This is a genomic window from Vibrio sp. 1978 (assembly GCF_033344345.1).
This window is the reverse complement of record NZ_JAWPOP010000013.1, coordinates 61,607-119,277: the sequence shown is the minus strand read 5'-3', so window position 1 is coordinate 119,277 and position 57,671 is coordinate 61,607. Positions and strand designations below refer to the sequence as shown.

52 protein-coding genes (2 of these 52 running past the window's edge) are annotated in these 57,671 nt (G+C 44.5%); 18 read left to right on the top strand and 34 right to left on the bottom strand.

The window, feature by feature from the left end; all coding sequences use genetic code 11:
• Together R8N49_RS14355 and R8N49_RS14350 are read left to right on the top strand one after the other, a co-directional pair.
• Positions 1–100, top strand: the final stretch of a protein-coding gene (locus R8N49_RS14355) for an EAL domain-containing protein (RefSeq protein WP_138940463.1). The gene continues 1,616 nt to the left of window position 1, outside the view; 100 of the gene's 1,716 nt are visible here — the last part of the coding sequence; the start codon falls outside the window, past its left edge; the stop codon is at positions 98–100.
• A gap of 94 nt (positions 101–194) precedes the next feature.
• The gene (locus tag R8N49_RS14350) at positions 195–662 is read left to right on the top strand and encodes a GNAT family N-acetyltransferase (RefSeq protein WP_318190009.1); all 468 of its coding nucleotides are present in this window, start codon (positions 195–197) and stop codon (positions 660–662) included.
• Positions 663–751: 89 nt separating this feature from the next.
• Here the strand turns inward: R8N49_RS14350 and queD are convergent, their stop codons facing one another.
• Positions 752–1,114, bottom strand: a complete 363-nt coding sequence (gene queD / locus R8N49_RS14345; RefSeq protein ID WP_005376896.1) for a 6-carboxytetrahydropterin synthase QueD — start codon at positions 1,112–1,114, stop codon at positions 752–754.
• A gap of 293 nt (positions 1,115–1,407) precedes the next feature.
• Between queD and R8N49_RS14340 the strand changes: the two genes are divergently transcribed.
• Together R8N49_RS14340 and asnS are read left to right on the top strand one after the other, a co-directional pair.
• Positions 1,408–3,033: a methyl-accepting chemotaxis protein gene (locus R8N49_RS14340; protein ID WP_025767294.1), complete on the top strand. Its 1,626-nt coding sequence runs from the start codon at positions 1,408–1,410 to the stop codon at positions 3,031–3,033.
• Positions 3,034–3,222: 189 nt separating this feature from the next.
• Positions 3,223–4,623, top strand: a complete 1,401-nt coding sequence (gene asnS / locus R8N49_RS14335; protein WP_017636101.1) for an asparagine--tRNA ligase — start codon at positions 3,223–3,225, stop codon at positions 4,621–4,623.
• Positions 4,624–4,714: 91 nt separating this feature from the next.
• Here asnS and R8N49_RS14330 read toward each other — a convergent pair whose 3' ends face one another.
• Positions 4,715–4,939, bottom strand: a complete 225-nt coding sequence (locus R8N49_RS14330) for a hypothetical protein (protein ID WP_017636102.1) — start codon at positions 4,937–4,939, stop codon at positions 4,715–4,717.
• A 98-nt stretch (positions 4,940–5,037) separates the two neighbouring features.
• Positions 5,038–6,429 carry a PLP-dependent aminotransferase family protein gene (locus R8N49_RS14325; protein ID WP_054574732.1) on the bottom strand — a complete coding sequence of 464 codons (1,392 nt, stop codon included), beginning with the start codon at positions 6,427–6,429 and terminating at the stop codon, positions 5,038–5,040.
• A gap of 258 nt (positions 6,430–6,687) precedes the next feature.
• Between R8N49_RS14325 and R8N49_RS14320 the strand changes: the two genes are divergently transcribed.
• The 3 genes from R8N49_RS14320 to R8N49_RS14310 all read left to right on the top strand — a co-directional run bounded on the left by R8N49_RS14320 (position 6,688) and on the right by R8N49_RS14310 (position 8,985).
• Positions 6,688–6,918, top strand: a complete 231-nt coding sequence (locus R8N49_RS14320; RefSeq protein ID WP_186584870.1) for a hypothetical protein — start codon at positions 6,688–6,690, stop codon at positions 6,916–6,918.
• A 245-nt stretch (positions 6,919–7,163) separates the two neighbouring features.
• Positions 7,164–7,463 carry a hypothetical protein gene (locus R8N49_RS14315; RefSeq protein ID WP_005376885.1) on the top strand — a complete coding sequence of 100 codons (300 nt, stop codon included), beginning with the start codon at positions 7,164–7,166 and terminating at the stop codon, positions 7,461–7,463.
• A 331-nt stretch (positions 7,464–7,794) separates the two neighbouring features.
• Positions 7,795–8,985, top strand: coding sequence for an amino acid aminotransferase (locus R8N49_RS14310; protein WP_017636105.1), 1,191 nt, complete (start codon positions 7,795–7,797; stop codon positions 8,983–8,985).
• Positions 8,986–9,074: 89 nt separating this feature from the next.
• On the opposite strand, the gene R8N49_RS14305 is transcribed toward R8N49_RS14310, so the two are convergent.
• On the bottom strand, positions 9,075–9,716 hold the full coding sequence (locus tag R8N49_RS14305; protein WP_025767291.1) for an outer membrane beta-barrel protein: 642 nt from the start codon (positions 9,714–9,716) through the stop codon (positions 9,075–9,077).
• Positions 9,717–10,030: 314 nt separating this feature from the next.
• On the opposite strand from R8N49_RS14305, the gene R8N49_RS14300 reads away from it, so the two are divergent.
• Together R8N49_RS14300 and R8N49_RS14295 are read left to right on the top strand one after the other, a co-directional pair.
• On the top strand, positions 10,031–11,920 hold the full coding sequence (locus tag R8N49_RS14300) for a DUF294 nucleotidyltransferase-like domain-containing protein (RefSeq protein WP_104979487.1): 1,890 nt from the start codon (positions 10,031–10,033) through the stop codon (positions 11,918–11,920).
• Positions 11,921–11,928: 8 nt separating this feature from the next.
• Positions 11,929–12,648 carry a 3'-5' exonuclease gene (locus R8N49_RS14295; protein WP_005376881.1) on the top strand — a complete coding sequence of 240 codons (720 nt, stop codon included), beginning with the start codon at positions 11,929–11,931 and terminating at the stop codon, positions 12,646–12,648.
• A 70-nt stretch (positions 12,649–12,718) separates the two neighbouring features.
• On the opposite strand, the gene R8N49_RS14290 is transcribed toward R8N49_RS14295, so the two are convergent.
• Positions 12,719–14,602, bottom strand: coding sequence for a methyl-accepting chemotaxis protein (locus R8N49_RS14290; protein ID WP_138940459.1), 1,884 nt, complete (start codon positions 14,600–14,602; stop codon positions 12,719–12,721).
• Between the two features lie 230 nt (positions 14,603–14,832).
• A complete protein-coding gene (locus tag R8N49_RS14285) occupies positions 14,833–16,404 on the bottom strand; it encodes a BCCT family transporter (protein WP_047103228.1) in 1,572 nt (523 codons plus the stop codon).
• A gap of 387 nt (positions 16,405–16,791) precedes the next feature.
• Here R8N49_RS14285 and R8N49_RS14280 point away from each other — a divergent pair, with 387 nt between their 5' ends.
• A complete protein-coding gene (locus R8N49_RS14280) occupies positions 16,792–17,268 on the top strand; it encodes a MarR family winged helix-turn-helix transcriptional regulator (RefSeq protein ID WP_005376877.1) in 477 nt (158 codons plus the stop codon).
• 40 nt (positions 17,269–17,308) lie between these two features.
• Here the strand turns inward: R8N49_RS14280 and R8N49_RS14275 are convergent, their stop codons facing one another.
• The 6 genes from R8N49_RS14275 to R8N49_RS14250 all read right to left on the bottom strand — a co-directional run bounded on the left by R8N49_RS14275 (position 17,309) and on the right by R8N49_RS14250 (position 23,312).
• On the bottom strand, positions 17,309–17,947 hold the full coding sequence (locus tag R8N49_RS14275; RefSeq protein ID WP_005376875.1) for a response regulator: 639 nt from the start codon (positions 17,945–17,947) through the stop codon (positions 17,309–17,311).
• Positions 17,940–19,295, bottom strand: a complete 1,356-nt coding sequence (locus tag R8N49_RS14270) for a cache domain-containing protein (RefSeq protein ID WP_005386831.1) — start codon at positions 19,293–19,295, stop codon at positions 17,940–17,942. Before R8N49_RS14270 ends, R8N49_RS14275 begins: the two co-directional genes overlap by 8 nt.
• A gap of 151 nt (positions 19,296–19,446) precedes the next feature.
• Positions 19,447–20,733, bottom strand: a complete 1,287-nt coding sequence (locus R8N49_RS14265) for a TRAP transporter large permease (RefSeq protein ID WP_005376871.1) — start codon at positions 20,731–20,733, stop codon at positions 19,447–19,449.
• A 12-nt stretch (positions 20,734–20,745) separates the two neighbouring features.
• The gene (locus tag R8N49_RS14260; RefSeq protein WP_005376869.1) at positions 20,746–21,285 is read right to left on the bottom strand and encodes a TRAP transporter small permease subunit; all 540 of its coding nucleotides are present in this window, start codon (positions 21,283–21,285) and stop codon (positions 20,746–20,748) included.
• Between the two features lie 115 nt (positions 21,286–21,400).
• Positions 21,401–22,492, bottom strand: coding sequence for a TRAP transporter substrate-binding protein (locus R8N49_RS14255; RefSeq protein ID WP_017636112.1), 1,092 nt, complete (start codon positions 22,490–22,492; stop codon positions 21,401–21,403).
• Positions 22,493–22,907: 415 nt separating this feature from the next.
• Entirely contained in the window at positions 22,908–23,312 is a 405-nt protein-coding gene (locus R8N49_RS14250; RefSeq protein WP_047103233.1) for a hypothetical protein, read from the bottom strand.
• A gap of 273 nt (positions 23,313–23,585) precedes the next feature.
• Between R8N49_RS14250 and R8N49_RS14245 the strand changes: the two genes are divergently transcribed.
• The gene (locus R8N49_RS14245; protein ID WP_132936784.1) at positions 23,586–24,251 is read left to right on the top strand and encodes a DUF2982 domain-containing protein; all 666 of its coding nucleotides are present in this window, start codon (positions 23,586–23,588) and stop codon (positions 24,249–24,251) included.
• Positions 24,252–24,269: 18 nt separating this feature from the next.
• On the opposite strand, the gene R8N49_RS14240 is transcribed toward R8N49_RS14245, so the two are convergent.
• The 15 genes from R8N49_RS14240 to nrfB form a co-directional block, all read right to left on the bottom strand.
• Positions 24,270–24,926 carry an MBL fold metallo-hydrolase gene (locus tag R8N49_RS14240; RefSeq protein ID WP_005376855.1) on the bottom strand — a complete coding sequence of 219 codons (657 nt, stop codon included), beginning with the start codon at positions 24,924–24,926 and terminating at the stop codon, positions 24,270–24,272.
• Positions 24,927–25,055: 129 nt separating this feature from the next.
• Positions 25,056–25,604, bottom strand: a complete 549-nt coding sequence (locus R8N49_RS14235) for a DUF882 domain-containing protein (protein ID WP_225495379.1) — start codon at positions 25,602–25,604, stop codon at positions 25,056–25,058.
• A gap of 166 nt (positions 25,605–25,770) precedes the next feature.
• A complete protein-coding gene (locus R8N49_RS14230) occupies positions 25,771–27,312 on the bottom strand; it encodes a L,D-transpeptidase family protein (RefSeq protein ID WP_005376852.1) in 1,542 nt (513 codons plus the stop codon).
• 153 nt (positions 27,313–27,465) lie between these two features.
• Positions 27,466–28,548: a DUF1513 domain-containing protein gene (locus R8N49_RS14225; RefSeq protein WP_258489710.1), complete on the bottom strand. Its 1,083-nt coding sequence runs from the start codon at positions 28,546–28,548 to the stop codon at positions 27,466–27,468.
• Complete coding sequence (locus tag R8N49_RS14220; protein WP_258489712.1) at positions 28,529–29,566, bottom strand: imelysin family protein; 1,038 nt, start codon at positions 29,564–29,566, stop codon at positions 28,529–28,531. Before R8N49_RS14220 ends, R8N49_RS14225 begins: the two co-directional genes overlap by 20 nt.
• 10 nt (positions 29,567–29,576) lie before the next feature.
• Positions 29,577–30,959: a di-heme oxidoredictase family protein gene (locus tag R8N49_RS14215; protein WP_258489714.1), complete on the bottom strand. Its 1,383-nt coding sequence runs from the start codon at positions 30,957–30,959 to the stop codon at positions 29,577–29,579.
• Positions 30,960–31,051: 92 nt separating this feature from the next.
• Positions 31,052–32,314 carry an imelysin family protein gene (locus R8N49_RS14210; protein ID WP_258489715.1) on the bottom strand — a complete coding sequence of 421 codons (1,263 nt, stop codon included), beginning with the start codon at positions 32,312–32,314 and terminating at the stop codon, positions 31,052–31,054.
• 174 nt (positions 32,315–32,488) lie between these two features.
• Positions 32,489–33,085: a GTP cyclohydrolase II gene (locus tag R8N49_RS14205; RefSeq protein WP_025767283.1), complete on the bottom strand. Its 597-nt coding sequence runs from the start codon at positions 33,083–33,085 to the stop codon at positions 32,489–32,491.
• Positions 33,086–33,355: 270 nt separating this feature from the next.
• The gene (locus R8N49_RS14200) at positions 33,356–33,532 is read right to left on the bottom strand and encodes a hypothetical protein (RefSeq protein ID WP_020480909.1); all 177 of its coding nucleotides are present in this window, start codon (positions 33,530–33,532) and stop codon (positions 33,356–33,358) included.
• Positions 33,533–33,678: 146 nt separating this feature from the next.
• The gene (gene nrfF / locus R8N49_RS14195) at positions 33,679–34,089 is read right to left on the bottom strand and encodes a heme lyase NrfEFG subunit NrfF (RefSeq protein WP_239932158.1); all 411 of its coding nucleotides are present in this window, start codon (positions 34,087–34,089) and stop codon (positions 33,679–33,681) included.
• Positions 34,076–34,609, bottom strand: coding sequence for a DsbE family thiol:disulfide interchange protein (locus tag R8N49_RS14190; RefSeq protein WP_239932159.1), 534 nt, complete (start codon positions 34,607–34,609; stop codon positions 34,076–34,078). Before R8N49_RS14190 ends, nrfF begins: the two co-directional genes overlap by 14 nt.
• Positions 34,587–36,494 carry a heme lyase CcmF/NrfE family subunit gene (locus R8N49_RS14185; RefSeq protein ID WP_258489716.1) on the bottom strand — a complete coding sequence of 636 codons (1,908 nt, stop codon included), beginning with the start codon at positions 36,492–36,494 and terminating at the stop codon, positions 34,587–34,589. Before R8N49_RS14185 ends, R8N49_RS14190 begins: the two co-directional genes overlap by 23 nt.
• Positions 36,495–36,503: 9 nt before the next feature.
• The gene (gene nrfD, locus R8N49_RS14180; RefSeq protein WP_258489718.1) at positions 36,504–37,475 is read right to left on the bottom strand and encodes a cytochrome c nitrite reductase subunit NrfD; all 972 of its coding nucleotides are present in this window, start codon (positions 37,473–37,475) and stop codon (positions 36,504–36,506) included.
• Positions 37,472–38,158, bottom strand: a complete 687-nt coding sequence (gene nrfC / locus R8N49_RS14175; protein ID WP_086046905.1) for a cytochrome c nitrite reductase Fe-S protein — start codon at positions 38,156–38,158, stop codon at positions 37,472–37,474. Before nrfC ends, nrfD begins: the two co-directional genes overlap by 4 nt.
• Before the next feature lies 1 nt (position 38,159).
• Positions 38,160–38,762, bottom strand: coding sequence for a cytochrome c nitrite reductase pentaheme subunit (gene nrfB, locus R8N49_RS14170; protein WP_025767278.1), 603 nt, complete (start codon positions 38,760–38,762; stop codon positions 38,160–38,162).
• A gap of 450 nt (positions 38,763–39,212) precedes the next feature.
• Between nrfB and nrfA the strand changes: the two genes are divergently transcribed.
• Complete coding sequence (gene nrfA / locus R8N49_RS14165; RefSeq protein WP_258489720.1) at positions 39,213–40,640, top strand: ammonia-forming nitrite reductase cytochrome c552 subunit; 1,428 nt, start codon at positions 39,213–39,215, stop codon at positions 40,638–40,640.
• Positions 40,641–40,770: 130 nt separating this feature from the next.
• Here the strand turns inward: nrfA and R8N49_RS14160 are convergent, their stop codons facing one another.
• The 3 genes from R8N49_RS14160 to gyrA form a co-directional block, all read right to left on the bottom strand.
• On the bottom strand, positions 40,771–41,325 hold the full coding sequence (locus tag R8N49_RS14160; RefSeq protein WP_132936793.1) for a hypothetical protein: 555 nt from the start codon (positions 41,323–41,325) through the stop codon (positions 40,771–40,773).
• 42 nt (positions 41,326–41,367) lie between these two features.
• Positions 41,368–41,991, bottom strand: coding sequence for a tetratricopeptide repeat protein (locus R8N49_RS14155; RefSeq protein WP_165935359.1), 624 nt, complete (start codon positions 41,989–41,991; stop codon positions 41,368–41,370).
• 123 nt (positions 41,992–42,114) lie between these two features.
• Complete coding sequence (gene gyrA, locus R8N49_RS14150; protein WP_017636128.1) at positions 42,115–44,826, bottom strand: DNA topoisomerase (ATP-hydrolyzing) subunit A; 2,712 nt, start codon at positions 44,824–44,826, stop codon at positions 42,115–42,117.
• 475 nt (positions 44,827–45,301) lie between these two features.
• Here gyrA and ubiG point away from each other — a divergent pair, with 475 nt between their 5' ends.
• The 4 genes from ubiG (at position 45,302) to yfaE (ending at position 50,291) form a co-directional block, all read left to right on the top strand.
• Positions 45,302–46,009, top strand: coding sequence for a bifunctional 2-polyprenyl-6-hydroxyphenol methylase/3-demethylubiquinol 3-O-methyltransferase UbiG (gene ubiG, locus R8N49_RS14145; protein ID WP_132936795.1), 708 nt, complete (start codon positions 45,302–45,304; stop codon positions 46,007–46,009).
• Positions 46,010–46,510: 501 nt separating this feature from the next.
• Positions 46,511–48,793 (top strand): class 1a ribonucleoside-diphosphate reductase subunit alpha, encoded by a 2,283-nt coding sequence (gene nrdA, locus R8N49_RS14140; protein ID WP_132936796.1) that lies wholly within the window; start codon positions 46,511–46,513, stop codon positions 48,791–48,793.
• Between the two features lie 83 nt (positions 48,794–48,876).
• On the top strand, positions 48,877–50,010 hold the full coding sequence (nrdB, locus tag R8N49_RS14135) for a class Ia ribonucleoside-diphosphate reductase subunit beta (protein ID WP_005376818.1): 1,134 nt from the start codon (positions 48,877–48,879) through the stop codon (positions 50,008–50,010).
• The gene (gene yfaE / locus R8N49_RS14130; protein WP_005376817.1) at positions 50,010–50,291 is read left to right on the top strand and encodes a class I ribonucleotide reductase maintenance protein YfaE; all 282 of its coding nucleotides are present in this window, start codon (positions 50,010–50,012) and stop codon (positions 50,289–50,291) included. The genes nrdB and yfaE overlap by 1 nt, the downstream gene beginning before the upstream one ends.
• A gap of 83 nt (positions 50,292–50,374) precedes the next feature.
• Here yfaE and R8N49_RS14125 read toward each other — a convergent pair whose 3' ends face one another.
• Positions 50,375–51,607 carry a CinA family nicotinamide mononucleotide deamidase-related protein gene (locus R8N49_RS14125; RefSeq protein WP_186584861.1) on the bottom strand — a complete coding sequence of 411 codons (1,233 nt, stop codon included), beginning with the start codon at positions 51,605–51,607 and terminating at the stop codon, positions 50,375–50,377.
• 191 nt (positions 51,608–51,798) lie between these two features.
• On the opposite strand from R8N49_RS14125, the gene R8N49_RS14120 reads away from it, so the two are divergent.
• The gene (locus R8N49_RS14120) at positions 51,799–52,701 is read left to right on the top strand and encodes a DUF3943 domain-containing protein (RefSeq protein WP_186585025.1); all 903 of its coding nucleotides are present in this window, start codon (positions 51,799–51,801) and stop codon (positions 52,699–52,701) included.
• 221 nt (positions 52,702–52,922) lie between these two features.
• Positions 52,923–53,435, top strand: coding sequence for a glycine cleavage system protein R (locus R8N49_RS14115; RefSeq protein ID WP_005376814.1), 513 nt, complete (start codon positions 52,923–52,925; stop codon positions 53,433–53,435).
• Positions 53,436–53,512: 77 nt separating this feature from the next.
• On the opposite strand, the gene nspC is transcribed toward R8N49_RS14115, so the two are convergent.
• The 3 genes from nspC to R8N49_RS14100 all read right to left on the bottom strand — a co-directional run.
• The gene (nspC, locus tag R8N49_RS14110; RefSeq protein WP_005386789.1) at positions 53,513–54,646 is read right to left on the bottom strand and encodes a carboxynorspermidine decarboxylase; all 1,134 of its coding nucleotides are present in this window, start codon (positions 54,644–54,646) and stop codon (positions 53,513–53,515) included.
• A gap of 103 nt (positions 54,647–54,749) precedes the next feature.
• On the bottom strand, positions 54,750–55,994 hold the full coding sequence (locus tag R8N49_RS14105) for a carboxynorspermidine synthase (protein ID WP_012841628.1): 1,245 nt from the start codon (positions 55,992–55,994) through the stop codon (positions 54,750–54,752).
• 18 nt (positions 55,995–56,012) lie between these two features.
• Positions 56,013–57,671, bottom strand: the 3' portion of a protein-coding gene (locus R8N49_RS14100; RefSeq protein WP_186584860.1) for a pyridoxal phosphate-dependent class III aminotransferase. Its footprint extends 1,218 nt past the window's final position; the window shows 1,659 of its 2,877 coding nt (coding positions 1,219–2,877); its start codon lies beyond the right edge, outside the window; the stop codon is at positions 56,013–56,015.

Here is a 57,671-nt window from a genome sequence, read left to right as displayed (position 1 = left end):
GGTCATTGTTGAAGGCGTAGAAACGGCAGACAGTGCTCACTTACTCACAACATTGGGCGCCTATATTCACCAAGGTTATTATTACCCTCTTCATTGCTAGCTTTTCTTCACTCGGTTAGTTACTTAAAATAGATCTAATACTCTATAAAAACTCGTGGTGGCATAACGGTATGCCGCCAATTTGTGATTGAGCGATGATTGCGATTAAACCCACCAAACTGAAAGATTTTTCAAGTTTGATGCAATTGGATGTGCAAGAAGAGCAAAAAGGATTTTTTACACCGTTTGAAATGGCTTATCAAAAACGTAGTAAGTCAGAGGCGTTCTTTACGATTTATTCTGATGATCTATTAGTAGGCTACCTTGTTATCGATAAAGGTTTCTCCCAACATGCGCCGTTTGCTAAACGATACGAACTGGAGCTTAAGTACTTGATGATTGATCAACGTTTCCAATGTCAAGGGGTTGGGAGTGAGGCATTGCATAAACTGTTCCTTTATGCGTATACCATTAACCCTAAAAGCACCTCTCTTTGCGCCACTGTCCCACAAAGTCAGCAATACGCTATCAGTTTTCTTGATGCGTGCGGATTCATTAATACAGAGGAAACAACATTGGGTGATAATGAAAAAGAATGGATTCTACGACACCCATTAAGCTAGCTGGTGAAGCATAATCAAAATTGGGCCATTCAGATACAACAAAGGCAAGCTTCTCGCTTGCCTTTGTTTAATGCTCAACAGAAAGTGACTTATTCGCCTTTGTAAATACAACCCGCTGTGCACGTTTCTTTGATTTCTACTTTACTTAGCAGTGGTAAGCTTGGCTTGAGCTGCTGCCAAATCCATTTTGCTAACACTTCGCTAGTCGGGTTCTCTAACCCTTCAATGTCGTTTAGGTAGTAATGGTCTAAGCGATTGTAAATTGGTTTAAATGCAGCTTTGATCTCTGCAAAATCCACTACCCAACCTGTATGTGGATCAACTTCACCTTCTACATAAAGACGAACAAGGAAAGAGTGTCCGTGCAAACGACCACACTTGTGACCTTCTGGTACGTGTGGCAAATGGTGTGCTGCTTCGAACATAAACTCTTTGTATAATTCTGTTTTCATCTTGATTCTCAGGCTTTAAAAAGACAGGCAATACTAAGGAATTCGCTGCCAAGAGACAAGCGTTACCCCATACAAGCGTAGCAAAAACTTCCGCTGGTTCCCGGCCTCTTTGCTATCACTCACACCAAAGCGCCGTATTTCTGTCACGCGCCAAACATTTGATTACACAGCACTCACATCACAATTACATATCCCCAACATGTGTGGGGTCACAATCATTCATTTCGTTGTTCGCAGTGCGCATTTGTGCACATTAATATTGTGCAGTTTGTTCCAATTACACTTATAAATTTATGCGCTCAACTATCACTTTTAAGCTCTTACTGGCGTTAATTGCTGTCTTCAGCTGCGTTCTAGCTGCCTCTACGGCTTACCAATACCATCAACAAAAAACCTTAATCAATGATGTTCTTAGTGAACAACTCCATGATAAGGCTAGTAATTATTTCGATAGCCTAAATATGATGATGCTTACGGGCACCATGTCGCAAAAAGAAACCTTACGTCAAAAGGCCCTGGCCCAAGAAGGCATTGAAGCAGTTCGCGTGTTGCGAGCTGATACTGTGACCAAACTTTACGGACCTGGGCAACAAAACCAACAGCCTGTCGATGATATTGATCAACGAGCGTTGAATGGTGAACTGGTGATTGAACCAATCTCAGCCGATTGGGGCAAAGGGTTAGTAGTCGCGCTACCAATGAAATCGAGCGAAAATTACCGTGGCACCAACTGCGTTTCTTGCCACGTTGCACCAGCAGGAGAAGTGTTGGGCGCGATTCGCTTGGAATACAACATGAATCATGTCAATTCAATGATCAGTAAACAGGCAATGTTTGCGATGGGAATAATGGCCGTAATCGCATTTGTGGGCTTCATCATAACGATGAGTTTGATTCAAAAAATCATTGTACGACCAATTCAAAGAACGTCGAAATTCATGTCGAATGTGAGCCATAGCAAAGATCTATCTCAACGACTTATGCATCACCAACAGGATGAAGTGGGCCAACTTTCTACTGCAATCAATTCATTCATGGATACGGTCTCCGAAAGCTTAGAACGTGTGCAAGACACCTCTCACTCACTTGCCGACTCCGCGAGTAAACTAACTGCTGTCGCGCAGTCCACAGATAAAGCGGCCAATAACCAACAGCTAGAGACCAACGAAGTACAAAGTAATATCACCGATATGTTGCAGCAACAAACTGCGGTTGAGGACTCGACTAACAACGCTACTGTTTTGGTCAATCACACCGTTGATGTCGCCACTCATAGTGCAAGTCAAGCACACAACGTCAGTGAAGACATCAAACAACTAGTAAGTAACATTGATACCGTACGGGAAAAAATCAGCTCTCTAAACCAAAGAACCGAAGAAGTGTCGTCCATTCTTGTGGTTATTAAGGGTATTGCAGAACAAACCAACCTGCTCGCGTTGAATGCTGCTATTGAAGCCGCCCGTGCCGGAGAGCAAGGACGCGGTTTTGCGGTCGTCGCGGAAGAAGTGCGTAACCTGGCTTCTAGGACGGCTGAAGCCACTGGTAATATTGAACATATCATTTCTCAATTCCAGCAAGGAAGTGAAGAGTCATTAACTTCTGTTGATACCGTCTGCCAGTTTGCTCATCAACGCTCTGTCGATGTCGAGGCACTATCAGCCACAATGCATAACGTTGTTGACGAAATGCGCCAAGTGCTCAGACATGCAGAAGATATCCAAAACCAGACGCAAACCACATCTGATGTAAGTCAGCATATTCAATCTAAAATAGATGTGATCACACTGCATGCTAACGACACATCGCAATCAGCATCGCACACGCGTGATATTAGTGTTGATTTAGAGCATCTATCCGAACGTTTAGAGCAATTACTAAACCAATTCACACTTTCAGAGCACAAAAGAGTGAATAAATAGAGAGATTCTCCCCATCAAAACGAATATAAAGGTTGATGCGAGCGAATTGACAGGTAATATGTCTCGTTGAATCTGTAAAATGCTACCCAACTCAGCGCTTAGCTTGTTTTTTGAACAAAAATGTTATTAGACAAGTACTTTAAGTAAGCGTTGAGTTGAATTTTTACCTCAATGGAGAATATTGAAAACATGACTTACGCGCCTGTATCAGACGTATTGAAAGGTCAGCTAGCAGTAGACAGCGAAGTGACTGTTCGTGGCTGGATCCGTTCACGTCGTGATTCCAAAGCTGGAATCTCTTTCCTTGCCATATATGACGGCTCTTGTTTCGACCCGATTCAGGCCGTGGTCCCAAATAATCTTAATAATTACGAAGACGAAGTATTAAAGCTAACGACTGGCTGCTCTGTTGAAGTAACTGGTAAGATTGTTGAATCTCCTGCAAAGGGTCAAGACTTCGAACTTGCTGCCACTGACGTTAAAGTGGTTGGTTGGGTTGAAGATGCTGAAACTTACCCAATGGCAAAAACTCGTCACTCAATCGAGTACCTACGTGAAGTTGCGCACCTACGTCCGCGCACAAACGTAATCGGTGCAGTAGCACGTGTACGTAACTGCCTATCTCAAGCAATCCACCGCTTCTACCACGAGCAAGGTTACTTCTGGGTATCTGCGCCGTTGATCACGGCTTCAGATGCTGAAGGCGCTGGTGAAATGTTCCGCGTATCTACGCTAGACATGGAAAACCTTCCTCGCACTGACGCTGGTAAAGTGGACTACAACGAAGACTTCTTCGGTAAAGAGACGTTCCTAACCGTATCTGGTCAGCTAAACGCAGAAGCTTACGCTTGTGCGCTAAGCAAAGTTTACACTTTCGGCCCTACTTTCCGAGCTGAAAACTCAAACACAAGCCGCCACCTAGCAGAATTCTGGATGGTTGAGCCTGAAGTTGCGTTCGCAGAACTGGATGATGTAGCGAAACTGGCTGAAGACATGCTCAAGTACGTGTTTAAAGCAGTGCTTGCAGAGTGTCGCGATGACCTTGAGTTCTTCGCTCAACGCATCGACAAAGAAGCAATCACTCGTCTAGAGCAGTTCGTTTCTTCTGACTTCGCGCAGGTTGACTACACTGACGCAATCCAGATTCTTCTTGATTCAGGCCGTGAGTTCGAATTCCCAGTTGAATGGGGTATCGATATGTCTTCTGAGCACGAGCGTTTCCTTGCTGAAGAACACTTCAAAGCACCTGTAATCGTTAAGAACTACCCGAAAGACATCAAAGCATTCTACATGCGTGCTAACGATGACGGTAAAACAGTTGCAGCAATGGACGTTCTAGCACCGGGCATCGGCGAAATCATCGGTGGTTCTCAGCGTGAAGAGCGCCTAGACATTCTAGATGCACGTATGCGTGAAGTGGGTATCGATCCTGAACATATGAGCTGGTATCGCGACCTACGTAAATACGGTACAGTGCCACACGCAGGCTTCGGTCTAGGCTTCGAGCGCCTAGTATCTTACGTAACTGGTATGGGCAACGTTCGTGACGTGATCCCATTCCCACGTACTCCTCGCTCTGCGAACTTCTAATCACTTTTTAGTGATATCGAATTAAAAAGACCTCCCATGTGGAGGTCTTTTATTTTGTACGAATGATTTTCTAGCAACCGATGTATGCACTCTAGTTGTTATTTTCGTCGTCATCCTCATCTGCTCGCGCTGCGTATTTTACTCCAACCACACACAAGCCAAACATCACAAATGGGATAACGGCAGCAGTGTATTCCGTCCAAACCATATGAGAAAAAGATTTCGCCAATATCAAGTGTGCAAACACCAACAAAAATGCGCTAAAAATAGCAACACCCATCAACCTAAGTTCATGCTTTACCAACTGCTTTTTCATTCCGGCTCCTAACCTAAATGGTTGTCTGCCCATGATTGAAACACAGCTTCGGTATCGTCCACTGATACAGTTTGAGCAAAAAACAGGTAAACAGTTGGCTAATGAAGTAATTCTCCGACCGTCTTCACGGCTTGTTCTAATTCATCATTTACAGGTAACGATGTATTAAGCCTCAGGTAGTTCTCATAATTTGGAGCGACAGAAAACAACTGACCAAATGCTACAGTGATGTTCGCTTCCAATAACTTTTGATAAATCGCTTTTCCGCACTTTGTTTTCGGCAGTTCTATCCAAAGAAAATAGCCGCCTTCCGGTTGCGTGTAACGAATCGATTGGGGAAAGTACTTATCAACCAGTTCAATAAACGCCAATTGCCGCTGCTCAAGATTCTTTCGCAGTTTTCTAAGATGGCTATCATAACTATCGTTTTGCAAGTAATGCGCGATACCCTGCTGGATTGGTGCACTGCCTGACAACGTCGAGATAAGTTGCAGCTTTTGAAGTTGCGCATTGAAGCGTTTGTTTACCACCCAGCCCAGCCTATAGCCAGGGCAAAGGCTTTTTGAAAATGATCCACAATGCAATACGCGCTCTTGTGTATCAAAAGCTTTAAGTGAGCTTGGCTTTTTTTCAGAAAAATAAAGCTCTGAATACACATCATCTTCGATCAAGTACACATCGTATTTGTCAGCCAGTTCGACGATACGCTGCTTCTGCCCGTCACTTAATAAGGTTCCTGTTGGATTGTGAAAGTTAGTCATTAACCAACATGCGCGAACATCATTGTCGGTAAAAGTCGCTTCAATTTGATCCACTGAATGTCCAGTTAACGGATCCACCGTTATTTCTATCGCCTTTAGACCTAAACGTTCAATCGCTTGAAGTGCGCCATAAAACGTCGGTGATTCAACTACAACAGTATCTCCAGGCTGGGTCACGGCCTGAAGGCTCAAATTCAACGCTTCTAATGCGCCAGAAGTAACGACAATATCATCATGGGTAAACACCATACCTTGTTGGATGTACCGTTGAGCAATCAAACGGCGTAGAGACTCACAGCCCGGCGGCAAGTTATCCAATAACGTCTCTGCCCCCATCTTCCTGCCTGAGCTGGCTAGGTTGCGGTTTAGCGCTTCTAATGGGAACAATGCTGGGTCTGGAAACGCGGAGCCAAACTTCACCGCATTCGATGAGGCCTGATTTTTGAGGTAGTCGTAAAGTTCATCGTTGATGCTAGAGCGATAAACGGAAGTGGCTGGAGAACTCGGTTCGAAGCGGTCCAACTCCGCAGTAACAAAGTATCCAGACTGAGGTTTCGCTGCGACCCAACCTTGTGCTTCGAGCAGCTGATAAGCTTGTAATACCGTACCTGCGCTGACAGAATGGTTTCGGCTTGTTACACGCACTGATGGCAGCTTTTCCCCTGCTCTCCAAGTATTTTGCTGAATCTGCGTTTTGAACAGCTCAGCCAGTTGACGGTATCGGTTCATGTTTCCCTCATTTCACTTACAGCCGCACCATAGCATACTTCGCGCCAGCATTCTGATATGGGAGTATTCAATTTAGCAACGTAATTTATCAATCTTATAATAGATATTTCAGCCACGAAGTGAGCGTTTATATCCCATACTTTGACCGTTACACACATATTGCCTCACATCTTTGCAATACCTAAAAACCAAGGTTTTACGTTGGACTGAGTGCGTTAAACTCACTTCGAACTACTGTCTTTAAATCAGGAGGAAGCGATGAAAGTTTTTACAATGGACGATCTCTCGTATCGCGGAAAACATAAAGGTGTACATAGTTGGGACCATCCTGGCAGTACCACCCCTTATTATTGGCATCCTGATTGGCTGCATATCGCTGAAGATACTTTGGGTGAACACAAAAAGGCTGACCTTGAAGTCCCTGATGGAGAAACAGCGACAGAAGAGCATGCAAAAGCGGCGATTCTCAAACACTTGAATGACGAGTAGTTTAGGCTCTATCACCGTTCAAGAATAGCATTAGGTAGGCGAATCCATCGTTGTATGCTTTAAACACAAATAAAGCTAAAACCTGCCAAATAGTAAATTCTTCTGAATGAGAAGTACGCATCTTCTATAGCGTTCAAAGGGCAAAATAAGTCGATTGTTATCACATTAATTTTCATTACATCTGTTACATTTAAATAGTAATGGTGATGCACACCTCAACTCATGGATTATGAGAGAAAACAATAATGGCGAAATACAACGAAGAAGATATTAAATACAAAGGTGAATCCAACGGCGTACATTCTTGGAGCTCTCCTTCCGGCCAACCTTATTACTGGCACCCAGATTGGCTACACGTTGCGGAAGATGCGACGGGTACGCATCCGAAGCAAAAACTTGAAGTTGAAAAGACAGAAGTACCAACCGAAAAGCACGCATTAAAAGCGATCTTAAAGCATATGAACGACTGGGCGACTGAAAAACTTTCTTCTAACCCTGACATCGAAACCAATGCGGTTGAGTCGGAAATCAATCTGAAGAAATAACCCCAACCGATATCCATACTCTAACAGTAAACGCTCCACCTTTGGTGGGGCGTTTTTGTCTCAACAAATCCTCACTAGACAATTATAAACGTGTTAACGCAAAGCACTGAATTGAAACGATTGGGATGTGTGCAAAACTTCTCCAACCATGGCATAAATGCCCTTCAAACTCTGTGCCTACCAAACGTTTTCATGGCAAAAACTTTAGTTATGTTAGAATTCTGTTTCAAATCGCAACTTTTTTAGGTTTTCTTTTCAGTAACGGTTGTAACCAATATTGCTGAAAGGTATAAATGTTAGCACACCCCTTCGATTAACATGGATGAAGATTATGTTTGAAAAAGTAGTTGCCGCTCCGGCTGACCCTATTCTTGGCCTTACTGAAGAGTTTAAAAAAGATGCTCGCGCAGACAAAATTAACCTTGGCGTAGGTATTTACAAAAACGAGCAAGGCGAAACTCCCGTTCTTGCGACAGTAAAGAAAGCTGAAGCAGCACTTGTTGAAACTGAAAAAACCAAATCTTACCTAACCATCGAAGGCACAGCAGAGTACGGCATTGCAGTGCAAAAACTGCTTTTCGGCTCTGATGCAGAAATTGTAAACGAAAAACGCGCTAAAACAGCTCAAGCTCCGGGTGGTACTGGTGCACTACGTGTTGCCGGCGAGTTTATTAAACGTCAACTAGGCGATGTAAAGATCTGGATCAGCAACCCAACATGGGCGAACCACAACGGCGTATTTACTGCTGCTGGTATCGAAACGGCACAATACAGCTACTACAATGCTGAAACAAAAGACAAAGACTTCGATGCGATGCTAAATGATCTGCAATCTGCATCTGAAGGCGACATCGTGCTTCTACACGGCTGCTGTCACAACCCTACAGGGATCGATCCTACGGCTGAAGAATGGGAAACATTGGCGAAACTTGTCGCAGAGAAGAAATTGCTTCCTCTGTTCGACTTCGCCTACCAAGGCTTTGCTAAAGGTGTGGAAGAAGATGCTGCAGGTCTTCGTACTTTTGCTAAATACAACAAAGAAATCCTAGTCGCGAGCTCTTTCTCGAAAAACTTTGGCCTATACAATGAACGCGTAGGTGCCTTCACGTTAGTAGCTGAGTCAGAAGAAGTCGCAACAACCGCTTTTTCTCAAGTTAAAGCCATTATTCGCTCTATCTACTCTAACCCACCTGCACACGGCAGCGCTGTCGTGACTCACATTCTTGGCAACGCCGAAATGCGTGCGGAATGGGAAGCTGAAGTAGCAGAAATGCGTGACCGCATTCAAGAAATGCGTGAACTATTTGTAGCGACACTAAAAGCAGAGGGTGTGGACGCAGACTTTAGTTTCATCGAACGTCAAAATGGTATGTTCTCTTTCTCTGGTCTTTCTAAAGAGCAAGTTAACCGCCTCAAAGAAGAGTTCGGTATTTACATTGTCGGTTCTGGCCGAATCAGTGTTGCTGGTATGACGAAGTCAAATATGGGCCCTCTGTGTAAAGGCATTGCAGCGGTTTTATAATCGACTGTCGCATACTTTATTAAAAGGAAAGGTCAGCATAAGCTGACCTTTTTTGTTTTAACTTAACGCCAAAAGCGAACCCGTCCGATCTAGTAGACAAACTTCAAACTCAGCCCTACTTCATTGACGTAATCTGAGCTTTCACCGCTGTAATCAGTATCTCTAAACTGATAAAAAAGACCAGTGCCGATGACTTTATGCCATTGGTAGTTAAAACCGATCTTAAAATTGTTCTCATCAACGATATCACTACGGTTCAACTCCACTTCAGCTGTCGCAATAAGCTTTTCACTGAGCAAGTAATTCACCCCAACAGTTACAGCTTGAATCAATTCGCTATCGGAAGACAACGTATTATCCGTTTTGTCGTCCGTCGCTTTCGCTTTGATTGCGCCTATTCCATATATCCCGTAGATATCGAATTGCTCTGTAACTCCATAACGGTAACCACCACCAAACAAAAGGCGGTCAATGCGAAGAGTAAAATCATCCGGATGGAAAAACTGCGCTGAGTAATCAACATTAAACAACCAGTTCTCAGTAAACAAATAGTTACCACCGAGTCCAACTGTGGTCGCATTAGAGTTATCTAACCATTCTTCGTTTGTCGTTCCGGCACCAACATCCAAATGAATGTGTTCGTACCCAAATTTTTCTGCTTGGTCCATGACCGCTGCGCTTGATATCGCCGGCAAAGCAGCTAAAGAAACAAGCAATAAATTTCTCACCATTCGACTTCCTTTCATGAGAATTATCTAAACACTGTATTCCATCGCCTGAGCTACTTGGCTCAAGAAGAATAGCTTAATCTAAAGACGTGATAACGATCTGAAACAGCCAAAGATCTAATCAGTCATCACGAAGAAAACATATCGACGACGTCTTTTTCAATTGAGGTGACCATATAGTAGTAAAAATGAAGCTCCCTTATCGTGCGATATGTCAGAATCTTATGACTGAGCACGAAAATCGCGGTTCAGATAAGACTCTGTTTTAAAACTAAGTTAAGATTACTTTATTATTTGCGAACTAAAAGGCGCCTTCGATGGATGCAGAACTTCTCGAGATTTACAACTTTCTCGCCAAGTATCCCCCGTTCAATGAACTCCCTGAAGAAACACTAAACAAGGTGACAGAGAGTGTCGAAATCTCGTACTACCGAGAAGATACCCCCATCATCCATTTTGGAGACTATATCCAAGATTTATACGTGGTGCGAAGCGGTGTTGTTGAAGTTTATCGACGCAAAGGTGAGCTGTATAACCGCCTTGACGAGGGTGACCTATTTGGCCAGATGGGCATGCTCACCAATAACAAAGTCCGCTTTCCGGTAAAAGCCATTGAGGATACCCTGCTCTACTGTATTCCTGGTGACATTTTCCAAGAAATTTACGATAACTTTGATTCCTTTGCGGATTTTGTTGAAGTTGAAAATAGCGCTCGTTTACGCCAAGCCATTTCAGAAAACAAAGACGCCAATGACCTGACGACGTCGAAAGTGAAAACCTTGCTAACTGGCGATGCTCATACGATTGATCGTGGTCAGACAATCCAGCAAGCCGCGCAGCAAATGGCGAATGACAACGTATCGGCTTTACTTATCGTCGACCCAGATTTCGTTCGTGACGAAGACGATCCACAGTCCCCAGTACTTGGTATCATTACTGACCGCGACTTGTGTACCCGTGTGTTAGCTGAAGGTTTGTCCCCACAGGACGATGTGTCCAGTGTGATGACCACGGAGGTCATGTCACTTGACCACAACGCTTACATCTATGAAGCAATGTTAACGATGCTGCGTTACAACGTACATCACCTACCAGTGGTAAAAAACCAATTACCAATCGGTATTATCGAAACAACCGACATTGTTCGTTATGAATCTCAGAATTCGTTGTTGTTGGTGAGTAGTATTTTCCAACAACAGACTATCGAAGATTTAGCCGTTGTTGCCGAAGAAGTGAAAAGCAGCTTCGTGCGTTTGGTCAATGAAGATGCCAACTCTCACATGGTGGGTAGCGCGATGTCGGTCATTGGCCGAAGCTTCAAACAGCGTCTGCTAGAAATGGCAGAAGAAGAGCTTGGCCCACCGCCAATTCCTTATTGTTTCCTTGCACTTGGCTCAATGGGGCGAGATGAGCAACTGTTGGTAACTGACCAAGATAACGCCATCATTCTAGATGAGACCTATCAAGAAGAGAAACATAGTAAATACTTCGAAGCCCTAGCAAAATACGTCAGCGATGGTTTAGATGCCTGTGGCTACAAATATTGCACAGGCGATATTATGGCAACCAACCCACTATGGCGCATGACTCGTTCAGAGTGGGAAGAGTGTTTTGCTGACTGGATTGATAACCCGAACCCGAAAGCACTACTCAACGCCTCCATCTTTTTCGACTTGGATGGCGTCTATGGCCGCTTAAAATGGGCAGAACAGTTAACTAGCTTTATTGTTCGTCGCGCTCGAAAGAACAACCGCTTCTTAGCGTGTTTGGCTCGTAACGCACTAAACAGAACACCACCTCTAGGCTTTTTTAAAGACTTCGTGATGGAAAAAGATGGCAGACACAACAACTCCATCAACCTCAAACGTCGCGGTACTGCTCCTCTGGTCGACTTAATTCGCGTTCACTCTCTGGCGGTTGGTTCACGTGCACAGAACTCGTTTGAGCGTCTTGACGACATTATTGATGCTGGCATTTTGCCAAAAGGTCGAGCACAAGACTTAAAAGACGCGTTAGAGTTTATTTCCATGGTGCGTATTCGTCACCAAGCGACGGATGTGGAACTAGGCATTGATCCTGATAACAATATCGAACCGGAAAACCTCTCTGAGTTTGAACGTCGCAACCTAAAGGATGCATTCCAGATCCTAAGCAATGGTCAAAATTTCCTTAAGTTCCGCTACCAAGCGAACAAGAGCTTTAAGTGAGGTTTAGCATGATTAAAAAGCTCTTTCAGAAGCCAACCATTCAGTGGCCAACGAAGTTTGAACAAAAGCTGGAGATGGCGAAGGATGAGAATTTAATTGCGTTTTATAGCAACAAGCCGCCTGCTCCAGAAACACCGTTATCTGAGGTGGAGTTCGTGGCGTTAGATTTCGAAACGACGGGTTTGAATCCTGAAAAACATGACATCATTACTATTGGTTTAGTGCCGTTTAACCTGAAGCGAATTTTCCTACGTAACTCGCGTCATTGGAAGGTACGTCCACAGCGTGCACTCGATGAAGATTCAGTCATTATACACGGTATTACTCACAGCGAATTGATCGATGCACCTGACTTAGGCGATATCTTAAGCGAGCTGCTACCATGCTTAAGCGGGAAAATCATTGTTGTTCATTACCGTCGTATCGAGAGAGAGTTTCTGGATAAAGCGCTCAAAAGCCGTTTAGGGGAAGGTATTGAGTTTCCTGTTTTAGATACGCTGCACCTTGAAGAAACCATTCAACAGAAACGTTCCGGCTCTCTCTGGGAGCGTTTAAAAGGGAAAAAGCCAGAATCGGTTAGGCTAGCGCAATCTCGACGCCGTTATGGGCTGCCAGACTATACGCCTCACCATGCATTAACCGATGCAATTGCTACCGCAGAGCTACTGCAAGCGCAAATCGCCCATCATTACAGTGAAGAGCAACCCATCAGTGAGTTCTGGCTGTAATATACTTCACACTTAATAGCGATCAAAAAAGGAGCCAGATGGCTCCTTTTTTACTTAGGTTGAGACAAGATTACAGCTTAAAGCGTTGAATCTCTTGTTCAAGTTCGTGTGATAGCTCAGACAGGTGAGCAGCTTGTTCTGCTGCTTGATGAGCTTCGACTGACAGCTCGTTAGACACATCACGAATACCTTCAGTGTTACGAGTGATCTCAGTGGTTACCGATGCTTGCTCTTCTGCTGCTGAAGCAATCTGCGTTGCCATATCACTGATACGCTCAACAGCAGTGTGGATTTGCGTCAAGCTCGCTGCAGCCGCATTGGCATCATCAACACTGGTATCAGCTAGACGACGACTGTCACCCATAATACCGACCGCCTTGGCTGTTGTGCCTTGTAGCATCTCGATAGTTTCTTGAATCTCTTGCGTTGAAGCATGAGTACGTTGGCTCAATACGCGGACTTCATCTGCAACCACAGCAAAACCACGGCCTTGCTCACCTGCACGTGCCGCTTCGATCGCCGCGTTCAGTGCAAGTAGGTTCGTTTGCTCTGCAATGCCTTGAATCGTTGATAGAATCGTATTGATGCTATTTCCGTGTGCTTCTAGCTCTTGAATCACATCAGTAGCAACTTGAACTTCTTGCGCTAAGTTCTGAATAGAGCCTTGCGTTTGAGTTACTTGGCTTGAACCATGTGAACAAGCTTGAACCGCTTCTTCTGAATTACTTGCCGTGCTATCAGCATTACCTGCAATTTCTTGTGTCGCTGCTGCCATTTCGTTCACAGCCGTCGCCACCATGTTGATTTCATCTTGCTGGTAAGAGATACGCTGACTACGCTCCTCAGCTTGCTGTGCTGTCGTGCGAGCTTGCTCTGAAAGCGCAGAAGATACGTGGCTAAGCTTAGTAACCATTGTGTGCATGTTGCCAACAAAACGGTTGAAGTTTTCCGCCAGTTTACCTACTTCATCATCACTGCGTGGTTCTAGGCGTTGCGTTAAGTCACCTTCGCCAGATGCAATTTCTTCCAGTGCATTTGATACGCGGTTCAAGTCACGGAACAAGAAACCAACTAGCCAAGAAACTGCAAGAATAACCACAATCGTGATCGCCACAGCAGTAAACAATAGATCTCGTAGCAATACCGCATGACCTGCTTCTTCTGTTGCGCGATCCATTTCAATCGCAAACATCCAATGCGTACCAGGAACTTTATTGAAGTAGTAAAGCTTCTCTTTTCCTTTGATTATCGTATCTTCGATACGACCTTCATCGGCGGCGCGCTCAATTGCCTCTTCTGAAAAATCTTTTAGAACACTGGTGATAGGCTTAAGCGTCAAGCTTTTATCTGGATGTGCTAAGAAGGTGCCTTCATTCATGTCGATTAGCATCGCATGCGCGTTTTCACCTGCATCTAAGTTAATGACATCGCTGATAAGCTGATCGATCAGTACGTCCGCACCAACAACACCAACAAACTGACCATTTTTCATTACTGGCTCAGCAATGGTCACAAGTAGTGCATTAGTGATTGCGTCTTGATATGCGGCTGTGATGATTTGCTTACCCGCTGCATCAGCATCCTTGTACCAAGGACGTGTGCGAGGGTCATAATCAGCACGGTTACGCTCCGGATGAGAGCGGTACATATCACCGTTTGGTGTACCAAGGAAGATGTCATCGAAGCCACCAGCCTTGCGAGCTTGTTGTAGGAAAGGAACAACGTCTTGCTCGGTCGAGTAGTCGTTGAACGCAGTGGCAATATCTTTACGGATATTGACCCAATCAGAAATTCCCTCTGACGCAGTAGTACTAAGACTTTGCGCACGTGAATAGACACCTGAACGAGTCTGATCAAATAATTGACCAGCCGACAACCAAGTAAGTGCTGTTGCCATCACAACAACAGCAGAAAGGCTTGCGCCTATAAGCTTTTGTTTTAATGATAATTTCATATTTATAGTTTTTTGAGTTGGGAGAACAGTTAAGGTGCATGAATATTACACACTTTTTTACGACTATTCACTAATTTTTAAAAAACAAAATAGCACATTAACTCTTTGTAAAATATGAACTTTCATGTGTCATTTTTTTGTCTCGAGCGTCATAAAAACCGCACAAAAAAGCCAGCAAATTGCTGGCCTTTTGATTAATTGTTAGTCAGACGGTTTTATAAAATGCCGAATTACTGACGCTCAGTTCGCATACCCATCAATAAGCTCACACACATTGCAAGCAGAATGAAGGTAAATGGCAGTGCTGTAGAAATGGCACCGGCCTGAAGAGCTTGAACCGCCTCGGAGCCACCAATCCATAGCAGAGCAACCGCAATTGCACCTTCCATGAATGCCCAGAAGACACGTTGAAGTACAGGTGCATCGACTTTACCACCTGCCGTGATACTGTCGATAACAAGTGAACCAGAGTCAGAAGATGTAATGAAGAACACAAGTACCAGCACAACAGCGATGATAGAAAGCATGCTACCAAATGGAAGAACATCAAACATTTGGAACATAGCGAGAGATACGTCAGTCAAGCCATTTGTGCCCAGCTCACCTACTTTATCAACAACTTGCTCGATCGCCAGGCCACCAAATACTGACATCCAAATAACAGTAACAGCGGTTGGAACAAGTAGAACGGCTGTAATGAATTCACGAACGGTACGACCGCGAGAAACACGCGCAATGAACATACCTACGAATGGTGACCATGAAATCCACCAAGCCCAGTAGAATACAGTCCAGCCTTGGAACCATGCCTCATCTGTACGACCAAACGGGTTACTTAGTGGAATAATATTCTCTACGTATGCCATAAGTGTGGTTGGAATCGAGCCTAAACTCGCCGCCCAACCGATAAGACCAACAAGGAGAAGTAGCAAGAACGCCACAACCATGTTGATGTTACTAATGACTTTAACGCCACCATCAATACCACGTACCACTGAAACAACAGCAAGCAAAGTTACAACGGTAATGACGACGATTTGTAGGCCAAGGCCTGGCTCAACACCAAATACGTGATGAATACCACTTGCTGCTTGCTGCGCACCTAGACCTAGGGATGTAGCAAGACCAAATAAAGTCGCAAGCACAGCCAGAATGTCCACAATGTGGCCAGCCCAACCCCATGCACGATCACCCAGAAGTGGGTAGAAGATCGAACGCATAGATAGCGGTAAACCTTTGTTGTAGGCAAAGAATGCTAAAGAAAGTGCTACAACACCGTAAATTGCCCATGGGTGAAGGCCCCAGTGGAACATCGTTGCACCCAGTGCCAATCTCGCGGCTTCTGGTGTATTTGCCTCAACACCAAGTGGCGTTTCATACCAACCGGTGAAGTAAGCGACAGGTTCTGCAACACTCCAGAACATTAAACCGATACCCATACCAGCTGCAAATAGCATTGCAAGCCATGACATAAACGAGTAATCGGCAACAGCGTCTTTACCACCTAGTCGAATCTTACCCATTGGTGAGACGATAAGCGCCAAACAGAAAATAACGAAAATGTTACCTGCAATAATGAACAACCAATCGAATGAACCAATAATTTTCCACTTCAGCCCATCAAGTGCCGTCTTTGCGGTATGTGCATCTAGAACTAATGCAGCGACAAGAAACAGCGCAATTAAACCTGCACTAATACCAAAAACTGGGTTATGAACATCAAAACCCCATTTTTGAACGTTGTCCTGACCTACCGTATAGTCGGTACTATCGATACTGTACTTATCTATACCCTTTGTCATCGTTCCTCTCTATTTTTGTAGTGTTTTTACGTACCAAACAAAAAAATCTTTCGAACACGATACGTTTTGCATTCCGTGAAGGCGCAAGATCCTATCATTTGACACGTTTTTGTCTATCTTTTTGCTATTAAAAAATCCAATAACTTACTTTTCACTGTGTGGTTACGGCCTTTGATAGAACAAATCACTACTACAATAGTTAGACCACAAACATTTATTGCTATAATAATTTTAGCTCTTCTTATTTTGTCGAAAAGGCGCGACAAAATGGTATTGAGGACACGGCGTAAAATTGTAGGGGTAATTTTTGATTTCCCCCCTTTAAATAAGGGCGCATTTAAGTTAGTGTCGCCTCGATAAATGTTCCCTACAGACTGGATGAATAAATTGGAAAAGTACGAAGAAGTATTGGTCTCGATTCGTCAGATCATCCGCGCTATTGATTTACATTCTAAAAAGCTGAGCAAAGAGTCTGGATTGACTGCTCCACAGTTGATTTTGATGCGCGCTATCAATGACTTAGATAACGTGACGATTAAACAGTTGTCTAGCCACACTAACATGAGCCAAGCGACCGCAACGACCATTCTAGATAGACTAGAACGAGGCCAGTTTGTTGAGCGTCAGCGCAGTGTTCAAGACAAGCGTAAAGTGCATGCTGTACTTACGAGCAAGGGCCAAGAAGCCTTAAAACAAGCACCAACGCCGCTGCAAGAGCACTTCATTAATCGATTCCAAAAATTGGAAGAATGGGAGCAATCCCTTCTACTATCTTCCGTTCAACGCATCTCGACGATGATGAATGCAGAGGACATCGATGTTGCTCCAATGCTAGAGCTTGGTAGCATTACCAAAGCCGATTAGTTTCGCTCCCACGTGCTCGCTTTTTGCGGGCACTACTCTCCTACTCAGTCAAGCCAGTTTCAAACGCATATTTTGCTAACTCTGCCGTCGAATGTAAGTCCAACTTGTGCTTAATGTTATGGCGATGCGTCTCTACCGTTCGATAACTAATATTGAGTAAAGTGGCGATTTTTTTGCTGCTGTTTCCTTGAGCAACTAATTTAAGTACCGCTTCTTCCCTGCGGCTGAGAGGATTCGTTTTTTGCGTGGCAGGCACCACTTCTTGGGTAAAGAGTGTTTGTGTGACGGATTCACAGAAATACGTCGAGCCTTGGTTCACCGTTTTTATTGCTTGCACCATTTTCTCGGCCGAGATTTCCTTGAGCATATATCCTACGGCACCAGCTTGCATGACCTTCATGATGTACTCGCGATTATCGTGCATGGTCAACATAAGTATTTTGCTCTCTGGGCGCGCTTCTTTAATTACACCAGTCGCTTCAATACCGTTCATTATAGGCATGCTGATATCCATCAATATGACATCCGGTTGCAAGTGCTTTGCGACCTCTATCGCTTCCAAACCATTACTTGCTGTACCCACCACTTCGATGTCAGGCTCTAACTCCAAACGAGCCATGAAGCCATCCAACACCACTTGATGATCATCGACAATCACTACACTAATCGGTTTATCCATAAACTATTTCATCCAAATTAAGCAGCACGGTAATCTCTGTTCCCAAGCCAAGCTCACTCATTAGCTCAAATTCACCACCGATGAACTCTACACGCTCTTGCATATTCCTTAACCCAATCCCTTGTTGGTGCACTGCTTGGTTAACCACAAACCCAACGCCATCATCACGTATGAGTAATTGCAGCATATTGCCCATTTTTTGCAAAGTAACCGTTACTTTTTTCGCTCGCGCATGTTTTTCAATGTTATTCAAAGACTCCTGAGCGACGCGATATAGCGTCGTTGCGACTTCCGAAGTCAGTTTGTGCTGCTGAGTATCGAAATTGCTCTCGATATCAATCCCGGAATGGGAATGAAAATCCTGTAGCAAGGTCGTCAGTGCTGCTTCTAAACCGATATCATCGAGGGCGCTTGGACGGAGCTGATGAGAAATATGCCGCACCTCATTTATCGCGGTGACGAGCGATCGTTGTGATTTATCTAAGTGGGATTTGAGTTTTTCGTCTTCCAGTCTATGACTCATTAAGTCTAAATGACATTTACTGGAGACTAACAACTGATTGATTCCATCATGCAGTTCTCGCGCTAAATGCTTTTTCTCATCTTCTTGGAACATCACGGTTTTATGTGCCAATTCTTTCAGGTTCTTATCAGCGAGGCGATGCTCGTGCAGATTGATCGCCAAAGTGAGAACAATGATTACAGCAACGGTCACCGCTAAGATCACGACGACTGAGAAAAATGTCGTTTCGATATTTTTGTTCACTGCCGCGCGCATATTGGCGACTTCTCGGCTGACATCCTCAATATACAGCCCAGTCCCTATCATCCATTCCCACTTATCGAGCCATGCAGCGTAACTAAGCTTAGGGACGACTTCACCCGTAGATGGCTTTTGCCACAGGTACTGATGAAATCCGCCACCGGATTGCGCTTGATACAATAAAGCTTCGATTAAGCGATCGCCATTTTCGTCTTCAAGATAGAGTAAGTTTTCCCCGACAAGCTCTGGAAGAACTGGGTGTACAAGGTTGGTACCATATTTATCATAAGCAAAAAAATAGCCGTCAGACCCATAACTCAAACGATTTAAAATCGCTTTCACACGCGTTTTGGCAACACTCTCTTCTAATGTCGGATCGTTGTAGATGTAAGAAATGGAGTCAAAAGCGACGTCGACCGTATCTTTCAGCGCCGCTTCTTTTGATTGGATCAGGTTTTGATGAAAGATCTCTACCTCCCTTTTGCCAAGGGTCTTGGTTTGATAGATAGAGATCCAGCTGATACTCGCTGACACCAATACCACGGGTATCAGTGTCAGCAGAATTAACTTTGCTTTGAGAGGCATCCCTTCCCTCCATGAAACGCTGCCTTTACAGCTTACTATCTTAGCAGTACAAACCAATCGATTGTGTCTGCATAGACATAATTAACAGCTTAACAACTTGTCTCAAAAGGTAAAAACTCTCAGTTCACAAAATCTCTTTATTATCGAGTGATTAACTCATACCGTAAAAACCTGGGAAAAACAGCAAAGACGCCAACACAACAATCTGAATCGCGATGAATGGCATCACACCTTTGTAGATATCACGCGTAGTAACCCCTGCTGGAGCGACACCTTTTAGATAAAACAAACTAAAGCCAAATGGCGGTGTGAGGAACGACGTCTGCAAGTTCATCGCAATAAGAATCGCAAACCACGTCATATTAATGCCCATCAATTCAGCGACTGGCGCAATAATTGGCACGATGATAAAACAGATTTCAACGAAGTCGATAAAGAAACCTAAAATCAGAATCACCACCATGGTAATAATAAGGAATCCCCACTTTTCACCCGGCAGTTCTAACATCCACTCTTCAACTAAATAATCACCACCAGTGTAGGTAAATGCCATTGAGAAGGCGGTCGCACCAAGTAAGATCGCAAAGACCATTGCGGTTACTTTAACTGTCTCTTTTGATGCATCATAAATCATCGACCAACTAAACTGCTTATACAATAGCGATAAAATAATCGCACCTGCACCACCCAGTGCCGCTGACTCTGTTGGTGTTGCAATCCCTGCAAAGATGGAGCCCAATACCACGATGATTAATGCTAAAGGTGGCAATACAGCTTTCAGTGCGGTGAGCACTTCTTGTTTACGACTGATCGACTCATCGCGCTCTATCGCCTGTGCGGCTTGAGGGTTCAACTTCGCGTAGATGAGAATGTAGATCACATAGGCGCCAACAAGTGTAATACCGGGCCAGATCGCAGCTTGAAATAGGTCCCCTACCGGTACGCCAAGTACATCACCCAACAAGATCAACACGATAGAAGGTGGGATAATTTGGCCCAACGTGCCAGACGCACAAATAGTCCCACACGCTAAACCTTTGTCGTAATTGTACTTGAGCATCACAGGAAGAGATATTAAGCCCATCGCAACAACTGATGCGCCTACCACACCCGTTGAAGCTGCAAGCAATGCGCCAACTAACACGGTAGAAATAGCGATACCACCGCGAACGCCACCGAACAAACGCCCCATTGATTCTAGTAGCTGTTCAGCAAGCTTCGTTTTCTGTAGCACTAGCCCCATAAAAACGAACAGCGGTACGGCCATTAGCACCGTATTTTCCATAATGGACTGAATTCGATATGGCATAAAAGCAAACATCTCGATGCCTTCAGCCCAAACACCAAAAATCAGCGCGATACCACCAAAAGTAAAGGCAACGGGAAATCCCAATAGAAGCGCAAAGAGCGCAACAAAAAACATCACTATACCGATCATAATGACTTCCTTTTACGACTTACCGTTATTACCGGCATAGATGAGATGAGGGTTGACAATTTTGTTGATTGAATGAAGTAACAATCCAATACCACTCACCGCCATAAAGAAAAATGACAGCGGAATCATCGCTTTGATAATCCAACGATATGGTAAGCCACCTGGGTCACCAGACGTCTCGCCTAACGCGTAACTCTCCTTGGCGAAATCAATACCAAACCAAGCTACCAGTAGGCAAAAAGGGAATAAGAAAAATAGTGTGCCTATGATGTCGATGATGGATTGTGCTTTGTAAGATAAGCGTTCATAAAAAATGTCGACGCGGACATGGCCACCGGACTTAATTGCGTAAGGCACACCAAGCAAGAACACGGCAGAGAATAGATGCCATTCCATTTCTTGGAATGCGATAGACACATCATTAAACACGTAACGCATGACAACGTCGTACACAACGTTTGCTAACAACAAAATAAACAGGATGCTGGATAACCATCCGAGAAAATCGCTAAAGCGGTTAAATAATCGCTCAATATAAATAAGACTTCTCATTCCGAACTCCGTGGAACGTTTAGATGCGCTCCGCTATGGTGCGGAGCATTCATTATGAAGTTTTCTTGGGCTTCGATAGCAGGCTAAACCTCTCGGCATCGCCTGCTTCATAACGTTATTGTTGAGCTTGACTGTTTAAGTACGCTCGGTGCGAAATATCTGACCATGGTCGAACTTGATTCATATAGTTCGCTTGCGACTCTTGAATCTCTTTCGCCAAAGCATCTTTTTCTGCATGTTCTTTCAACAAACGATCGTTTGCTTCTCGCAACGCAGCTACTACTTCAGGTGGGAAATCTTTTACTTCAACATTTGGGTATTCAGACTTAATAGATGCCCAGTTTTTGCCGCTTTCGTGTTTCGATTGCGTGTACATATCGTAAGCGGCCGTTTTCATGGCTACTTGCAAAATCGCTTTTAGATCATCAGGTAGACGGTTCCAGGTGCGCTTGTTAACGAGGAACTGAAGCTCAGTCGCTGGCTCATGCCAACCTGTGTAGTAGTAAGGCGCGATTTTGTGGAAGCCCATACGTAGATCCAGCGATGGACCAACCCATTCCAAGGCATCAATTGTGCGACGCTCTAGAGAAGTATATAGCTCACCAGGGGCGATATTCGTTGGCTTGGCACCTAACTCAGCCAAAATCTCACCAGCAAACCCTGGGATACGCATTTTCAAACCCTGTAAGTCCTCGACGGACTTGATCTCTTTTTGGAACCACCCGCCCATCTGAGTATCGGTATTACCGCCAGGGAAAGACATCAAGTTATGTGGAGAGTACACTTTTTCCATCAGCTCCATACCACCGCCGTAGTAAAACCATGCATACTGCTCAGTTGGCAACATACCGAAGGGCATAGAAGTGAAGTAAAGTGTGTTTGGAACCTTACCCTTCCAGTAATAAGACGCTGAGTGACCCATGTCATACTGACCCGACTTAACCATATCAAACACCCCAAAAGGCGCTTTATGCTTGTTTGCGGAATCAATGCGGATTTGCAAACGTCCGTTGGACATCTCTTCCGCCATTTTGGCCATGTTTTTTGTGGTATCACCAAAAATTGGGAAATTAGGCCCCCAAGTTTCAGCAAGCTTTAAACGATAGACTTTTTCAGCAGCGTTTACAGAAGTCGCTGCGAGTGCCATCGCGGCAGCGACAGCGGTTGTTTTGAGCACTCGTTTTAAAGATTTTTGGATTAGACTCATCGTTCACGTCCTTTATCACCAAGGTTATTGTTGTCATCCATTTCATTAGGATTGGCTGTATTCGGTATAAAAGATGTAACAATGTTGTCTAATGCGAAATGGGCATGAACACGGAAGCGAGTAAGTCATCAATAAGGTATTAGCCTAAGGTATTACGTACAAGTACGTAGGATAATCGTCATGACAAAAGACTGTTAATAGCAAAATCAATAAATTATATTTTTATCTATGAATAAAAATAAAAGACAATACGTACGTATTTTTCTGCCAAAAAATTTACATAGTATTTAAGAAAATGTGACAAACCACTTATTGGTAGTGTTAAAGTCAGTACTTAATGCATTATTTCCAATACCAAGATAAAAAAAATACCTCGGCATCGGCCGAGGTATTCAATCTAGAACGGTAGCGGTAATTAAACTGCTTTGTAGATAACTTTGTTACCTGCTAACTGCTCTTTTTGAACTAGGTTTTCTTCAAGAAGCTTCTTTAGTGCGCCAGTAGCCCATGATGCCGCTTTAGTATCTTCTTGACCTGCAGCTAGACCGATGCCTTTAGGGTTAATACCTTCAGCATTCGCAATAACGATGTCTAATACTTGTTGTTGCTTAGGAGTAAGGGCAACATCAACTGTTTTCACTGCAGCTACTTTTTTATCAGCTACTACTTTCTCCGCAACAGCTTTTTCAGCAACAGAAGGTGCTACTGCTTTTTCCGCAACAGGCTTCACTGCTTTAGGTGCTGCAGCTAAGTTTGCTACTGTCGCTTTAATGCGTTTTTGCAGTTTCATCTGCACTTTACGCTTATGAGCAAGTCTCATTGAATATTTCTCCAGTTCACTGCATCTCAGCAGGGATGAAAATTTGAAGCGCGTTTTATACCAAAATTCACAAGCAATTTGTAGGTTTTAGCGGCGAAACGCGATGAAAAATGCGCTCAAAGCATAGAACGTCTACTATTTAATCAGATATTTTATGAACGGATTTATTGAATACTGGGTATAAAAACAGAGGTTTGTTTTATTTTAAATGCAAGTCAATGCACATAAAGCTGCCCACTCATTTTTGAACAAGTATTCGATGAGGTTATAAGCATGGAAACGCTGCACCTAACAAATTCACATTTCAAACCCAACTCCCCTATCAACAGAATACTTTTGTTGCTCGTTGCACTCATCACTTTGTTTTTGGTTGCCATTTCTCCGGGATGGAAGCAAGCCATGTTGTCGGTCATTTTGATGTCTGCAATCGTTGGTTTCGCCATCTTGATGATTAAGAAAAGCCAAGTCACTTTTACGCTGACAGCTTCTCACTTTCAGCAACACCTTTTTAAAGGAGGTTGGGTCGTCCGATGGCGAAATATTGAGTCAATCGGTATTTGTAGCTACCAACAGGAAGGGTGGCACCAACCGCTACCTTGGATCGGTATTCGTCTAAAACACTACTCACCCTACTTAAATTCAATCTGCCCTCGTATAGCGACAGAAATTCTCCTCAGCCAGCGAGCACTGCTTTACTTAGGCGCGAAACAAAATCAGTGTGAAGATAAGTTTGAGGATATGGTGCTTGACCCTAAACCGTATATAAACAGAGATGGGATTGAGTACAAAGGTTTGTTAGCGATGCTCGCCAACCGGATGAAGTATCAGAGAGGCTTTTATGGCTACGATCTATTTATATCAGCAAGTGATCTAGATCGTGAGGCTGAGGATTTTGTGGGACTGACTCGGCGATACTTAGCTGCCGCCGAGCCAGAATAATGCTTAGTACACGCACTTTTAGTAAAGCGGCATCTCGTCAGCAACGAACGGGTTAGTTTTACGCTCGTGACCGAAAGTCGATTGAGGGCCGTGACCAGGGACAAACGTGACATCATTGCCTAAAGGCCACAATTTCTCTTTGATAGAACTAATCAACGTATTGAAATCACCTTGTGGGAAGTCAGTTCGACCAATGCTACCGTTAAATAAAACGTCACCCACAAACGCTAAACGCGCTTCTTCACTGTAAAGCACAACGTGACCAGGTGTATGACCAGGTGTATGGAATACGTTCAGCACTTGATTACCGAACGTGACAGTGTCACCCTCATTTAGCCATTGGTGCGGTTCAAACGCTTCTGTCAGCGGGAAACCAAACATTTGGCTCTGACCTTCCAAACCTTGCAACCAGAAGTTATCTGCCTTGTGAGGACCAACAATCTCTGTACCGCCAAGCAGTGCAGACAGCGGCTCCGTGCCACCTACGTGGTCCAAGTGACCGTGTGTTAGCACTAGGTTTACCACGTCAACACCCAACTCTTTGATAAGCATAGCGAGCTGCTTTTCATCGCCGCCTGGGTCAACCACAATACCTTTCATGGTTTCGTCACACCAGACAATAGAACAGTTTTGAGAGAAAGATGTTACTGGAACAACTTGGTATTTCAGAGCCATAGATAACCTATACCGAATAAATTTGCGTGAAAACTGCCGCAACTATGACACTAAGGCCTAGCGACTTCAAGCTTTGAACTGTGGGTAATCGACGACGTTCTGAGACTAGAAACCTTGTCTCAACTGGCACTACCAGGAACGAACAGCACCCGTATCGATATGAATAAAGTTACTACCTGGATAATAACCCACGCCACCGGCTTTTAGGCTTAATGCAGCATCACGAACCGTTGAAAGCTTCACGCCGTCTAAACGGAAATCAATGGCCTTTCCTTCCATGTGCATGCTCTTTTTCGCTACACGAGAAGACCCGTTGCGCAGCGAGGCGTTAGTGGCAGGAGAACGGTAACCTGAAATGACGATCACCTCTGCTTCTGTACCAATTAACTTTTGAATTTGGCTTATTTGATCGAACAAGCGTCGATCCATCGGATGAACCTCGTTCAGTCGATGGTCTCGACAAAACTCATTCAGCCTTTGCAGTTCATCATTAATGTATCGTTTTCCATCGAAATAGCATGTTTCGAGGATCTCTCCAGTATTAAGGTTGTTCATCGCCAGCGCACGTGGCTCGTCAGGGAGTGAAGCCCAAGAAAATGATGGCAGGGCAGACGCCAACACCACACCACCAGCGGTCATTTTAAGGAAATCTCGGCGGGAAAAGTTACGACTTACCATTTCAAAATACAGTGCTCAACAACTAGACAAGTCGTGGACATTAACCAAACACATTTGTCACGTCAAATGCATAAAACGCTCCATCTTGATTTTCAGATGCAGTAATTATTGCTTAATTATTGAACGAAAAGAGGATTCTTCGTTTTGTAAATTTTCCTTAAATATTTCAACTGCGGTGATCGTACTTATAGATATCATCACGGTAGTAAAGCGTTCCCTCTTCCAACCATGCTGTTTGATAAATGATGTGTACTTGAATGCGCTCTCCCAAAGGAACTGACGTGTTAGACCGACGAGAACTTTCTCGCTTTTTCGCTAAACGTTCTTCCAGCCCCTGAGTTTTGAACAGAAGTTCCGCTAATTGGTCTGCATGTTCTACACGAACACATCCTGAGCTGAATGCGCGTCTGTCCTGTTCAAACAAGTTCTTACTTGGCGTGTCATGCAAATAAATAGCTTGTGGGTTAGGCATATTGAACTTGTACAATCCCAGTGCATTTTGTAAGCCCGACGCCTGTCGCATACGATAAGGAAATGTTCTCGGATTCACCGTTGCCCAATTGATGGTTGTAGGGTCAATAATTTCGTTCGAAGTCCAAGACCGAATGATTTGAATGTTATGGTTAATCAAATACATCGGATTACGTTTTACTTTAGGAATAATGTCTTTAACCATGATAGTCCAAGGCACGTTCCAAGTTGGGTTGAGAATAACTGAATCCAGTGCTACCGACATGATGGGCGTTTTTCTTGATGCTCTCCCTACCACAACTTTAGACTCAAACAAGGGTTGACCGTCATGCCAATACGTGACTTCGTATCCAGGCACGTTAACAAAGACAACATTATCCCTTTCTTTCGACCAAATTCTTGAACGCTCAGAATTCAACGCCAGCAGATGCAATCGCTCTTGAGGAGAAAAGTTGATCCATCGAATGGTATTCGGGCCGATAACGCCATCTTCTTTCAAACCATGAATACGCTGGAACTCTTTTATCGCAAGCTCTAATTGTTCGTCATATTCTTCAGTGACTAAATCCAAGTAAGAAACATCTACGCCTACGATCTCCATTCGCTCAATCAATAGGGGTCTGTTTTCTAATATATCGCCAACACGTGCTAGCCCAGTTTGTTGATAGGCAGGATATTGGTACTGAGAATGTTCCGATAGCGAAGAATAGGCGGAGTAGAAAGCATCATCTGTTTGTAATGGAGACCGGAGACTTGCCAAAAACTGACCAAGTTTGCCAACCGTAATCTCATTACTCAGAACCGATAAAGTATCGATGCTAGGAGCGGGTAACGTAACATGGGCTTTGTCTGTAAATAGCCAATTAATCCCTTCTTCGGGGAGTTGCTCAAGATAACTAAGGTACATCAAGAGTGAATCTGTCATCACTAAATCGAAGTCGAGATTATCTCCCTGCCACCTTACTTGGTTTATCCGGTGAAGTTGATTTTCGAATTCATCGGTGACATCCGCAAGTGCAACCAGGTTTACTTGAAAAAGAAACTGCTCAATATCACTTTCATTTTCCCAGTTCAAACGGTAATTGGTGCTTTGATACAGTTGATCAATCACCTCTGGATAATGGATCATTTTTTCTACAGACAGCTTTTGTACCGCTCCCTCTTGCTCGACTTGCGCTGAAGCTTCGAGAGAAACGACGGTGGAAAAGCTGCAAAACGGCACCAGAAGTGCCGTCATGATTAAAACCCTAGCAAACACTGAAATGATCCTTGCGCTACTTGCCATAATAAAAAGTATGGCAAATATCTCACAGCTTGCAGGTTTAAAATTAAGAATCTGATGCCGAAAACGACAACAAAACTCTCTATAAGTAATTACTCAATGATCTTTCTAGATAATTCTCGACCAATGGTTGTCCCATTGCACTCCGCTTGCGAAGGTACTTTTTGACTCCTCTGGTCTTTGCTCTACCACTTTTCCCGCACCAGAGCTGACTCGGAACTCATCGCCATAGACCACAACACCAGAGGCGTCTGGTAACGCACTTAGCTCTACCAATTTGCCAGTAGATTTAGACCATATACCATAACAACTGCCCGGAGGCGAAGTGGCTAAGATCCATTCATCGGTTGCTGCAATACTCGCAACGTAGTGATTGAAACGCGCCCACTCTTCAGGTTCAGCTTGAAGATCTTGCATTTCACCACCACGTGTGTGCATGGCGATCAAGGCTGGATACTCATCCGGCTCACCACGATATTGCTGCCCACAAAGCACGGTTTCCGCACCATCATGGGCTAAGTGGCGAATACTCAACTTGTGATCCGGTAAAGAAACCTGATCCAGCAACGCACCATCTTGTGAAAGATAACTTAAGCTCGGTTTCATCGTTTCAAGGTTCAGTGGTTCACGGCCGTTGGTGTGTACGCCACCGACGCCAATCGCTAGTGCGCCGTCAGGCATCATGATCACTTCATGCGGGCCAAGGCCAAAACCTGTTAACTCATCGATTTTTTGATATTGCTTCTGCACATCATAAACACCAATGATCCCGCGACTTGTCCCCCTCTCCCCTTCTGTGGCAAATAGCAATGTGCCATCATGGGAGTAAACACCATGCCCATAGAAATGGCGATTTGGCTTTGCTAGTTGCAGTTTGATCATCTGCTCTGAGCGATAATCAAACACCATGAAGAAAGTACCTGGTCGACGACCAAAAACTACGGCGTGGCCTTGTTGGTTTGTTGCCACACCGTGACCACGTTCAGGAATCGGCAATGAAGATAGCGACATACCATGCTCATCCGCTACCACCGCTGCATATTTATCTCTGCCAATGATAGAGCAGCCGATCAACGCAGGCTCACGTGAGCTTGTTGAGGCACAACCAAATGGCATCATAGGTGTAGCTGCCCCGAATAGAGCAGCTTTCAGTAAGTTTCGGCGGGTTTGATCAGTCACCATCGGTTGCATTAAATCCTATAACCACGCCAAGCTCGATCGCCACCTCTTCGTGAATCAGGTACTTCAATTGCTCTAGCTTATTGTATTGAGAGAGCACCATGCGATAGCCTTCTTTTGTTTGTAGTGCAGCAAACAAGCTCTTATCTTCTGGCCAAGTTTCTAACGCCATTTCAAACTGATGAATGACACGGTCTGCGAGATCTGCATGGCCTTGCTCTCTAAGTAGCGCATCTAGACCATTCCCGTTAGCAAAGTACAACGCTTCCATCCCTTGAAGGTTGGCTTTTAAGTTTGAAAGCGAGGTCTCTGAACGCCACGATTCTGAGAAATACGGGCGAGGCTTACCAATCTTCGCTAGCGGTCGGCTCAACTTCTTCATGCTGTATTCAAGCTGATTCGAGAGCAGTGAAATGTACTCAGATTCCCATTCTGTCATCTCTAGCGATTTCCAAGGGTTTTCTGCCCAAGAATCCGCGATGATCTGCGCTTTGTTATCGAGGTTTTCTGCAATCGAAACACCTGTCGCACAGGTATTGCTATTGCTAGATAAGGTCGACGCTTTATCGTAAAGCAGCCATTCCAATGCACCTAAACCTTGCACGGTGACACTTTGGGTGGAGATATCTTCTGCACTCCAAGCTTGATCAGATTTCGTCAGTACAGACATTTTACGACCAGTGGTGTTCTTTTTATCTGGCCAAAACTGAACATTCCAGCTTTGCTCCAACGCCGTAGCAGGGCCACGTTCTTGACCTTGTAATGCCATCCACGCCAGCATCGTTTGATGCCACTGCTGTTTTACTTGTGCATCATCTTTCGACTCTGATGCGCAGTAATCTGCGAAGCGTTGTTCAAGTTCTGTGGTTTGCGCTAAAAACGTCTGAGCTGATTGAAACTCCACCTCGTACACGCTTTGAGAAATATGACTTGTACTCTCAGGCTTGGCAGAGCTCGAACCGATGGTCGATTGGCAACCAACCAAACTTAACGTTGCGGCAATCGCACTCACTAATAGTGTTTTTTTCATGGTTGCTTCCTTATAGAGAATTCAGAAACGCAATCAATGCGTCACGTTCTTTTTTGTTCAGTGCTAAGACGTTTTGTTTCGCCGTTTCAGCTTCGCCGCCGTGCCACAACACTGCTTCCATCAGGTTACGAGCGCGACCATCATGTAAGAAGTAAGTATGTCCGTTTACTTCTTCGGTATAACCAATGCCCCATAGCGGTGCTGTTCGCCACTCGCGGCCGTTTGCTAGGTATTCCGGACGGTTATCGGCTAAGCCTTCACCCATGTCATGCAAAAGCATGTCGGTGTATGGGTGGATAAGCTGCTCAGAAAGCGCTGGTAACTCTGGTCGTTTCGCCGTTTTAACACTGGTCTTGTGGCAGCTTTCACAGCCAGACGCAGCAAAGATTTGCTGACCAAGTTTCACGTTAGGGTCATTGACATTACGGCGAATAGGTACGGCTAAGTGTTGGCTGTAAAACTCTACGAAGTCGAGAATATTTTCACTCACTTCAGGTTTGCCGCCATTTGGCATGTCGTCACAAATGCTTTGTTTCGAGGTACAGTTTTCATTTGGGAATAAATGGCTCGTAAGACCCACATCACCATTGAATGCTGCTGCATTTTGCTGCATTAACGTCGGTTGTCCTGCTTTCCAGCCAAAACGACCAATCGAGAAATTGTCCTTCTCAATATCCCACACCTTATTGACTTTGCCTGAGATACCGTCTTTGTCGGCATCTTGTTCATCAGCCCAAGCAAGTAGCGTTTCGTCGGGAATACTCTCTAACAAACCAAGGCCGATCATTGGCGGTGCCACGCGTGCTGAGAACTCGGTATCAGGGTGCATATCGCCGTAACCCAGATCGGTAATGTTCAAATGAGGTTTTCTTAGCGTCACCGTCGTACCGTCTTTAAATTTCACTGGGACATCGGTGTAAGTGATTTCGATTTTGCCTTCTGGCGTTTGATCTTGCAGGGCGAAATCTTGAAGCTGGCCACCATAAGTCGGCTCAGGTATGCCGCCATCTTTGATGTAAGCTTTCTTTTGTTCTGGCGTCATCGCAGGAATGCTTAAGCGCACTAACATAGACACGGCATGTAAATCATCTTTCTCTGGCGGATGACCACGACCGTCTTTGATGTGACAATTCTGACAACCATTGGTGTTAAAAAGCGGGCCTAAGCCATCACGAGCGTCTGTTGACGCTGGCGCTTGTACCCAAGGGTTGCGGAAAAAGCTGTTACCGACGCTAAAATCGAGGCGTTTGCTCATTGGCAAGTTAGCAGCAGGAAGAGAATAGGCATTCGCGCCGTCTTTTTTAACACTGGTTTTGCCACCAGACTTAACATCATAAGCCATGGCAGAAGAAGAAAGGATCGCGGCTAGCGCAGAAATTAGGTATGGCTTCATATCATTGCTCTACATAGACAACAAGGGTGATAACAACGAGCTCAAACGTCAAAAGGGCTCACAAAGAGCCCTTATTTATTATGGTTTTCTTATTAAAACTCGTGGTCAGCAGTATCAGGGCTTAGGCTGTCGATGCCGACAATGCTTGCCGCGCGCTCAATCGCACCGGTTTGTGCTACCAACGACATGATGGTGTCGTTTACTAGCGCGTTGCCTTGTGCGTTACCCGCTGCAATAAGTTGGTCAAAGTGCTGGTTGTTCTTCTCTGCAGAAGTCACTAGCTCACCAACTTGGCTACGTGTTGTATCAAACTGCTTTTGAATTTCGGTCGCTGCTTTCTTGTCTTTTTGAGCAACAAGGTCAGCGATACTTGGACCAGATAGCTCTTTGCCGTTTACACTTTTGTATGTACCTGTGTAAACGTTGTAGATGCCTTGCTCATTGTAGTAGTGAGAGTTGTGCGTGTTGTCTGAGAAACAATCGTGCTCGTCTTCTGTTGAGTTCGCTTCCAGTGCTACCTTCATGCGCTCACCCGCTAGCTCACCTAGAGAAAGAGAACCCATGCCGAATAGCATCTTACGTAGACCATTGTCTGCTGAGTCGTTCAGTAGCTCTTCACGGTAGTTACCTTTCACTTCAGCAGACCACTGCTTTTCCATCCACTCAAGGTCTTGAACCAGTAGATCAGCGGCTGCTTTTAGGTACTCTCCACGACGATCACAATGGCCATTCGTACACTCAGAACCCACAACGAAATCAGTGTAAGCGCGTTGACCTGCACCCGCGTTAGTACCGTTTAGGTCTTGACCCCAAAGTAAGAATTCAATCGCGTGGTAACCTGATGCAACGTTTGCCTCAGAACCACCTACTTCGTTTAGATCCGCTAGCAATTCTGGAGTGATTTTTGAAACGTCCAGTTTAGAAGCACCGATCTGTAGGCTAGTGTTCGCGATGATGTTGGCAGCAGCGCCCTCGTTACCCAATTCGTATTGGTAATCAGCCGCTACGTAGTCAATCAAACCTTCATCAAGTGGCCATGCGTTCAGCTGACCTTCCCAATCATCAACAATCGCGTTACCAAAACGGAAAACTTCAGACTGTTGGTAAGGCACGCGAGAATCTAGCCAAGCTTGTTTTACTTCTTCAAGCTTTTTCGCTGATGGTGATTGTAGAAATTCGTCGATTTTTACGTCAAGCGCCTTCGCTGTTGTTACTGAATCAGCAAACACAGCATGGGCAACGTCTGCGTAATGTTCGACTACTTGTTGTTTAGTTACTGTGGCAGCAACGGTAGAACCACTGGCAATGAGGAGTGATGCAGCAATAGATTGGACTAAAACTTTTTTTGCATTCATCTGAAGCATCCTTGTTGAGCTTTTCAATTATCGTATTGGTAGTGCTAATTATTCTTATTTGCACTTTAGTCTCGAGATAATACAAATTTACAATTTATTTGCAACTCCAGATACAAAAAAACCTCATAAAAATGAGGTTTTTCACAGGCTTTATTGTCAGTTTTATCTTTAGGATTAAACCTTTAGGTCATGTTTTCCGTGAGAGACTTTTGCCTTCAGATAATTTTCGTTGCCATCTTTGATATGTGCAGAGGTATTGACAACCTCGCCAATTTCAATTCCGTACTCAGATAACTCACGAATTTTCTTAGGATTGTTCGTCACGAGGCGGATCTTATTCACGCCTAAAGCTTCTAGCATTTGTGCTGCTTCTGTGAAATCACGCAGGTCATCATCAAAGCCCAAATGGTTGTTAGCTTCGTACGTGTTCATGCCCTGGCTTTGTAAGCGGTATGCATCGATCTTATTGTACAAACCAATACCACGACCTTCCTGACGGAGATACAAGATGATACCACCGGACTCGCCCATGCGATTGATCGTCTCTTCTAGTTGCTCACCACAGTCACAGCGTGAAGAGTGGAACACATCGCCTGTCAAACACTCAGAGTGCATACGAACTAAAGGCATGTCCTGAGTTTGGTCCGCTTGTTTAAAGATAATAGCAACATGCTCTTTGTCTGTCTTCAGACCATGGAAAGACAGAATTTCGGCATCAATGTTACTTTTTGCCCCGACTTTAAAATCTACTCTGGCACGTACTTCCGCCATATCTATACTCACTCGATTTATTGCTTGATGCGCTTGATGCGTTTTCGTTATTGCATTCATGGGATTTACTCGTTGCTCTCAACTATGGGGACTGATACCGCATTTTGCAATATAGAGATCACAATTGAGGGCAGTTATCCACTCAAGACAGCAAAAGAGAAACACTCTCCAACTGAACAATTGTTATATTATAACAATTTAAAAAAACTACAATAAAAAACCCCAGACAAATTTTGTCTGGGGTTTCAAGAAGGTCGTTTGGTCTATCTTTTAATGGGTCTGACTGCGCTTCCAAACGGCGAGTTCAATCCAAACTGCTTCGAGTTCTTGGATTTCCTCGTCGGTCAACACGGCGAGCGTTGAAGTAACTTGAGGCAGGTTCGGTGATTGCAATGCACGAATCTGCGAATAGAAGTCTTTTTTAAGTTGTAATATAACTGAATCCACTGCGTGCACCTATTTCGTTCTTTTATTACTTATCCAGCTCAAAATTTTTATTTTCTTTATACTGGAAACTTCATAAATTCGGAAAAATGATAACATTCTGCTTGTTAAGTGCACAATTTATTTTTAATAGTGGAATAACGGTCACATTAATTACGCTTCACCATTCGGATCGAATATAAGACAAAAAAGATCAAAAATAGCACAGGAAAGATCCACAACAGCGCCGTGGAATAATTTAATGGTGGTTGATACAGAACAATATTCCCATAACGAGCAACTAGATAGTCCTTTATTTCTTGATCTGAGCTGCCTTCATTGGCCATCGTATACACTTTCAACCTCAGGTCTTTGGCCGCCTGTGCATTAGACTCGACAAGGTTTTGGTTTTGACACTGCGGGCAGCGTAATGTCTTGGCTAGCGAGGTTGCACGCTGTTGCACTTCAACAGAATGAAACTCAAACAGATCAACATTCTGTTCTAAATCCGCACTTATCGAGAAAGGAGAAAATAGTATAAATAGGATTAAAGTGAGGAGAAGATTATTAAATCGAAACATTCAAGTATCCTGAAAATATATCGTTCCATTTATCTGCCGTTAGCTCTCCACGATATTTGATCAATATACGACCATTTGGATCAATCAAGTAAGTTTCCGGCGTTCCGATAACACCTAGCTCCACAGCGAGCTTTCCATTAGGGTCACTAATTACTTCAATATATGGATTTCGTTTAGAGCTCAAATATTCACGAGCGGCTTGTTTTTGATCTCTATAATTCAGCCCAATAATAGGCACACCAAGTTCTGCTAACTGCAATAAATTTTCATGCTCTCGCTTGCATACCCCACACCAAGATGCCCAAACATTCAATAATTTATATCCGTCGCTTTTGAACAGCTGCTCAGAAACCATGTCATCAGAGATCAGAGAAGTAGAGCGAAAATTAGGTGTCTCTAAATTTCGTTGTGGGGACAATTCAACATGCGGTCGCTCAGACAAGGCCATCGCAGTTACTACAGTAAACACGGCAACAGCCAAAACGAGACCTGCGAGTTTAAGCGTATTTCTCGATCGCATTGATAGCCTCTCTCTTTTTCTTTAGGCCGGTTAACAGCGCACCAAACACAGCTAATAACCCACCAGACCATATCCACCAAATACCTGCTCGGTACTGAACTTTAATCGCATAAGCATGAGTGTCGACTTTGTCACCCAATGTCACGTAATAATCGCCATGCCATAGTGAACGAATCGCAGGCTCGGTCATATTCATCACTCGCACAGGGTAATGGCGCTTTTGCGGGTTGAAATTGAACATGCGGCCATCTTCCAAGTGCAAGGTGATCTGTCCTTGTTCAGCGGTGTAGTTTGGCCCCACCAGCCATTCGATACCATGATAATCGATAGTGATCCCCGCCCTTTGTTGAGAACTGCCGGGTTCGACACGTAAATTGTGTTCATATGAGTAGTGACTGTTGAATACAGCTCCACTCACCGCCAGCGCAAAACCGATATGTGCCATCACGATTGGCATGAGTTTGCGCTTATTGGAACAACGAAACAGCATAACGAGATGTGCCACAATCACCCAAGTAGCCAATATTATGGTTAGCAATACTTCGAAATGCAGTACGTTCACTGAGAACATAAACCCGCTCCCAGAGACTATAGATAACGCAATACTAATCGCGATATCAGTGCTTCCACTCGGAACTGCGCCTTTTGTCCATTTCAGCACTGGGATGAATGCTAAGGCAATCAGAGCCAGTATGCTTAATGGAAAGGTCAGACTATTAAAGTAAGGTGCGCCAACCGAAATGTTCCCTAAGCCGAGCAGTTGATAAACCATCGGATAAAAAGTGCCAAGAAAAACGATGGCAGTCGCAATAACCAGCAGCCCTTTGGCGATATAAGCAGTGTAAGCTCGGCTCGCTAGAGATTGAAGTTTGAAACGAGGGAGTTGTTCTCCTCGCAAAATCAGTACGCCAAAAGTGATAATGACAAGCAAGCTCAATACACCAATCAGCACCAAACCTTTAGTTGGGTCCACCGCAAAAGCGTGCACTGAAGTCAGCACGCCAGAGCGCACCACGAATGTCCCTAAAATGCTTAGGCTGAACGTAGCAAACGCCAGTGCATAGGTGCTCCAAATTGCGCCTCTGTTACGTGTTGCGACAACACCGCTGTGCAACAAAGCAGTACCAGCAAGCCAAGGGAGTAGAGAAGCGTTCTCCACAGGGTCCCAAAACCACCAGCCGCCCCACCCTAGCTCATTGTACGCCCACCATGATCCCACCAAGATACCCAACGTGAGCGTTCCCCATGCAAAAAACGCTGCGCTTCGAGCAACCACATACCAATCGCTCATCGGTTGTTTACCCAATAGCGCTGCTAATGCAAAAGCTAATATTGCTGCGTAACCGACATAACCGAGATAAAGCAATGGTGGATGAATGATAAGCCCAACATCTTGCAACATTGGGTTTAAATCTCGTCCTTCCGACGCCAATACTTGGGCATACTCGAACGGGTTAGAGGTCATTAACGTGAACCATGCAAACGTCCCAATCAGAACGTTCATGATTCCTAAACAGTCACAAGTATATTGGGCGTTGAGCGGTGACTTAAATGCAATAAACGACGCCCATAAACTCAAGGTGACGACCCAAAACAACATGGAGCCTTGGTGCCCACCCCAAGCGGCAGCAATCTTGAATGCTACGGGAAGTTGACTGTTGGAATGCGTAACAACATATTCCAACGCGAAGTTGTCTTGCACGAAGCAGACGATCAGAAGTGCTAAACAAATGAAGGAAGCTAAGCTAATGATGTGGGACATCGCGACTTGATGCGGCAATGTCGCCTTCTTACTCATAGCACGACGTAGCCAATGCAGCAACGATGCACAAGTCGATGTTACAGCCACCAATATCAGTAAGAAGAACCCTAGCTCAGCTTCCATTTATCCCCCTTACACTACGGTCATTTGACCGGCATAGAGAATGAAAGTACGCAGCATAAGTACGCCAACCAAGCTCAACGTCGTGACCACAAAAACGTAACTGCCTTTGTGGCGCACTTCAGAAGGCGTCAACCAATTGAGAGTCAAAGGCGTAATCATGCCGATGAACACTACCCCAACCCAGAACCATTGAGCCCAGAATCCACTCGAAATTGCATTCCAAGCCGCGACTTCGTTCTGACCACCGCTGAAGATCAGTCCAGTAAAGAAAGTCACTAAGACAAACAGCTCAAACAATACTACTGGGCGTTCAAATCCGTGTACCCAAGACACACTTGGGCTGCTGGTCGACTCTTTAAACACCAAGATTCCGAACATCAAACATGCTGCTGCACCCGAGGACAAACTAGAGAACAGGAACAAGATTGGCAGTACTGGATTGTTTAGCATTGGGTAAGTCTTCAACGCAGACAATAGAAAGCCAGTGTATGCCGCAAGCACGATGGCTAAGAATCCCAAAAACAATTCAATTGCGTTGTTGGCTTTCCCCGCCTTAATCAAAATACCATCGGCAAAATCCAGCAGCTTGCTTGGTAACTTCCCTTCACAGAAGCTGATGATTTGATGGCGGAAGATAACGCCAATCCAAACAAACAGCACTAGCATGTACACTTGGAACAAGATCACGCCCATCGACATCACAGACGTTGAGTTGTAGTAGATCATGATCTTCCAAAACTCTAAAGGCTTGGTTAAATGGAAAATCAAAATTACTAACCCAGCAATGATGCCAAATGGCGCAAGCCAAGCCATCGCTTTCATGATGCCGTTGTTTGCGGGATCACCTTCAATCACTTTGCGTTTTAAATAGATAGAAATCATCACCGCACCTGCTGACATCCCAGCAAGGAATAAGTAAATCGCAATGATCCAATCCCAGACTAACGAGTCAAAGTGGAATGCACTTTCGAAGCCGTTCATGATGACACCTCCCCTTTGCTATGCGGAATTTTGTACAGTTTAGGTTGCGTACCTAAATGCGATTTATCGCGATAGACAACATGGCTTTCGATAGCTTTGCTCACCTCGCTAGTTGGATCATTTAAATCACCAAAGATAAGTGCTTTTGTTGGGCAAGACTCCACGCAAGCTGGCTGCTTACCTTGCGCTAGGTTGGTATCACGGCAGAAGTTACATTTATCCGCAGAGTGATCGACTGGATTAAAGAAGCGCACTTGGTACGGGCAAGCGGCAAGGCAATAACCACATCCGACACATTTCTCTTTGTGCACATCCACGATGCCTGTCGCTTCATCTTTGTATGCAGCACCTGTTGGACAAACGTATACACATGGTGGGTTATCACAGTGCTGACAGGATTCACGAGTAAACTGGTATTCCACATCTGGGAACTCGCCAATCGGTTCACTGCGATGAATTTTAAGTCGCGTTACGCCTTCAGGGACTTTATTTACTTCGCGACAAGCATCGGTACAAGCGGTACAGCCAATGCAGGCATTTTCATCATGAACCATACCCATGCGTTTCGCTTGTTCACGGTTGCTGGCATAAAGAGAGGAGCTAACAACGGAAGTGCCTGCAACGCCTGTAGTTAAAATCAACGCGCCGCTGCCGGCTAAAAAGTTTCTTCTCGAACATTTCATGCTATCTCTCCTCTTCTTTGGCAAGTTCAGGTTCGACGGCAAATTCAGAGTGACAATCCACACACTGCTTGATCAGTTGTTTTCTGTCGTACGACAACGCTTTGGTTTTCGCTGCGTGTACATCGTGGCAATTTGAACAAGTGAGGTTTTTGGCGTGCACATCGTGCGTCCAGTGGCTTTCTCTCAGTTGTGTCGGTGCATGGCAATCCACACATCGGCTGTTGGCTTTAAGAATCATGCTTGGATCAAGGAACACTTTGTCGTGTACCTCTTTCGATTGCGCGGCAGAAAACTTAATCACATCAGGCGCGCCTTCACGGTGATCAGGGCCGATGTTGCTATGGCAGTTAGTGCAATTGAGCTGCTTACCTTGACTCAATAACGCTTGCGAATCATGCGATAGATTCAGAGTCTCTTTTGCATCCTTATGACATTGCAGACACTTGTAGTCTCGGTCACGGATCAACTCGACTTGATGACGCTCAGCTTGAGCACCTTCAATCGGCTCTGAAGAAGTCGCATGGGCGGCGATGGAGAAACCATAGATGGCAAAGACGAAGAGAAGTTTCAGCATTGTCTCTATGGTCAATTTTATATTGCCCATATTGTTCTTTCCTTAGCTCGACAATAATTGATAACTATTCTCAATTATTTATTTGAGCGACAATTAATTTCCTCTGAAGATATTTTTTAAATCTTCAAATGACATCAATTCTTATTTCGGAAAGCCACAACGCTAAACCTATATTTATAATACCTCTATTATTCATAAGGGGTAGAAACACCTGCTCAAAAAGCGAACTAAATCACCCTATTTTTAAAAAGGTTAAAAGCCCAATACATTGACGAACAAGGACTTAACAACTACCACTTTAGGGGTATATAAATTCAAACATGACTGAGATCACTGGTGTAAATTGATCTAAAACAAGACAAGATTCGCTCACTATTTCATCTATCCAATTAAGCAATATTATTAATCGTAGATCTCCAGTTCTTATTTGGAATAGCTTCTCACAACGCTGCTAATAAAAACGAATATGGAGATAACACCGTGAGCATAAAACACTGGATGAGCGCACCTATCGCGGTTGCGACCTTATTCGCCAGCCAATTATTTTTGGTCGGCGCTCCGTTGGCGGCAGAAGAAAAAGGCCTCATCGATCCTCGAAATGACGCCTTTGAACAGAACCATCCCGACCAATACCACTCTTGGAAAGCTACATCCGAAAGCGAACACATTGAAGACGCCCTAGGTGAAGACCCAAACATGGTGATCTTATGGGCTGGCTACGGCTTCGCAAAAGACTACAACAAAGCGCGCGGTCACTTTTACGCACTTGATGATGTTCGCCAAACCTTACGTACCGGCGCACCAACTGATGAAAAATCCGGCCCTATGCCAATGGCCTGTTGGAGCTGTAAAAGCCCTGACGTTGCGCGCGTGATTGATGAACGTGGTGAAGACGGTTATTTCGAAGGTAAATGGGCACGATTGGGCTCAGAAATCGTCAACCCTATTGGTTGTTCTGACTGTCACGACACTCGCTCTGAAGAATTTAAGAAAGGCGAACCAGCACTGGCGGTAACTCGCCCTTATGTCGAACGTGCTTTTGATACTATTGGTAAAAACTTTGATGAACAATCTCGCCTAGATAAGCAAGCATCGGTCTGCGCTCAATGTCACGTTGAATACTACTTCACCGGCCCAACTAAAGCGGTTAAATTCCCATGGGATATGGGCACCACCGTTAATGACATGGAGAAATACTACGACGCGTTGAATTTCAAAGATTGGACGCATGCCGTATCTAAAGCGCCGATGCTAAAAGCGCAACATCCAGGTTTCGAAACTTGGAGAGCGGGTATTCATGGTAAAAACAAAGTGGTGTGTGTGGACTGCCACATGCCTAAAGTGACCAAAGAAGACGGTACGGTGTACACAGACCACAAAGTGGGTAACCCATTTGATCGTTTTGAAGACACCTGTGCGCAATGCCATACCCAAACTAAAGAGCAGCTACAAGGCATCGTCTCGACTCGCAAAGCGCAAGTACTGAACATGAAGCTAACCGCCGAGAAGCAAATCGTAGCGGCACACTTTGAAGCAGGAGCAGCGTGGAAAGCAGGTGCAACAGAAGCAGAGATGGAACCTATCCTACAAGATATTCGCCATGCACAATGGCGTTGGGACTACGCGATTGCTTCTCACGGTGTTCACATGCATGCTCCTGAGGTAGCACTTGAAGTACTAGGTACTGCAGTTGACCGCGCTGCTGACGCCCGTACCAAATTGGTTCGTTTACTGGCAACCAAAGGCATTACTGACCCTGTTCAAATTCCAGATATCTCGACCAAAGCGAAAGCACAACAAGCACTGGGCATGGATATGGATAAGATGAACGCAGACAAGAAACACTTCCTAGAAACAGTAGCGCCAGAGTGGGATAAAGCAGCAGCTGAACGCGAAGCCACGTATTAGTCTAACTGGCAACGGTTAACTTATAGATACAACAAGGGGCGTACTGAACGCCCCTTTTTTTTGTTTATTTGTTTCTTTGTTATCTTTATTTCTTCATCCCCGATTCTATCGAGAGACAAAATCGAACGTACTAGCGACGAGGAAGCCTCGGTCTAGGCTGAATATTTGGACGTGCTTTAGGTATCTGCACATTTGGACGAGCAACTGGACGCTGGATCTTCGTTTCCGGTAATGCTTTTCTTTGTTGAACCTTTTCTTTTACCGCTTTGTCTTGTAAAGTCGCTGGCTCAATACGTTCCGGACGATTCTCCCATTTGGTTTTAATCTCTTGCTTTTGCTCGTCAGGCAATGATTGCCAATGATCGTCGAGTTGGCGTTTCATGTTATCGATATTGGCGGACATATCGTCGTCTTTCCAATCTTCGATTTTGTCTTTGATGGATTGCTGTTGGTCTTCATCTAAACCATTCCACCACTCTTCCAGTTTCTCTTTGTATTCATCGTCGTTATCGCAACAGCCCGGATAGTAATAAATCCAGTAGTCGTCATGATCGTACCACCACGGGTCGTAGTAACCCGATGAATAATAAACCGTAGAGGAAGAGCCAGAATGATCGGAAGAGCTACAACCCGCCAGCACAGAGCCGCACAGCAAAACCAATATGCTTAGTGCTTTATTTTTCATTCGTTGCCCACCTTTCCCTCTATTGCTTGTTAAATTGTACGCTTACAACAGCTCTTTTGCTTTGTTAATAGAGTTAATGATTTGCACCCTATCTAAATTTGGATCATTAGAATCTAATAATAGTACCCAGGCATCAATCGCTTCCTGAAATCGGAATGACAGAAAATGATCATTTGCGATCAAAGACAAAGCGGCTTCATTGTGCGGTTCTATCTGCAAAGCTTGCTCCAAAAGCAAGCTAACTTCTTGCGTCATTGATTGCTGGTGAATGTAGTACAAGGTCGTCGCTTTTGCGGCAAGTTGCGTGGCACTGACTGGCTCAGTCAGTTGGATCGCGTAATCAAAACAAATCAGCGCGCCATCAAATTCCCCCTCTAGCAGGTAGCCCTGCCCGAGTTGGAACCACAATTCAGCGTTGTTCGGATCTTCACGCAACTGGTCTTGAATCTCTTTCATGATGTCACGAGCAGTCATCATTCGTGACATTTCCGCTTGTATTGGTTTAGGCGGAGTTTGATGCAGCAATAAGAAACTGGCACTCGTCACGACAAATACTAACAGGCAAAAGCCAAACCATTGAGCGGGTTTAACTTTTGATGCACTCAGTGATAAGAGTACGATAAACAGCCCCATCAGAGTGATGGCAGCGAAAAACCAAACAGACATAACACGTCCTGTAAACAAAGATAACGTCAGTGTACGCATTTCTTACTTTAAATGCGTTGATACAGATACAAAAAAGCCGAGCAACTAAGGCTCGGCTTTTCATATCAGGATAACGATGTAAGATTACTCTTCGTTACCTTCCTCTGCATCATCAGCAGCTGGAGCGTCTTGCTGCGTATTTTCGTCTGTTGACTCTAACGCTTCTGCATCTTCATCAGCAGGCAGCTCTTCATCATCAACTTCTTCAATACGTTGCAAACCAACAACTGATTCATCTTCCGCAGTACGGATAAGCGTTACACCTTGTGTGTTACGACCAACTTGGCTAACTTCACCCACACGAGTACGTACTAACGTGCCAGCGTCGGTGATCATCATCATTTCATCACCTTCAACAACCTGGATAGCACCAACTACCGGGCCATTTCGCTCAGAAACTTTGATAGAAACTACACCTTGAGTGCCACGACCTTTTGTCGGGTACTCGCTAAGTGCTGTGCGTTTACCATAACCGTTTTCTGTAACCGTTAGGATGTCGCCTTCGTGCGAAGGAACAATAAGTGATACAACTTGGTCATTTTCAGCCAGTTTCATACCACGAACACCAGAGGCGGTACGACCCATAGGACGAACACCTTTAAACTTGATCTCTGGCTGACCATTCTCATCAAGAACTGGTTTACCATTTTCATCAAGTACTGGAATCTCTTCTGCTTCTTTAAAGCGAACCACTTTACCCGCTTTAGAGAACAGCATGATTTCATTTTCGCCGTTAGTGATATCCACACCGATTAACGAATCGTCTTCACGTAGGTTCACAGCGATTAGGCCGTTTGAACGTACGTTTGCAAACTGGTTCAACGGCGTTTTCTTAACCGTACCGTCACCTGTTGCCATGAAGATGAATTTGTCTTCAGAGAATTCATCAACACGTAGAATCGCGGTAATGCGCTCACCTTCTTCGAGTGGAAGGATGTTTACGATTGGCTTACCACGCGCAGTACGGCTCGCTAGAGGCAATTGGTAAACTTTCAGGCGGTATGTTTTACCACGAGTAGAGAAACACAAGATGTTATCGTGGGTATTCGCCACTAGAAGACGCTCGATATGGTCTTCATCTTTCATCTTAGTCGCACTCTTGCCTTTACCACCACGGCGCTGTGACTCGTAGTCGCTCAGTACTTGGTACTTAACGTAACCACCGTGAGATAGAGTAACCACAACGTCTTCACGTGCGATCAGCTCTTCCATGTCAATATCATGGCTCGCAGCTGTGATTTCTGTACGACGAGCGTCACCAAAGCCGTCACGAACCGCTTCAAGTTCTTCACGGATCACTTCCATCAAACGCTCAGTGCTCGCAAGGATATGCATGAGTTCAGCGATTTCTTCTAGAAGTGTTTTGTATTCGCCTAGAATCTTCTCGTGTTCTAGACCTGTTAGTTTATGTAAACGTAGATCTAGGATAGCTTGTGCTTGTTGCTCAGTCAGGAAGTACTGACCATCACGAATACCGTATTCAGGCTCTAGCCATTCAGGGCGCGCAGCATCTGTACCAGCACGCTCTAGCATTGCTGAAACGTTGCCTAAATCCCAACCACGAGCGATAAGACCCGCTTTTGCTTCAGCCGGTGTAGGTGCCTTACGGATAAGCTCAATAATTTCATCAATGTTAGCAAGCGCTAGAGCTAAACCTTCAAGGATATGAGCACGTTCACGCGCTTTACGCAGTTCGAAAATAGTACGGCGTGTCACAACTTCACGACGGTGATCAACAAAGCACTTCAACATATCTTTTAGGTTGAATAGCTGTGGCTGGCCATTGTTTAGGGCCACCATGTTGATACCGAAAGTGGTTTGCAGCTGAGTCTGAGCGTAAAGGTTGTTTAGAACTACTTCGCCCACAGCATCGCGCTTACACTCAATAACAATGCGCATACCGTCTTTATCTGACTCGTCGCGCAGTGCACTGATACCTTCTACTTTCTTATCTTTAACTAGCTCAGCGATCTTTTCGATCAAGCGAGCTTTGTTCACCTGGTAAGGAATTTCAGTGACGATAATGGTCTCTTTACCATTCTTCTCCACTTCGATGTCCGCTTTCGAACGCATGTAGATTTTGCCGCGACCTGTTTTGTACGCGTCTACAATGCCTTTACGACCGCTGATAAGCGCCGCCGTTGGGAAATCAGGACCAGGAATGTAATCCATTAGTTCATCAATAGTGATTTCTTCATTATTGATGTATGCAAGACAGCCATCAATCACTTCGCCAAGGTTATGAGGCGGGATGTTGGTTGCCATACCTACTGCGATACCAGAAGCACCGTTAACCAATAGGTTTGGAATTTTAGTTGGAAGAACCGCTGGGATCTGCTCAGTACCGTCGTAGTTTGGTACGTAGTCTACGGTTTCTTTGTCTAGGTCAGCCAATAGTTCATGGGCAATTTTTGCCATTCGAACTTCGGTGTAACGCATTGCCGCAGCAGAGTCGCCATCGATCGAGCCAAAGTTACCTTGACCATCGACCAGCATGTAACGAAGCGAGAACGGCTGAGCCATACGTACGATTGTGTCGTACACAGCACTATCACCATGTGGGTGATATTTACCGATTACGTCGCCGACAACACGGGCTGATTTTTTATATGGTTTGTTCCAATCGTTGCCTAGTACGTTCATCGCGAATAAAACGCGGCGGTGTACTGGTTTTAGGCCATCACGCACATCTGGAAGAGCACGACCCACGATGACTGACATCGCATAGTCTAGGTATGAACCTCTAAGCTCATCTTCAATGTTTACGGGCGTGATCTCTTTAGCTAAATCGCTCATAGAGCCATTATCCCTCTATTATCTGATCGTAATTACGATACGTGTAAGGTGCAAAAATATAACACACAATTCATCACTTCGGCATCACTTTCCCTCTCCTTTTATCAGGTTGTGAGCTTGGTTATGAATCAAATGTCGAGAATTTGCACACTCATCCCATATCTTTCTGATTAGTGGTTATATTTCGGTCAATATTGAGCAAAATCGGACCCTTTACGCGGAAAAGCGAGGTAAATTCCTTTAACCACACAACGCGAAAATGCAGGTTTTAGAGTTATTATCACTGGCACCAGTTCAAGGATGAACCAAAAACAATAGTTAGCGCTTTACAAATTACAGGCACCTGTCTCGATTGCCGCGCCAGTGAACTCTGTCATTGTCCCTTAACTAAGCACATCGAGGTTGTTTGGGTGTAAAACGTTGGAGTATACTGGCGCCCTCTAAAGGACTCAGATTGAATGCAATAAAACCAATTATGACTAAAGCACAAAACGTCGACCCAAGTGAAATTAAGAAATTCGAGGACATGGCTTCTCGATGGTGGGATTTAGAAGGCGAGTTTAAGCCACTTCATCAAATTAACCCACTTCGTTTGAACTATGTACTTGAAAAAGCAAATGGCTTGTTTGGCAAGCGCGCACTTGATGTCGGCTGTGGTGGTGGCATTCTTGCTGAAAGCATGGCAAAAGAAGGCGCTATTGTGACGGGGCTTGATATGGGTAAAGAACCATTAGAAGTCGCGCGACTACATGCATTAGAAACAGGTACTCAACTGACCTACATTCAGAGCACAATAGAAGACCACGCTATAGAAAACGCAGGAACTTACGATGTCGTGACTTGTATGGAGATGCTTGAACACGTTCCAGATCCTCTCTCCGTTATCCGCTCTTGTGCTGCGCTAGTCAAACCCGGTGGTCACGTGTTTTTCTCAACTTTGAACCGAAACATTAAGTCGTACTTATTTGCTATTGTCGGTGCTGAGAAGCTTCTTAATATTGTTCCTGAAGGCACTCATGAGCACGATAAGTTTATCAAGCCAGCCGAAATGATGAAGATGATAGACCAAACTGACCTGACGGAAATGGGCATTACTGGGCTTCATTACAACCCTCTAAATGACAGCTACAAACTCGGTCGTAATGTAGATGTAAACTACATCGTTCATACTAAAAAATACTGAACGCTGTTGCGTTAAAAAATGTGTTTTGTGATTGACATTTTTTAAAGAAAATGAATCGGAAGCGGTAGCACAAAGTTGCCGCTTTTTTTGTCTTTTTATGGCTAAAATTCGTGCTCTAGATTCCATTTTGACCAAGCCATTTTTCGTAGATAAAAACGGCCAAAGATCAAGGAAAATATTTTTGCATGCGGTTATTTCTAAACCGATCTCGAAACCGTACTTTTAACCATTCAAGTCTGCCCTTTTCTCATCGGTTAGTGTTCACTTACTGATTTTTTTCATTTTGTCAGTTATCCACAAGTCATCCCCGATCTGTACCTTGATAAATCAGTGTAATAGCACTATCTTGTAACCCGCAAACAAATGAACCCCTATATGTTGTGTTTAAGCGACAATATATAGATAGACTTTGATCACAAAGCCGCCGCAAGCTTTACTCATATTGCACATAAACAAACAAAAATACGGCTTTTATCAGTTTTCTTAGGGAAATAAAGCAGAATGAACCAACAACTTACCGTCACCAAGCGTGATGGCCGTAAAGAAAGTATCGATCTGGATAAAATCCACCGCGTTATCACTTGGGCTGCAGAAGGTCTAGATAATGTTTCGGTTTCTCAAGTAGAACTTCGCGCTCACATCCAGTTTTACGACGGCATCACAACGACAGATATTCACGAGACAATCATCAAGTCTGCGGCAGACCTGATCTCTGAAGAGACTCCGGATTACCAATACCTAGCTGCTCGCCTAGCGGTATTCCATCTGCGTAAAAAAGCGTATGGCCAATACGAGCCACCAACGCTTTATGATCACGTGTCTCGCCTCGTCGATATGGGTAAGTACGATCAACATATTCTAGAAGACTACACAAAAGCAGAACTCGACGAACTTGATGCGTACCTCGACCATAAACGCGACCTAAACTTCTCATACGCGGCAGTTAAGCAGCTAGAGGGTAAGTACTTCGTACAGAACCGTGTTACGGGCCAAATTTACGAAAGTGCTCAGTTCTTATACATCCTTGTAGCAGCGTGCTTATTTGCGAAATATCCAAAAGCGACGCGTCTTGATTACATCAAACGTTTCTACGATGCGACATCGACATTTAAGATTTCTCTACCTACGCCAATTATGTCTGGCGTGCGTACCCCTACTCGCCAGTTTAGCTCATGTGTTCTGATCGAGTGTGGCGACAGTCTTGATTCTATTAACGCAACAGCAAGCTCAATTGTTCGTTACGTATCTCAGCGCGCTGGTATTGGTATCAACGCAGGTCGTATCCGTGCATTAGGCTCAGAGATTCGCGGTGGTGAAGCATTCCACACTGGTTGTATTCCGTTCTACAAGTACTTCCAAACAGCAGTAAAATGTTGTTCACAAGGTGGTGTACGTGGTGGCGCAGCTACTGTGTTCTACCCAATGTGGCACGGTGAAGCACGCTCACTCATGGTACTTAAGAACAACCGTGGTGTTGAAGAAAACCGTGTTCGTCACATGGACTACGGTGTTCAGTTAAACAAACTGATGTACCAACGTTTAGTTGAAGGCGGCAATATTACGCTATTCTCACCATCTGATGTACCTGGTCTGTACGACGCATTCTTCGAAAACCAAGAAGAGTTTGAGCGTCTATACGTGAAGTACGAGAACGATCCTTCAATCAAGAAAGAAACGGTTAAAGCGATTGAAATGTTCACTCTGCTAATGCAAGAGCGTGCATCAACGGGTCGTATCTACATCCAGAACGTGGACCATTGTAATACTCACAGCCCATTTGATTCTGAAGTCGCTCCAGTTCGTCAGTCGAACCTATGTTTAGAAATCGCACTGCCAACGAAACCATTAACTAACGTTGAAGATGACTCAGGCGAGATCGCACTGTGTACGCTTTCTGCATTCAACTTAGGTGCTATCAAGTCTCTAGATGATTTCGAAGAGCTATCCGATCTTGTTGTTCGTGCGTTAGATGCACTGCTTGATTACCAAGATTACCCTCTACCAGCGGCATACAAATCGACTATGAACCGTCGTACGCTAGGTGTTGGTGTGATTAACTTTGCTTACTACTTAGCGAAGAATGGCGTGAAATACTCTGACGGTAGCGCGAACGGCCTAACTCACCGTACGTTCGAAGCAATGCAGTACTACCTATTGAAAGCATCTGTAGCACTGGCGAAAGAGCAAGGTAAGTGTCCTTCATTCGACGAGACGAACTACGCGAAAGGCTTACTGCCGATTGATACGTATAAGAAAGATATCGATCTAATTTGTGACGAAGCGCTGCACTACGACTGGGACAGCCTACGTAAAGAAATTATGGAGTACGGCCTACGTAACTCAACACTGACTGCACTAATGCCTTCTGAGACTTCTTCTCAGATTTCAAACGCAACTAACGGTATTGAGCCACCACGTGGTTACGTTTCAGTAAAAGCTTCGAAAGACGGTATCCTGAAGCAAGTTGTACCAGAGTTCACAGAACTTAAAGACAGCTATGAACTGCTTTGGAATATCGGTTCGAACGACGGTTATCTACACCTTGTGGGTATTATGCAGAAGTTTGTTGACCAAGCTATCTCTGCTAATACTAACTACGACCCGTCACGTTACGAGACTGGCAAGGTTCCAATGAAGAAACTACTTCAAGACCTGCTAACAGCGTATAAGTTTGGTGTGAAAACGCTTTACTACCACAACACTCGTGATGGCGCGAAAGATGAACAGAAAGACGCTGTTCAACCACAAGATGACGATTGTGCTGGCGGCGGTTGTAAGATTTAATCTTCCCGTACCTAGCGAACCCGTAAAGACAGACTATCGATAACCTCCCCCTTACGGGGAGGTTTAAAAGGAATTGAGGCATTATGGCTTACAGTACTTTTAACCAAAAAAAGAATGACCAATTGAAGGAACCAATGTTCCTAGGTCAATCAGTAAACGTTGCACGTTACGACCAACAAAAGTTTGAGATTTTCGAAAAACTTATCGAGAAGCAACTTTCTTTCTTCTGGCGTCCAGAAGAAGTAGACGTATCTAGCGACCGTATCGATTACAACAAACTGCCAGATCACGAGAAGCACATCTTCATCTCTAACTTGAAGTACCAAACGCTTCTTGACTCTATTCAAGGTCGTAGCCCTAACGTGGCACTGCTGCCGCTTGTGTCTCTGCCAGAACTAGAGACTTGGATTGAGACTTGGTCTTTCTCTGAAACGATTCACTCTCGTTCTTACACACACATTATTCGTAACATCGTGAACGACCCTGCTGTGGTGTTTGATGATATTGTTGAGAACGAGCACATTCTGAAGCGTGCAAAAGACATCGCGCACTACTACGACGATTTGATTCAAGCGACGAATGATTACCATCGCTACGGTGAAGGTGAGCATGTCCTTAACGGTGAAACGGTTAAGGTTAGTCTGTACGATCTTAAGAAGAAGCTGTACATCTGTTTGATGTCTGTTAACGCATTAGAAGCTATTCGTTTTTACGTCAGTTTCGCATGTTCTTTCGCTTTCGCAGAACGCGAACTAATGGAAGGTAACGCGAAAATCATCAAGCTGATCGCTCGTGACGAAGCACTTCACTTAAACGGCACGCAGCACATGATCAACCTGCTACGTAACGGTCAAGATGACTTCACTTTCATGCAAATCGCAGAAGAGGCAAAACAGGACTGTTTTGACCTATTCAAAGAAGCGGCTGAGCAAGAAAAAGAGTGGGCAGAGTATCTATTCAAAGATGGCTCTATGATCGGTCTAAACAAAGACATCCTAAGCCAATACGTTGAATACATCACAAATATTCGTATGCAAGCGGTAGGTCTACCAGCAGCGTATCCAGAAGCAACAACCAACCCAATTCCATGGATTAACGCTTGGTTGTCTTCAGATAACGTTCAAGTTGCGCCTCAAGAAGCAGAAATCTCTTCTTACCTTGTGGGTCAAATTGACAATGAAGTTCGCGCAGATGACTTCGAAGGATTCGAGCTGTAATGGCAACACTCAAAATCAACAAACTGATCAGCATTGAATCCAACCCTTCCAATACGATTTTGGAAACAATGGAGCAAGCTGGCCTATTACCAGAATACAACTGCCGTGATGGGCACTGCGGCGCCTGTCGCTGCAAATTGGAGTCTGGTGAAGTGGAGTATGTTGGTTTTGCCATGGCTTACACACAAAGTGATGAAATATTACCTTGTATCTGTAAAGCAAAATCAGATTTGTCACTTAGCGGCGTTAACTACGCGATGAAAGAAAAGCAGCGCGCATAACGTTGACTCGACGGTATAAAATGCAAAAGCCAAGGTAATCACCTTGGCTTTTTTGTCTCTCAGACTACTGTAGAGAGCTTTGGTTATAAAGCACTGCTCGGGAGGTGCATCTCTTTAACTTTCTCTAAAAATGCATAATGCGCAAACATCGGTTTACGTTCTAGGTAGCGACGCAACAAGTCTAGTGCTGCCGTGCTGATCACTTTAACTTGATCATTGCGCTGATACTTTTTCGAGAGTTTATATAATGCTCCCCACTCGCCTGACGGTGTCGATAAAGCGACGGAAAAAACGCCCTCTTCAATATGGCCAGTGACGAGTGATAAATCCGTCCCACACTTCTCTCGCGTAGCACCAGCCAGAGCAAACGTTTCTGCTAATGGATCTCCGCTGTTGCCCATCGCCTGAGTCAGGCTCGGTAGTACCCAACCATGCCCTAGTTGCTTTTCAGCGTTTTCATCACTGTTTAGCCAGTACGTTAAGTATCCCCTGCTACTTTTTTCGGAGGTCGACACTGTTAGTCCTTTATCGACCAACAACTGGCCGACATTTTCAACCATAGGTAAGTCAATACTAACGGTATTACTCTCAAGGTGTTTATTAATTATCTGTACTAGTTTCAAACGCTGTTCAAGCTGATCTGAAGGACCAAAAAGTTTCACTTCAATAAAAGGCAAGTAAGAGCGATACCCTAGCTCATAGCCTTGAGGAAGTTTTAGCTGATCTAGCTTATCTGAAATACCGGATTCAGACAGACCAAACGCGTAGATTCGACTACAACATGAACCTTGAACATCGGGAAACACTCTTCTCAGATCGGGAAGAATTTGCGTCTCTGCCATGAGCTTAAATTCACTTGGTACACCCGGTGTGAAATAAAAAATGGCATCATTAATCAGCATTTTGAAACCGCAAGCAGTGCCTATCGGGTTGTCCAATATCTCTGCCGCTTCTGGCAGCATTGCTTGCTTTAAATTACTGTCCGGCATAGGGATGCCACGTCGAGCATACAAACTTTCTAGATGCTGCAACCACTCTTTGAATAGCACCAGTTTACAATCGGCAGCTCTCGCGGCGGCGGCAGCACTCATGTCATCCGTTGTAGGGCCTAAACCACCATTAACAATAACCACATCGTTGTTAAAGCTGAGCATTAAAAACTCTTCAACCAAACTCGATAGGCTATCACCAACCGTTGAGCGCTTTGTTAAGCCAAATCCATGTTGATAAAACAGGCTAGACAACCATGCCGCATTAGTATCAACAATATCACCGTGGAGGACTTCCTCACCAGTACTAAGCATTGCTATTTTCACAACTGACTCCTGAACGTAAGCACAATCCTATTTTCGTTATAGCGCTTATTTTTCTTTTTATTTGGACAAATCTCGCCGAGGTTTGTTGGGACTAAATAAGGGTCAAGTGTTTAAATGATTGATGTTTTGAGGGATAATTACGAGCCCGAACATACACCATTAACTCGGAGACCTTTGTGTCAAAATCATCCATGTTCAAGACGACTCTAACAGGCCTTTGCTTGGCTTCGTCAGCGCTTGCGCAAGCAAGTCACTATGACCTAAGCCGTCATACAGAGTTTTCTTACACACCTGATTGCTTGTCAGGTTACTGCGAAACGACGACTCTGTACACCTTCGAGGCTCAAAATCGCGGTGTTATGTATGAACAGAATAATGATGATTCGCTAAACCTTGACGCAGGGCTTCAGCCTAAACATCTCATCATCCCTCAAGATAAAGACTGGGATTATCTGATGGGTCAAACCTACACCATTCTAGGTCTCAGTATCGCGACCGTAGGCATGATGACTTTTCTTCCAGAAAGTATCACCAAATGGGACGAAGAAGACCGAGACATGAGTAAGTTGGGGCAAAAGTGGAAAGATAATGTCTCTGACGGCCCCGTTTGGGATCGCGATGAACATGTCCTCAACTACATCATGCACCCATATTTTGGCGGCGTTTACTACACGGCAGCACGTCACGCTGGCTATAATGAATTTCAGTCGTTTTTGTACTCCGCAACTATGTCGACGTTCTTTTGGGAGTATGGCGTGGAGGCGTTCGCAGAAGTACCATCTTGGCAGGATATTTTTATCACACCATTCTTTGGTGCTGTTGTTGGTGAAATGATGTTAACGGCTGAGCAAGACATTATTGCAAACGGCGGCGAAGTTATGGGTTCTGAAACCGCAGGTGATGTTTCGCTCTTCTTCTTAAACCCTGTTGGACATATTCATTATTGGGTAACTGATGCATGGGGCGGTAGTGCAGAACTACAATTCAATTCATCACCTTGGTTTGGAAACCAAGATGTTGCAAAATTCGCCATGGACGCAGGCGCAAACTACGACAGTCAATTTTATGGTATCGAGTTAAAAGTAACCTTCTAATCCTAAGTTGATACTCGGTAAAAAGCAGCCTTACGATGGCTGTTTTTTTGTGCTCTGAACATTGTTTTAATTATTTGCATCACGAATTAGTGTTAAAAATTGACTTTCATCAAACATTACCCGCCCTTAGCACCTACACTAAATAAAAGGATTTATTCCAATAACTTAAGTAGCACGTTTATTCGTACTGCGTCCAAACCTTGATTCCAAGAGGGGACATTATGAACACCGTATTTATTGTTAATTTTGTCGGACAAGCGTCACCCGCCACGATTAAAGAGCTCGCTGCAATCACACACGAAAACGGCGGGAAATGGCTGATCAGCAAAGTAAACTTTATCGAAGACCAAGTTGCAGGTGTCATCAAAGTAGAGCTTCCAAGAGAAAATGCCGACATCGTTAAACAGGCGTTCTCTTCTTGTCAGACTCTTGTTGTTAGGTTCGTCGACTCTGAGCCTCACTCATATCGTGAAGACACTATCTTCCAACTTCGTTTAGATGCCAACGATAGAGCGGGTATTGTGAATGAAATTACTCACGTTCTCGATAATCAAGGTATCTCAATTTTAGATATGGATTGTCAGCGTGTATTCATTGCTGGAGGCGGAGGGGTAAGCTCTAGCTTATTCAGCGCTAAAATGGCGATAAAACTACCTAGCGAGCTAGAAATTGAAGACATAGCCAATGAGTTAGAATCTCTGAGTGAAGACACTCGTGTAATTGTAGAAAGCTAACTGCATACCTTTAACGCTTCCCCAATAAAAAGAGCAGCAATTCAGCTGCTCTTTGTCGTTCTAATACTCAATACGTTTTATTTCACTGACCACTGAGACAGTGAACGTTTGAAATCAGAGTAGTCAAATTCATTCAGTTTTTGAATGTCACCATTCGAGCGTTCACAGTAAACCGACGGCATACGTAGACCGTTAAACCAGTTCAGTTTCACCATGGTGTAACCGGCACTATCTAGAATATGCAGACGCTGTCCTATCTCTAGAGGCTGTTCGAAGTTCGCTACGCAGAACTGGTCACCAGCCAAACAAGAACACGAGCCGATCACATACTCATGTTCACCATTTTCAGATGCTTCAAGAATTGACGCTGGCTCATTGTAGATCAACGTATCTAAGCGGTGAGCTTCTGTGGCTGAATCGACAATCGCCGTCTTCTTTACGTTCTCTACAATATCAACCACTGTTACAACGAGATCAGTTGTCTTAGTAATTATCGCTTCACCCGGCTCTAAATACATTTGTACGCCGTGTTTCTCTGAGAACGCTTTAAGTGCTAACCCCAACTTCTCGATATCGTACCCCGGCCATGTGAAGAACACGCCGCCGCCCATGCTTACCCAGTCCAGCTTATCTAGGTACTCGCCAAACTGAGCTGAAATAGCATCGAGTAAGCCGATAAACGCATCTACGTCTTTGTTCTCACAGTTCATGTGGAACATTACGCCATCAATACCATCAAAAATTTCCGGTTTGATGTGATCAGCCTGAACACCAAGACGAGAGAATTGACGCGCTGGGTTTGCTAAGTCTTGCCCTGCATAGCTCACACCTGGGTTCAAGCGCAAGCCAATCGATGCTTTACCTTCGACAATATGACGATAAGCCGCTAGCTGTGACTGAGAGTTAAAGATCATCTTGTCACAGATGTCCGCCACATCGCGAACGTCATCTTCGCTGTAACCCACACTGTATGCGTGTGTCTCACCACCGAACGTTTCGTAGCCAAGCTTCACTTCAAACGGGCCAGAACTTGTTGTTCCGTCTAGGTAAGGCTTGATGATGTCGAATACACCCCATGTTGAGAAGCACTTCAGTGCTAATACAAGCTTCACACCAGAGATGTCTTTTAGCTGTTTTGCTTTCTCTAGGTTCTCAATCAGCTTGTCTTCATTGATCATGAAGTATGGCGTTTTTAGTTCGTTTTGTTGCATTTTGATACCTTACGTCCCTTCGCCTTAGCAAAGACACTATAAAATCGAACAAAGCCGACGCAAGTGCATCGGCTTAAACGTACAAATAAGAGTCGCTAAATTCTTACTTCAATTTATGGATAACAGGTTGTCCTGGCTCCAGTTCTTGGACATGCCAATCTAGACCAATAGATGGCATGGTTTCTAGGAATGGGTCTGGATCTAGTTGTTCCATGTTGAACACGCCTTTGTCTGCCCACTTGCCACGGAAGAACTGCAAAGCCGCAGTGATCGCTGGTACGCCAGTGGTATATGAGATAGCTTGGTGTTCAACATCTTCGTATGCGACTTCGTGATCAGCGTTGTTGTAAATAAATACACTGCGCTCTTTACCATCTTTCTTACCTTGAACCCAAGTACCGATACACGTTAGGCCAGTGTAGCCTGGCGCGAGTGATGTTGGATCTGGTAGTAGTGCTTTTAGCACGTGCAAAGGTTGAACAACCGTACCGTCATGAAGCGTTAGTGGATCTGGGCTGAGTAGACCGATGTCGCGCATCACATTGAAGTAGTTTAGGTAACGGTCACCAAAGCCCATCCAGAATTCGATGCGTTTCGCAGGGATGAACTCTTGCATAGATCGAACTTCGTCGTGCGCCATTGAGTACACTTTGTGTGAACCACAATTCGGGAATTCAAACTCAAGCATACGTGAGTGACAAGGTACTTGTTTCCACTCGCCGTTTTCCCAGTAGAACGAATCGCCTTGAATCTCAAGCATGTTCGTTTCTGGATCAAAGTTAGTTGCGAACTTCTTACCGTGGTCGCCTGCGTTTACATCCATTACGTCGATAGTATCGATTTCATCGAACAGATGTTTCACTGCGTATGCGGCAAACACCGATACTACGCCCGGATCGAAACCAGCACCAAGAATACCTGTAATGCCCGCTTCTTCAAACTTCTCACGGTAACCCCACTGCCAATCGTAAGCTTGAGGTACTTGTTGGCCTTCAGAGCACAAATCAACCGCAACAGATGTATCAAGGTATGACACTTTAGCTTGGTAACATGCTTCCATAATAGACATGTTCACCCAAGGAGGACCTGCGTTGATCACTAAGTCAGGTTGTACTTCTTTAATTAAAGCAACTAAAGAATCTACGTCGTCCGCGTTTACCGCTCGCGCTTCTAATTTCTTAGTTGAATCTTTCAGATTGTTTTTCTTCTGAATCGATTCGATGATTTTCTCACACTTACCTACGGTACGTGATGCGATTGTGATATCACCCAGAACGTCGTTGTTTTGTGCTGCTTTATGTGCAACTACCCAGCCAACGCCACCTGCACCAATCTGTAGAATTGCCATAGTTTTCCGTTACCTTTGTTAAACTAGCTCTGCCGCTAGCGTATTGATTTTTGAGAGCAAAGATTCAAAGTCCGCCGTCGTCAGACACGGGTTCAAAATCGTAAATTTCAATGCAGTTTTATCGTCGACAATGGTTTCACCCAATACCGCAATACCGCGTGTTAACGCTTCTAAGCGCAACGTTTTGTTCAGTTCATCAAGATCCGCTGATTCATGTGTCGCTCGGAACAGAACCGTAGATAGTGATGGTTCAGCCAACAACTCAAAGTGTTTGTTATCTCGAATCATGTCCGCCACTTCAAGCGTCTGTTCAAGCAAATGATCATACATATCGCCTAGGGCTTTTGGCCCTACGCTTTGCATCGTCATAAACACTTTGAGCGCATCAAAACGCTTAGTTGTCGCAATAGACTTATCCACCAAGTTCGGTAGTTCGTCGTGTTCGCGGTTCAAATAGTCTGCATGGTGAAGCAGGAATTTAAAGTTAGACTTGTCATTTACCAATAGCGCACCACAACTGATGGTTTGGTAAAACAGCTTATGGAAGTCTACGCTGATGGAATGTGCACGCTCACAACCTTTCAGACGCGCTTTTTGGCTACTTAGAATCAGAGCTCCACCGTATGCACCGTCGACGTGCATCCACATGTCATGTTTCGCTGCGATATCGGCGATAAAGTCTAAGTCATCAATAGCACCGTGATCCGTTGTACCCGCTGTGCCAACAATGGCAAATGGGATTAAACCTTCTGCTTTGGCCTGATTGAGAACTTCGTCTAACTTAGTGACATCCATCGTTCCATCGGCATTAGCATCGACGGTCATGACCGCTTTTTCACCCAATCCCATCCAAGACGCTGATTTTTGAACCGTGAAGTGGGATTTTTTCGAACATACAATACGTAGCTTGTCTGCGTATTCAGGAAGGCCAAGCTTTTGAATTGAGTGTGCACTGAGTTTGTCAGCAATCCAATCTCGCGCAAGCATCAAACCCATTTGGTTACTTTGCGTGCCGCCGCTCGTGAAGATACCGTCCGCTTTTGCACCTAACTCATATTTATCGCATAGCCAGTTCACAACTTTCTGTTCAACATAAGTCGCTGATGAAGCTTGATCCCATGAGTCCATCGACTGGTTCAAAGCCGCAATCATTGCCTCTGCCGCGATCGCTGGCATCAAAGGTGGAGTATGTAGGTGAGCAATACAATCTGGATGTTGAGTAAAAATTGCGTTTTTCGCGACCAGCTCAGCAGCATCGTCGATAACGGATTTAAGAGGCGCATTTCCATTATCAAGATCAACGTCGTGAATCGCTGCTTCCAATGCTTTTGGATCCATACCTGAATACGGTGCAGTCACTTGTTCAAACACTGACTTCATTGCCGTAGTAGTGTGATTCATCACCGAAGCAAATTCATTGCTGCCCATCTCTCCAGTGTGGATGAAATGCTCCTTCCATTCATCTTGTGGCTGAGTTTCGATGTGACTACCGCCAGCGGCTAAAATCGCGTCTTCAAATACACGTAAAGCAAAGTCGATTTGCTCAAACGAGATGATAAGAGGAGGAAGGAAACGAATTACTGCGCCTTCGCGTCCACCTTTTTCAACGATCAAGCCACGCTCGAGTGCTGCGCGTTGAATAGAAAGTGTGAGTTCACTATCCGCTTGAGGTTCACC

Bases quoted from the DNA above. Each gene is read 5' to 3' on its own strand.
- R8N49_RS14240 (WP_005376855.1), bottom strand. From the start codon at position 24,926: ATGGCTCTGAAATACCAAGTTGTTCCAGTAACATCTTTCTCTCAAAAC.
- asnS (WP_017636101.1), top strand. From the start codon at position 3,223: ATGACTTACGCGCCTGTATCAGACGTATTGAAAGGTCAGCTAGCAGTA.
- R8N49_RS14230 (WP_005376852.1), bottom strand. From the start codon at position 27,312: ATGACGGCACTTCTGGTGCCGTTTTGCAGCTTTTCCACCGTCGTTTCT.
- R8N49_RS14265 (WP_005376871.1), bottom strand. From the start codon at position 20,733: ATGATCGGTATAGTGATGTTTTTTGTTGCGCTCTTTGCGCTTCTATTG.
- R8N49_RS14115 (WP_005376814.1), top strand. From the start codon at position 52,923: ATGAACACCGTATTTATTGTTAATTTTGTCGGACAAGCGTCACCCGCC.
- R8N49_RS14300 (WP_104979487.1), top strand. From the start codon at position 10,031: ATGGATGCAGAACTTCTCGAGATTTACAACTTTCTCGCCAAGTATCCC.
- R8N49_RS14205 (WP_025767283.1), bottom strand. From the start codon at position 33,085: ATGGCGGAAGTACGTGCCAGAGTAGATTTTAAAGTCGGGGCAAAAAGT.
- nspC (WP_005386789.1), bottom strand. From the start codon at position 54,646: ATGCAACAAAACGAACTAAAAACGCCATACTTCATGATCAATGAAGAC.
- ubiG (WP_132936795.1), top strand. From the start codon at position 45,302: ATGACTAAAGCACAAAACGTCGACCCAAGTGAAATTAAGAAATTCGAG.
- R8N49_RS14190 (WP_239932159.1), bottom strand. From the start codon at position 34,609: ATGCGATCGAGAAATACGCTTAAACTCGCAGGTCTCGTTTTGGCTGTT.
- R8N49_RS14215 (WP_258489714.1), bottom strand. From the start codon at position 30,959: ATGAAGCCATACCTAATTTCTGCGCTAGCCGCGATCCTTTCTTCTTCT.
- gyrA (WP_017636128.1), bottom strand. From the start codon at position 44,826: ATGAGCGATTTAGCTAAAGAGATCACGCCCGTAAACATTGAAGATGAG.
- R8N49_RS14260 (WP_005376869.1), bottom strand. From the start codon at position 21,285: ATGAGAAGTCTTATTTATATTGAGCGATTATTTAACCGCTTTAGCGAT.
- R8N49_RS14245 (WP_132936784.1), top strand. From the start codon at position 23,586: ATGGAAACGCTGCACCTAACAAATTCACATTTCAAACCCAACTCCCCT.
- R8N49_RS14235 (WP_225495379.1), bottom strand. From the start codon at position 25,604: ATGGTAAGTCGTAACTTTTCCCGCCGAGATTTCCTTAAAATGACCGCT.
- R8N49_RS14275 (WP_005376875.1), bottom strand. From the start codon at position 17,947: ATGGATAAACCGATTAGTGTAGTGATTGTCGATGATCATCAAGTGGTG.
- R8N49_RS14155 (WP_165935359.1), bottom strand. From the start codon at position 41,991: ATGTCTGTTTGGTTTTTCGCTGCCATCACTCTGATGGGGCTGTTTATC.
- nrfD (WP_258489718.1), bottom strand. From the start codon at position 37,475: ATGAACGGCTTCGAAAGTGCATTCCACTTTGACTCGTTAGTCTGGGAT.
- nrfB (WP_025767278.1), bottom strand. From the start codon at position 38,762: ATGGGCAATATAAAATTGACCATAGAGACAATGCTGAAACTTCTCTTC.
- R8N49_RS14225 (WP_258489710.1), bottom strand. From the start codon at position 28,548: ATGCAACCGATGGTGACTGATCAAACCCGCCGAAACTTACTGAAAGCT.
- R8N49_RS14305 (WP_025767291.1), bottom strand. From the start codon at position 9,716: ATGGTGAGAAATTTATTGCTTGTTTCTTTAGCTGCTTTGCCGGCGATA.
- R8N49_RS14185 (WP_258489716.1), bottom strand. From the start codon at position 36,494: ATGGAAGCTGAGCTAGGGTTCTTCTTACTGATATTGGTGGCTGTAACA.
- R8N49_RS14210 (WP_258489715.1), bottom strand. From the start codon at position 32,314: ATGAATGCAAAAAAAGTTTTAGTCCAATCTATTGCTGCATCACTCCTC.
- queD (WP_005376896.1), bottom strand. From the start codon at position 1,114: ATGAAAACAGAATTATACAAAGAGTTTATGTTCGAAGCAGCACACCAT.
- R8N49_RS14105 (WP_012841628.1), bottom strand. From the start codon at position 55,994: ATGGCAATTCTACAGATTGGTGCAGGTGGCGTTGGCTGGGTAGTTGCA.
- R8N49_RS14330 (WP_017636102.1), bottom strand. From the start codon at position 4,939: ATGAAAAAGCAGTTGGTAAAGCATGAACTTAGGTTGATGGGTGTTGCT.
- R8N49_RS14120 (WP_186585025.1), top strand. From the start codon at position 51,799: ATGTTCAAGACGACTCTAACAGGCCTTTGCTTGGCTTCGTCAGCGCTT.
- yfaE (WP_005376817.1), top strand. From the start codon at position 50,010: ATGGCAACACTCAAAATCAACAAACTGATCAGCATTGAATCCAACCCT.
- nrdA (WP_132936796.1), top strand. From the start codon at position 46,511: ATGAACCAACAACTTACCGTCACCAAGCGTGATGGCCGTAAAGAAAGT.
- R8N49_RS14250 (WP_047103233.1), bottom strand. From the start codon at position 23,312: ATGAGACTTGCTCATAAGCGTAAAGTGCAGATGAAACTGCAAAAACGC.
- nrdB (WP_005376818.1), top strand. From the start codon at position 48,877: ATGGCTTACAGTACTTTTAACCAAAAAAAGAATGACCAATTGAAGGAA.
- R8N49_RS14315 (WP_005376885.1), top strand. From the start codon at position 7,164: ATGGCGAAATACAACGAAGAAGATATTAAATACAAAGGTGAATCCAAC.
- R8N49_RS14220 (WP_258489712.1), bottom strand. From the start codon at position 29,566: ATGAAAAAAACACTATTAGTGAGTGCGATTGCCGCAACGTTAAGTTTG.
- nrfF (WP_239932158.1), bottom strand. From the start codon at position 34,089: ATGTTTCGATTTAATAATCTTCTCCTCACTTTAATCCTATTTATACTA.
- R8N49_RS14255 (WP_017636112.1), bottom strand. From the start codon at position 22,492: ATGAGTCTAATCCAAAAATCTTTAAAACGAGTGCTCAAAACAACCGCT.
- R8N49_RS14285 (WP_047103228.1), bottom strand. From the start codon at position 16,404: ATGACAAAGGGTATAGATAAGTACAGTATCGATAGTACCGACTATACG.
- R8N49_RS14340 (WP_025767294.1), top strand. From the start codon at position 1,408: ATGCGCTCAACTATCACTTTTAAGCTCTTACTGGCGTTAATTGCTGTC.
- R8N49_RS14295 (WP_005376881.1), top strand. From the start codon at position 11,929: ATGATTAAAAAGCTCTTTCAGAAGCCAACCATTCAGTGGCCAACGAAG.
- R8N49_RS14160 (WP_132936793.1), bottom strand. From the start codon at position 41,325: ATGAAAAATAAAGCACTAAGCATATTGGTTTTGCTGTGCGGCTCTGTG.
- R8N49_RS14325 (WP_054574732.1), bottom strand. From the start codon at position 6,429: ATGAACCGATACCGTCAACTGGCTGAGCTGTTCAAAACGCAGATTCAG.
- nrfC (WP_086046905.1), bottom strand. From the start codon at position 38,158: ATGAAATGTTCGAGAAGAAACTTTTTAGCCGGCAGCGGCGCGTTGATT.
- R8N49_RS14350 (WP_318190009.1), top strand. From the start codon at position 195: ATGATTGCGATTAAACCCACCAAACTGAAAGATTTTTCAAGTTTGATG.
- R8N49_RS14290 (WP_138940459.1), bottom strand. From the start codon at position 14,602: ATGAAATTATCATTAAAACAAAAGCTTATAGGCGCAAGCCTTTCTGCT.
- R8N49_RS14310 (WP_017636105.1), top strand. From the start codon at position 7,795: ATGTTTGAAAAAGTAGTTGCCGCTCCGGCTGACCCTATTCTTGGCCTT.
- R8N49_RS14320 (WP_186584870.1), top strand. From the start codon at position 6,688: ATGAAAGTTTTTACAATGGACGATCTCTCGTATCGCGGAAAACATAAA.
- R8N49_RS14270 (WP_005386831.1), bottom strand. From the start codon at position 19,295: ATGCCTCTCAAAGCAAAGTTAATTCTGCTGACACTGATACCCGTGGTA.